Annotated in this window: 49 protein-coding genes and 2 riboswitches; of the genes, 10 read left to right on the plus strand and 39 right to left on the minus strand. The window is 39.7% G+C overall.

The window, feature by feature from the left end; translation table 11 throughout:
• Positions 1 to 72 precede the first annotated feature (72 nt).
• Positions 73 to 231, plus strand: coding sequence for a hypothetical protein (locus tag BIV60_RS29925; protein ID WP_177177394.1), 159 nt, complete (start codon positions 73 to 75; stop codon positions 229 to 231).
• Between the two features lie 188 nt (positions 232 to 419).
• On the opposite strand, the gene BIV60_RS30635 is transcribed toward BIV60_RS29925, so the two are convergent.
• Positions 420 to 548 (minus strand): hypothetical protein, encoded by a 129-nt coding sequence (locus tag BIV60_RS30635; RefSeq protein WP_256218541.1) that lies wholly within the window; start codon positions 546 to 548, stop codon positions 420 to 422.
• Positions 549 to 735: 187 nt separating this feature from the next.
• Here BIV60_RS30635 and BIV60_RS24440 point away from each other — a divergent pair, with 187 nt between their 5' ends.
• Complete coding sequence (locus tag BIV60_RS24440) at positions 736 to 1416, plus strand: YdeI/OmpD-associated family protein (protein WP_071358307.1); 681 nt, start codon at positions 736 to 738, stop codon at positions 1414 to 1416.
• Positions 1417 to 1514: 98 nt separating this feature from the next.
• On the opposite strand, the gene BIV60_RS24445 is transcribed toward BIV60_RS24440, so the two are convergent.
• The 5 genes from BIV60_RS24445 to BIV60_RS24465 all read right to left on the minus strand — a co-directional run bounded on the left by BIV60_RS24445 (position 1515) and on the right by BIV60_RS24465 (position 6660).
• The gene (locus BIV60_RS24445; RefSeq protein ID WP_071358308.1) at positions 1515 to 2705 is read right to left on the minus strand and encodes a MalY/PatB family protein; all 1191 of its coding nucleotides are present in this window, start codon (positions 2703 to 2705) and stop codon (positions 1515 to 1517) included.
• 292 nt (positions 2706 to 2997) lie between these two features.
• Positions 2998 to 4371, minus strand: a complete 1374-nt coding sequence (locus BIV60_RS24450) for a nucleoside recognition domain-containing protein (RefSeq protein ID WP_071358309.1) — start codon at positions 4369 to 4371, stop codon at positions 2998 to 3000.
• Complete coding sequence (locus BIV60_RS24455) at positions 4346 to 5065, minus strand: FeoB small GTPase domain-containing protein (RefSeq protein WP_071358310.1); 720 nt, start codon at positions 5063 to 5065, stop codon at positions 4346 to 4348. Before BIV60_RS24455 ends, BIV60_RS24450 begins: the two co-directional genes overlap by 26 nt.
• Complete coding sequence (locus tag BIV60_RS24460) at positions 5055 to 5309, minus strand: FeoA family protein (RefSeq protein WP_071358311.1); 255 nt, start codon at positions 5307 to 5309, stop codon at positions 5055 to 5057. The genes BIV60_RS24455 and BIV60_RS24460 overlap by 11 nt, the downstream gene beginning before the upstream one ends.
• A gap of 205 nt (positions 5310 to 5514) precedes the next feature.
• Positions 5515 to 6660 (minus strand): NAD(P)/FAD-dependent oxidoreductase, encoded by a 1146-nt coding sequence (locus tag BIV60_RS24465; RefSeq protein ID WP_071358312.1) that lies wholly within the window; start codon positions 6658 to 6660, stop codon positions 5515 to 5517.
• A gap of 531 nt (positions 6661 to 7191) precedes the next feature.
• Between BIV60_RS24465 and BIV60_RS24470 the strand changes: the two genes are divergently transcribed.
• Complete coding sequence (locus tag BIV60_RS24470) at positions 7192 to 7386, plus strand: alpha/beta-type small acid-soluble spore protein (RefSeq protein ID WP_071358313.1); 195 nt, start codon at positions 7192 to 7194, stop codon at positions 7384 to 7386.
• Positions 7387 to 7438: 52 nt separating this feature from the next.
• On the opposite strand, the gene BIV60_RS24475 is transcribed toward BIV60_RS24470, so the two are convergent.
• The 5 genes from BIV60_RS24475 to BIV60_RS24495 all read right to left on the minus strand — a co-directional run bounded on the left by BIV60_RS24475 (position 7439) and on the right by BIV60_RS24495 (position 13482).
• Positions 7439 to 8248: a GNAT family N-acetyltransferase gene (locus tag BIV60_RS24475; RefSeq protein ID WP_071358314.1), complete on the minus strand. Its 810-nt coding sequence runs from the start codon at positions 8246 to 8248 to the stop codon at positions 7439 to 7441.
• Between the two features lie 37 nt (positions 8249 to 8285).
• Positions 8286 to 9764, minus strand: coding sequence for an amino acid permease (locus tag BIV60_RS24480; RefSeq protein WP_071358315.1), 1479 nt, complete (start codon positions 9762 to 9764; stop codon positions 8286 to 8288).
• 16 nt (positions 9765 to 9780) lie between these two features.
• On the minus strand, positions 9781 to 10923 hold the full coding sequence (locus tag BIV60_RS24485) for a M20 peptidase aminoacylase family protein (protein WP_071358316.1): 1143 nt from the start codon (positions 10921 to 10923) through the stop codon (positions 9781 to 9783).
• 13 nt (positions 10924 to 10936) lie between these two features.
• Positions 10937 to 12052, minus strand: a complete 1116-nt coding sequence (locus BIV60_RS24490; protein WP_071358317.1) for a mandelate racemase/muconate lactonizing enzyme family protein — start codon at positions 12050 to 12052, stop codon at positions 10937 to 10939.
• A gap of 98 nt (positions 12053 to 12150) precedes the next feature.
• Complete coding sequence (locus tag BIV60_RS24495) at positions 12151 to 13482, minus strand: hypothetical protein (RefSeq protein WP_071358318.1); 1332 nt, start codon at positions 13480 to 13482, stop codon at positions 12151 to 12153.
• Positions 13483 to 13656: 174 nt separating this feature from the next.
• Here BIV60_RS24495 and BIV60_RS24500 point away from each other — a divergent pair, with 174 nt between their 5' ends.
• On the plus strand, positions 13657 to 13848 hold the full coding sequence (locus BIV60_RS24500; protein ID WP_071358319.1) for a cysteine-rich CWC family protein: 192 nt from the start codon (positions 13657 to 13659) through the stop codon (positions 13846 to 13848).
• A gap of 39 nt (positions 13849 to 13887) precedes the next feature.
• On the opposite strand, the gene BIV60_RS24505 is transcribed toward BIV60_RS24500, so the two are convergent.
• A complete protein-coding gene (locus BIV60_RS24505) occupies positions 13888 to 14481 on the minus strand; it encodes a class I SAM-dependent methyltransferase (protein WP_071358320.1) in 594 nt (197 codons plus the stop codon).
• A 159-nt stretch (positions 14482 to 14640) separates the two neighbouring features.
• Between BIV60_RS24505 and BIV60_RS24510 the strand changes: the two genes are divergently transcribed.
• Both BIV60_RS24510 and BIV60_RS24515 read left to right on the plus strand, forming a co-directional pair.
• Positions 14641 to 14991: a DMT family transporter gene (locus BIV60_RS24510; protein ID WP_071358321.1), complete on the plus strand. Its 351-nt coding sequence runs from the start codon at positions 14641 to 14643 to the stop codon at positions 14989 to 14991.
• A gap of 1 nt (position 14992) precedes the next feature.
• A complete protein-coding gene (locus BIV60_RS24515) occupies positions 14993 to 15307 on the plus strand; it encodes a DMT family transporter (RefSeq protein WP_071358322.1) in 315 nt (104 codons plus the stop codon).
• A 44-nt stretch (positions 15308 to 15351) separates the two neighbouring features.
• Here BIV60_RS24515 and BIV60_RS24520 read toward each other — a convergent pair whose 3' ends face one another.
• The 4 genes from BIV60_RS24520 to BIV60_RS24535 form a co-directional block, all read right to left on the minus strand.
• Positions 15352 to 15828, minus strand: coding sequence for a hypothetical protein (locus BIV60_RS24520; protein ID WP_071358323.1), 477 nt, complete (start codon positions 15826 to 15828; stop codon positions 15352 to 15354).
• Positions 15829 to 15935: 107 nt separating this feature from the next.
• Entirely contained in the window at positions 15936 to 16907 is a 972-nt protein-coding gene (locus tag BIV60_RS24525; protein ID WP_071358324.1) for a ring-cleaving dioxygenase, read from the minus strand.
• A 61-nt stretch (positions 16908 to 16968) separates the two neighbouring features.
• Positions 16969 to 17367 (minus strand): DoxX family protein, encoded by a 399-nt coding sequence (locus BIV60_RS24530; RefSeq protein WP_071358325.1) that lies wholly within the window; start codon positions 17365 to 17367, stop codon positions 16969 to 16971.
• A gap of 260 nt (positions 17368 to 17627) precedes the next feature.
• Positions 17628 to 18872, minus strand: a complete 1245-nt coding sequence (locus BIV60_RS24535) for an aminopeptidase P family protein (RefSeq protein ID WP_071358326.1) — start codon at positions 18870 to 18872, stop codon at positions 17628 to 17630.
• Between the two features lie 133 nt (positions 18873 to 19005).
• Here BIV60_RS24535 and BIV60_RS24540 point away from each other — a divergent pair, with 133 nt between their 5' ends.
• Positions 19006 to 19857 carry an SDR family oxidoreductase gene (locus tag BIV60_RS24540; RefSeq protein ID WP_071358327.1) on the plus strand — a complete coding sequence of 284 codons (852 nt, stop codon included), beginning with the start codon at positions 19006 to 19008 and terminating at the stop codon, positions 19855 to 19857.
• Between the two features lie 187 nt (positions 19858 to 20044).
• On the opposite strand, the gene BIV60_RS31085 is transcribed toward BIV60_RS24540, so the two are convergent.
• From BIV60_RS31085 to BIV60_RS24550, 3 genes are all read right to left on the minus strand, one after another.
• On the minus strand, positions 20045 to 20128 hold the full coding sequence (locus BIV60_RS31085) for a putative holin-like toxin (protein ID WP_371261591.1): 84 nt from the start codon (positions 20126 to 20128) through the stop codon (positions 20045 to 20047).
• A 231-nt stretch (positions 20129 to 20359) separates the two neighbouring features.
• Positions 20360 to 21157, minus strand: a complete 798-nt coding sequence (gene fdhD / locus BIV60_RS24545) for a formate dehydrogenase accessory sulfurtransferase FdhD (protein ID WP_071358328.1) — start codon at positions 21155 to 21157, stop codon at positions 20360 to 20362.
• 11 nt (positions 21158 to 21168) lie between these two features.
• Entirely contained in the window at positions 21169 to 21516 is a 348-nt protein-coding gene (locus tag BIV60_RS24550; RefSeq protein WP_071358329.1) for a Na-translocating system protein MpsC family protein, read from the minus strand.
• Between the two features lie 310 nt (positions 21517 to 21826).
• On the opposite strand from BIV60_RS24550, the gene fdhF reads away from it, so the two are divergent.
• Positions 21827 to 24763 carry a formate dehydrogenase subunit alpha gene (gene fdhF / locus BIV60_RS24555; protein WP_071358330.1) on the plus strand — a complete coding sequence of 979 codons (2937 nt, stop codon included), beginning with the start codon at positions 21827 to 21829 and terminating at the stop codon, positions 24761 to 24763.
• Positions 24764 to 24779: 16 nt separating this feature from the next.
• Positions 24780 to 25262, plus strand: coding sequence for a helical membrane plugin domain-containing protein (locus BIV60_RS24560; protein WP_071358331.1), 483 nt, complete (start codon positions 24780 to 24782; stop codon positions 25260 to 25262).
• An 84-nt stretch (positions 25263 to 25346) separates the two neighbouring features.
• Here the strand turns inward: BIV60_RS24560 and BIV60_RS24565 are convergent, their stop codons facing one another.
• The 16 genes from BIV60_RS24565 to BIV60_RS24640 all read right to left on the minus strand — a co-directional run bounded on the left by BIV60_RS24565 (position 25347) and on the right by BIV60_RS24640 (position 41160).
• Complete coding sequence (locus tag BIV60_RS24565) at positions 25347 to 26147, minus strand: HoxN/HupN/NixA family nickel/cobalt transporter (protein WP_071358332.1); 801 nt, start codon at positions 26145 to 26147, stop codon at positions 25347 to 25349.
• Positions 26047 to 27024, minus strand: a complete 978-nt coding sequence (locus BIV60_RS24570; RefSeq protein WP_071358333.1) for a GHMP family kinase ATP-binding protein — start codon at positions 27022 to 27024, stop codon at positions 26047 to 26049. The genes BIV60_RS24565 and BIV60_RS24570 overlap by 101 nt, the downstream gene beginning before the upstream one ends.
• Positions 27025 to 27810 (minus strand): uroporphyrinogen-III C-methyltransferase, encoded by a 786-nt coding sequence (gene cobA, locus BIV60_RS24575; protein WP_071358334.1) that lies wholly within the window; start codon positions 27808 to 27810, stop codon positions 27025 to 27027.
• A gap of 14 nt (positions 27811 to 27824) precedes the next feature.
• Positions 27825 to 28865 carry a nicotinate-nucleotide--dimethylbenzimidazole phosphoribosyltransferase gene (gene cobT, locus BIV60_RS24580; RefSeq protein WP_071358335.1) on the minus strand — a complete coding sequence of 347 codons (1041 nt, stop codon included), beginning with the start codon at positions 28863 to 28865 and terminating at the stop codon, positions 27825 to 27827.
• A complete protein-coding gene (locus BIV60_RS24585) occupies positions 28862 to 30241 on the minus strand; it encodes a cobyrinic acid a,c-diamide synthase CobB (RefSeq protein WP_071358336.1) in 1380 nt (459 codons plus the stop codon). The genes cobT and BIV60_RS24585 overlap by 4 nt, the downstream gene beginning before the upstream one ends.
• Positions 30242 to 30262: 21 nt before the next feature.
• The gene (locus BIV60_RS24590; protein ID WP_071358337.1) at positions 30263 to 31384 is read right to left on the minus strand and encodes a cobalt-precorrin 5A hydrolase; all 1122 of its coding nucleotides are present in this window, start codon (positions 31382 to 31384) and stop codon (positions 30263 to 30265) included.
• Positions 31384 to 32157 carry a precorrin-4 C(11)-methyltransferase gene (gene cobM, locus BIV60_RS24595; RefSeq protein WP_071358338.1) on the minus strand — a complete coding sequence of 258 codons (774 nt, stop codon included), beginning with the start codon at positions 32155 to 32157 and terminating at the stop codon, positions 31384 to 31386. Before cobM ends, BIV60_RS24590 begins: the two co-directional genes overlap by 1 nt.
• Complete coding sequence (gene cobI / locus BIV60_RS24600; RefSeq protein ID WP_071358339.1) at positions 32154 to 32855, minus strand: precorrin-2 C(20)-methyltransferase; 702 nt, start codon at positions 32853 to 32855, stop codon at positions 32154 to 32156. Before cobI ends, cobM begins: the two co-directional genes overlap by 4 nt.
• Before the next feature lie 2 nt (positions 32856 to 32857).
• Positions 32858 to 34066 carry a bifunctional cobalt-precorrin-7 (C(5))-methyltransferase/cobalt-precorrin-6B (C(15))-methyltransferase gene (locus tag BIV60_RS24605; protein ID WP_071358340.1) on the minus strand — a complete coding sequence of 403 codons (1209 nt, stop codon included), beginning with the start codon at positions 34064 to 34066 and terminating at the stop codon, positions 32858 to 32860.
• Complete coding sequence (locus tag BIV60_RS24610) at positions 34050 to 35153, minus strand: cobalt-precorrin-5B (C(1))-methyltransferase (protein ID WP_071358341.1); 1104 nt, start codon at positions 35151 to 35153, stop codon at positions 34050 to 34052. The genes BIV60_RS24605 and BIV60_RS24610 overlap by 17 nt, the downstream gene beginning before the upstream one ends.
• 3 nt (positions 35154 to 35156) lie before the next feature.
• A complete protein-coding gene (locus BIV60_RS24615) occupies positions 35157 to 35804 on the minus strand; it encodes a precorrin-8X methylmutase (RefSeq protein ID WP_071358342.1) in 648 nt (215 codons plus the stop codon).
• A 36-nt stretch (positions 35805 to 35840) separates the two neighbouring features.
• A complete protein-coding gene (gene cobK, locus BIV60_RS24620; RefSeq protein ID WP_071358343.1) occupies positions 35841 to 36620 on the minus strand; it encodes a precorrin-6A reductase in 780 nt (259 codons plus the stop codon).
• The gene (locus tag BIV60_RS24625; protein WP_071358344.1) at positions 36617 to 37525 is read right to left on the minus strand and encodes a sirohydrochlorin chelatase; all 909 of its coding nucleotides are present in this window, start codon (positions 37523 to 37525) and stop codon (positions 36617 to 36619) included. Before BIV60_RS24625 ends, cobK begins: the two co-directional genes overlap by 4 nt.
• Positions 37526 to 37573: 48 nt before the next feature.
• Positions 37574 to 39190, minus strand: a complete 1617-nt coding sequence (gene cobJ, locus BIV60_RS24630; protein ID WP_071358345.1) for a precorrin-3B C(17)-methyltransferase — start codon at positions 39188 to 39190, stop codon at positions 37574 to 37576.
• 31 nt (positions 39191 to 39221) lie between these two features.
• Positions 39222 to 39608 carry a (2Fe-2S) ferredoxin domain-containing protein gene (locus tag BIV60_RS24635; RefSeq protein ID WP_071358346.1) on the minus strand — a complete coding sequence of 129 codons (387 nt, stop codon included), beginning with the start codon at positions 39606 to 39608 and terminating at the stop codon, positions 39222 to 39224.
• A gap of 125 nt (positions 39609 to 39733) precedes the next feature.
• A riboswitch (cobalamin riboswitch) is annotated at positions 39734 to 39914 on the minus strand.
• A 126-nt stretch (positions 39915 to 40040) separates the two neighbouring features.
• A riboswitch (cobalamin riboswitch) is annotated at positions 40041 to 40217 on the minus strand.
• A 199-nt stretch (positions 40218 to 40416) separates the two neighbouring features.
• Positions 40417 to 41160, minus strand: coding sequence for a hypothetical protein (locus BIV60_RS24640; protein ID WP_071358347.1), 744 nt, complete (start codon positions 41158 to 41160; stop codon positions 40417 to 40419).
• Between the two features lie 608 nt (positions 41161 to 41768).
• Here BIV60_RS24640 and BIV60_RS24645 point away from each other — a divergent pair.
• Complete coding sequence (locus tag BIV60_RS24645; RefSeq protein WP_071358348.1) at positions 41769 to 43286, plus strand: plasmid pRiA4b ORF-3 family protein; 1518 nt, start codon at positions 41769 to 41771, stop codon at positions 43284 to 43286.
• 153 nt (positions 43287 to 43439) lie between these two features.
• On the opposite strand, the gene BIV60_RS24650 is transcribed toward BIV60_RS24645, so the two are convergent.
• From BIV60_RS24650 to BIV60_RS24665, 4 genes are all read right to left on the minus strand, one after another.
• Positions 43440 to 44906: a protein adenylyltransferase SelO gene (locus BIV60_RS24650; RefSeq protein ID WP_071358349.1), complete on the minus strand. Its 1467-nt coding sequence runs from the start codon at positions 44904 to 44906 to the stop codon at positions 43440 to 43442.
• A 192-nt stretch (positions 44907 to 45098) separates the two neighbouring features.
• Complete coding sequence (locus tag BIV60_RS24655; RefSeq protein WP_083402439.1) at positions 45099 to 45776, minus strand: SdpI family protein; 678 nt, start codon at positions 45774 to 45776, stop codon at positions 45099 to 45101.
• A complete protein-coding gene (locus BIV60_RS24660; RefSeq protein ID WP_071358350.1) occupies positions 45752 to 46006 on the minus strand; it encodes an autorepressor SdpR family transcription factor in 255 nt (84 codons plus the stop codon). Before BIV60_RS24660 ends, BIV60_RS24655 begins: the two co-directional genes overlap by 25 nt.
• Positions 46007 to 46099: 93 nt before the next feature.
• Positions 46100 to 48454, minus strand: a complete 2355-nt coding sequence (locus BIV60_RS24665; RefSeq protein ID WP_071358351.1) for a polyprenyl synthetase family protein — start codon at positions 48452 to 48454, stop codon at positions 46100 to 46102.
• Positions 48455 to 48661 lie beyond the last annotated feature (207 nt).

Genomic DNA, 48661 nt, shown 5'->3' on the forward strand with positions numbered 1-48661 from the left:
AAAACAACAATCTATGCGAAAATAGCCTTTGTAAATAATAAAATTGTTAAATATTAAATATTGAGGACTTATGTGCAACAAGATAAACAAGCAAAAGAGAATTTGGATGCTAATATTAAACCAGAATTTTCTGGAACTGATGCACAAAAAGTAAAACAAGAAATTCAAAAAGATGTTATCGCGGGACAAGATGCAATGACTTCCATGGAGGCCGGAGCAATGCGTGATTAAAACACTACTACTTTGAATAAGTGAACACCTTATGTTGGACTAATAATCCAACATAAGGGGTTTTTTCTGCTTCAAAAATGTATCGGTTAAAGAGATAATGAAGTTTAAGTAAGAGAGACAATCCTTATTTTACGTTTTTACCTTTACTAATAAATAAGTAAAAAATAACGGAGGCGCTCCCATTCTTTTTATTGTTTTTTCAATTCATTAACAATTTCATTAATACGTTTTTCCACTTCATAAAGGTTCTTCTGCATCCGCTCACGCCGACTGGTCAAGACCTGCAATTCCTGTTTCAATTCCTCTGTTTTGCTCATGATTTCCCCTCCGGATTATGATTTATATCATATAGTATACTAACATAATAAAACATTTATAGATGGGTTTTACTGAGATAAACTTAAAAAATTTAGCTTTTTTATTATTCTTATCATAATCAAAATTATTAGAATTTGAAATTCTAACAGTAAGATAATAAAATGATAAAAAGAGAGGTAGATTAGAGTGGTCAATTCGACAAAAACAGTTGTGGAAAAACTAAATCTAACTAAATATTCTAAAAAGTTAATTCTTCAAAAACCGGACGATATGAAAGACTTTATTGAGTTAGATTATGATACATCGATTAAAAAAGATAAATATGATTTGATTTTTGCTTTTGTTTTTAACCTGGATGAATTTTCTCAGCAATTGAAGGCGGTAATTGAACAACAGTTACTTGAAGATAATGGGTACTTATATTTTGCCTACCCTAAAAAGAATAATCCGAAATATGGAGAATACATAGATCGTGACAGTTTAATTCAGGCACTCCCCACTAATGAAGATGGATATGTTTTTGATAGCAGCATTAAGTTTTCAAGAATGGTCAGCTTAAATGACGTTTTTACAGTTGTGGGGTTAAAGTCAGTGCAAAAGAAAGCCAAAAAATCCGCCGCTTCAAAAAACAGTCAATGCGTTGATGACTACATTGTTCACATTGAGGACATTAAACAACATTTAATAAAGAATCAGGAAATACTCGATCAATATAATCAATTAACCTTTGGCTATCAGAAAGATTGGGCTCGGTATGTTTACAGCGCGAAAAGAAAGGAAACCCAGGAAAAACGCCTGTTTGAAATGGAAACAGTGTTGGGAGAAGGGTTTAAATCAATGGAACTGTATCGACAAAGTAAGCGATAGATTTAGAAATAGAGTCACGATGTTTTGGTATCATGACTCTATTTTATATTGGTTTAGTTAGTTTAGTTTACATAATATCATTATGTAAAACCAAACGTTTATCTGACATCCTCAAACTCTCTTGCAATTCGCTCAAATGCTTCCTTTATCAGCGGCCTTGGAGACGGGATGCAAATTCTTTGATATGACAGCCCTTCCTCGCCAAACAGATTTCCATCTTCGAGAATAACATTTGCTTTAGTATAAATTCGCTCATGAACCTCTTCTGGAGTTAAACCGTATCCACTAAAGTCCATCCACATGATATAAGTACCTTCGGGTATCCTTACCTTTACTTTTGGCATTCGTTCTGCTAAAAACTTTAAAACCCACTCCATTGTCCCGTCAATATATTCTTTCAGCTGCTCTAACCACTCTTCCCCCTCCGTGTATACCGCAATAAGTGCGGAAACGGTAAAAGGCGATGGTAAATGCATCCCCAATACATTATTAAATGTTTTCCTAAGATCAGAATTAGAAATAATCACATTGGTACAATGAAGTCCCGCCACATTAAAGGTTTTGTTAATCGCAGTAAAAGTGATAATATGATTTACATTATCAACTGCTTTGGCTATTGGTATAAATGTTTGGTCATGCCGGATAAGGTCACCGTGAATTTCATCTGCAACAATCAGTACATGATGTTTTTGACATATATCAGCTAATTTTTGTAATTCTCCTGGTTTAAAAATTCTTCCAGTTGGATTATGCGGGTTACATAAAATAAACATCTTAGTCTTTTCTTGTTTAGCTTTCTCTTCAAAGTCTTCAAAATCAATTTGATAATACCCTTCGTCATCCGGTTTTAGCGCGTTATTCATCACTTCACGGTGATTCGCTTCAATTACTGCAGTAAAAGGCGGATAAACCGGTCTCTGGATAATAACCCCATCACCAGGATTGGTAAAAGCTTGGACTGCCTTATTTAACGCATGCACCGTCCCGGGACTATAGATCATTTCTTCTTTTTTAATATCCCAATCATGGCGTTTTTTAAACCAATGCTGAATGGCGGCAAAATACTCTTCTGGAAAAATTGAATATCCGAAAATTCGGTGATCAACAGTATTATGTAATGCATTGATCAAGGGCTGGGGTACAGGCAAATCCATGTCCGCGGTAAATAATGGAATCGTTTCTTCATCATATCTGGATGTGAGCCCCATGCCTTTAATCAGCTTTTCTCCATCCCATTTTAATGAATATGTGCCTCTGCGATTGACTACTTCGTCGAAGTTGTATTTCATGAACATCACACCTTTTTAAAAATATTCTGTTAAACTTGGCTGTTGATTTCCACTCCAATCAACAAAGTGTATAAAATCAACGTTGATCTTTAACACAGCATTTAAAGTAAACATTTTATATCTTTCAATAAACAAACGCATATTTTACCAAATTTACCATTAATAATTACGAGCCAATTATACTACATTTTTTAACCCGAAAGGAATAAGTCTTTATAATGATAACAATCAATAAGGTCCCCAATTTAATTTTGAGGACCCACCCTTTTATCATAATAAACCTAATGAAAACTTATACCCACCCCAACCATTTTACAGACTGTGTAATGATAAGCGGCACAATAATCGCAATTACAGTTGGAATAAGGAAGGACATGAATGTCCATTTTTTACTTTTTGTTTCCTTATAAATATTGATTAATGTAGTACCACATGGATAATGTAACAAAGAGAATAACATCAAATTTAAGGCAGTCAACCAAGTCCAGCCGTGGTCAAGAAGAATGGCTTTTAAATCAACAAGACTGTCAACCTCTGTCAAAGAACCCGTTGATAAATATCCCATTAATAGAATCGGCAAGACAATTTCGTTTGCCGGTAAGCCCAAAATAAATGCCATCATAATGTATCCGTCTAAGCCGAGTAATTTACCAAATGGGTCCAAGAACTGGACTGCATGCATTAATATACTTGTATCACCAATGTAGATATTCGCGAATACCCAGGTTAAAATAGCTGCTGGTGCAGCCACTTTTACTGCCCGCATTAAAACAGACCAAGATTTTGTCAAAGAAGAACGAATGACGGTATCTACTATTTTCGGTTTTCGGTATGGAGGCAGTTCCAATGTATAATGAGTCGGGATCCCTTTTAGGGCTGTTTTGGAAAGTACCCATGAAACGAAGAAGGTAACGATGATTCCAATAAGGACAATTCCGACTAAAACCGCAGTTGTAACCAGTGATTTCATTCCACCCGTAAATCCTGCAGCCATAAATAATGAAGAAAAGACGATCAATGTACCCCAACGTCCATTACATGGAACAAAATTATTGGTCAAAATGGCGAGCATCCGTTCGCGAGGTGATTCTATGATTCTAGTTGAAATAACAGCAGCGGCATTACAACCAAACCCCATTGCCATTGTTAGGGACTGCTTTCCATGAGCACCGACCTTTTTAAACAAACGATCCATATTAAAAGCAACACGGGGAAGGTACCCGTAGTTTTCCAAAAGGGCAAAAGTCGGAAAAAAGATGGCCATAGGCGGCAGCATGACGGATATGACCCAGGTGGTTCCCCGGTATAAGCCAAGGACTAACATCCCATGAAGCCAATCGGGTGCATGTAAAAAAGTAAATACCCGTGTTATATACTGCTCTGCCCACCCAAAAAACTCTGCTATTAATGAAGAAGGGATGTTGGCTCCGGCGATGGTGATATAGAAAACCGTTCCCAACAAAATCAACATAATCGGAAAGCCAAATATGGGAGAAGTAAAAATTGCATCCAATTTTTCTGTCCGTGTATCCCTTTTCGATTTGGAATAAGAGACCCCTGCCTTACATAATTGATTACTTCGGTCGTACAAATTCTGTACAATATCATCTCTTAACTTCGCTGTTGACATCGTTTGAGCTTCATTGTATAGCTGTTCGATATTCATTTACATCCCCCCTTTTAAGACTTAGGTATTTTTCAATTTCACCGAGTAAAGCCTCATCGCCATCCAATAAGCGCAGGGAAACCCATCGCGAAGATACATGTTCACCGACAATCTCTCGTACTTTAGGTTCGATCTTTTCAATTCTATCTTCTATTTCCTGCGAATATTTCATTTGAACAGGATTGCAATCAATTTCCCCGGTTACAATGCGATGAATGGTATCAAGAAGCATTGGAAATCCTTTTTTGTTTCTTGCGGAAATTTTAATAACCGGCACTCCTAGTCGATTTGTAAGCAGTTGTTCGTTAATGCGTATACCTTGTTCTTCCGCCACATCGATCAAATTGATACAAATCACTACATTCTTAGTCATTTCCAAAACCTGCAGGGCAAGATTTAAATTCCGTTCTAAGGAAGTGGCATCAAGAACTACTATTGTTACATCAGGTTTTTCAAAAACAATGTAATTTCTTGCCACCTCTTCATCCTTTGAATTTGAAAATAGTGAATAGGTTCCCGGGAGATCAATCAATTGAAATCGGTGGCCTTTGTAGGCAACGCTGCCCTCCGCAAGCGTAACCGTTTTTCCGGCCCAATTCCCTGTATGTTGTTTTAAACCAGTTAACGCGTTAAACAACGTACTTTTACCTGTATTGGGATTTCCCGCTAAAGCAATACGATATTTATTTCCCATTGTTTACCAGCTCCCCTTCGATTTTTGAACTTTCCTCTTTTCTTAAAGCAATGATTGTTTGACTTACACGAAATGCAATGGGATCACCAAGTGGGCTTTTCCGTACTACTTCAACCAATGCATCTTTTACAAAACCTAAATCTAATAATCTTCTTCTTATTACTCCTTCGAGCTGAATAGAAGTGATTTTAATCATATCGCCTTTTTTTCCATCGTGTAGTTTCATAATATTAGCTGTCCCCATTATTTTTTCCCACTCCTTAAAGTTTTTCCCGCATGCAACTTTTTATTAATTATATGTTGTACTCATAAATTTGTCACTTAATTTTGAAATATTTCTTTTAGAAATAGTAAAAAAGCCCGTTTACCTATATAACGGCAAACGGGCTTTACAGAACTTTAATCGATTTCTTAATATTGAAAAGGATGTTCTACTCCAAATTTAGTTTTCATGAAAAGTTAGTTTTGGTTTGAGGTTTTTCCAAAATTGCATTATTAACACTATAGTTACTCATATCAATCTCTGTTTGCTGTCCTGCAACTAATTTAGCGAGTTCAGCGCCAAAATACGGACCGCTTGTTAAACCAGATGACCCTAACCCATTTGCAACATAGATTCCATCCAAATCAGGCAATGGTCCAGCTATCGGTAAAAACCCCGGGGTAAATGGACGAAAACCAACTCGAGTTTCTAGAATAGTGCTGTTGGCTAATCCCGGTGCCGTTTCTAACGCTTGGCTTAAGATTTCATTGATCCCTCCTGCAGTTATACGAGTGTCAAACCCCATATCATTTTCATGGGTAGATCCCACGACTACTCGGCCATTTTCAAAAGTAAGAATATATTGGGTATGAGGGGGCATAACAACCGGCCACGAGCTTGTATTCATATCCGGCAATTCCAGATGGACAATTTGTGCTTTTTGCGGTTTTACGGAAAACTCGATTCCTAATGGCTCCAAAAGCTCTCTTGCCCATGCACCAGCAGTGACAATTACATGATCAGCATGGATTGTTTTCTCTTCTATGGTTATTCCAATTACTCGGTGATCTTTTTTTACAATGGAGGCGGTCCCTTTTATAAAAGTGGCTCCATTTTTGATGGCTGAATATGTAAGCGAATCTCTTAAGGCCCGTCCGTTGACGCGGGCTCCCCCACTGACATAAACAGAACCGCATTCCTCTGATAAAGGTGGAAAAAGTTTTTTCGTTTCTGCAGATGAGAGGATTTCTATTTCCCCGATTTCCGGGGCATCTTCCCTACGCTTTCGCGCCCGCTCTGCCATTTGTTCCAGTTTGATTGTGTCTTTGTGGAGGCTGATTGCCCCAACTCGTTTATATCCGGTTTCGGTTTCACCATCGGCTTCGAGTTTTGCAATTAATTCAGGATAGTATCGCGCACCACCTTTTGCTAATTGATACCACACTTTATTCCGGCGTTGTGAAAGCCAGGGACATACAATCCCGGCTGCGGCATCCGTTGCCTGGCCGGGGTCCTTCCGGTCGACCATGATTACTTCTGCACCTAGTTTAGTTAGGTGATAAGCAGTGGATGCACCAAGAATCCCTGCTCCGATTACGATGATTTTTTGCATATAGACACCTTTTCTCTGATTTGGATTACTCTTTTATCTAGTTACAAGTTTTTTTGTCGCCTATCGCCTTTATAGGCGACACTTTCAACTTGTTCCTTGTCTATTTGGTCGCCTATCGCCTTCATAGGCGATACTTTCAACTTGTTCCTTGTCAATTTTGTCGCCTATCCCCTCTATAGGCAACATTTTCAACTCGTTCCTTGCTAATTTTGTCGCCTATCGCCTTCATAGGCGACACTTTCAACTCGTTCCTTGCTAATTTTGTCGCCTATCGCCTTCATAGGCGACCCTTTCAACTCGTTCCTTGCTAATTTTGTCTCCTATCGCCTTCATAAGCGACACTTTTAATTCGTTCCTTACCAATTTTGTCGCCTATCCCTTCTATAGGCGACACTTTCCAATGTTTACTCATCAGTTTTGTCCCCAATCCCACCAAAATTAACCCAGCAATACGAATCAGGATTTCTTTATAGGTTACATTATATACGAGCTTGTTTTTTTGCTCAAAAACTTCGGCGGGAGTGATGAATCATGGCTAGAAACAAACTTTTGGTTCCTGGTGCAGGCAATGTTCTGGATCAAATGAAGGAGGAAGTCGCCAACGAGTTTGGAGTTCAACTTGGTGCTGATACGACCGCGCGAGCAAACGGTTCAGTGGGCGGCGAAATGACGAAGCGTCTCGTTGCATACGCTGAACAATCCTTACGAAATCAACAAGGTCAATAACCTGTGATTTCAAAAAGGCTGTCCCAAATTTGGGGCAGCCTTCACAAAGAAGTTACAATTTTTTCAAAACATAATAACATAATTTCGGATTTGACTTACTTCTAAACAAATCGATAGCACTCCAGCCTTTTTCGAAGTAATGAACAAATACTTCCCGAGTACACCTTCTCCATGATAAGGCAAGTTCTGGATTAATTTTCTTGATCATTTGAAAATCGCTCGGTACCGGAACAAACAGGAAACTCTTAGATGAATCTTGATTCAAAACAGGCTCCAATGGAACACAATTCCCATTTAGATCACGATCCAACCAAATTAACAAGCGTCCATCCACCTCATACTCGCTGGGCCTTTCAACAGAAGCCTCCTTAATCCACCATTCAACCGTAAAGCGATCAGACGGCATCCCCTGATTTAACTCATCCTGCATTTCCCCGTAACAGTTTTCCACATAAATAGAACATTTTGCCCCAAGCTTATGAAGATTCAAATAACCATTTACAGTTTCAAGGGGATCATATGTCCAAGTTATTAGATCATACCCCATTTTCAAGGATTCTTCTTTTTGGGCAAGCTTTAGTTTCTCGCCAATTCCCAGCTTGCGATATTCAGGATGAATCCCTAGTGTATGGGAACAAAGATAAATCTTATTATTTATAAATCCCGGAAAGCTATATTGAAATCCGATCAGTTCTTCTTCCAAAAAAGCGCCCAATGCCATGCCGCCATTCTTTATGGCCGTTATAGTTTGACTGCTTGGTATGGACTCGTATTCACTCCAAATCAGCGATTCCAATCTTCGCAACTCTTCAAGCTCATCGATTGTTTTGAGAGTACGAATAAAAATATTTTTTTCGCTCATCCATCATCCCTCCTATTTGAAATAATGCTAAGAAATATTATACATCTTCGTACTGAAAATCCATATCCTTCAATGGAACAACCTTTGTTTTTTTCATCACCTTATAACTCAACCAAATTACTAGAAAGATTGGAATTCCCACATAGGTTACAAGCAAGCCGTTCCAGTCAATTTTATCCCCTAAGAATGCCTTATAGTCTTGTCCAAGGATCGCCACCATACATAAAGCCAATGTCAGGAAAGGGCCGAAAGGAAACCACTTTGCTTTATATGGTAATTCGTTTAAATCCCTTCCTTGAGCCACATAGCCTTTTCGGAAACGGTAATGGCTGACAGCAATCCCTAACCAGGCAAGAAATCCGGATAGACTGCAGGCATTCAGCAGCCAGAAAAAAACCTTTCCATCACCAAAGATCGATGATAAAAATGCAAGCATCCCTACTGCAGTTGTTATGTAAAGGGCATTAGCAGGAATTCCGCGTGAATTTACTTTTGTTAAAAATTTCGGCGCATTGCCTTCCTTCGCCATTGTCCATAAAAGCCGTGAGCCTGCATACATTTGGGAATTGGCAGTAGAGAGTACAGCCGTCAAAACAACAGCATTCATCACAGAAGCCGCAAAAGCCAGTCCTGCTCTTTCAAAAACTAACGTAAACGGACTTTCTGAAACATTATCAGAGCTTAATAGTCTTGGATCATTATAAGGGACAAGGAATCCAATGATGATAATGGAAAAGATAAAGAATAGCAAGATTCTCCAAAAAATCTGCCGAATGGCTTTTGGCATATTCTCTCTAGGATTTTCACTTTCCCCTGCTGAAAAACCAACCATTTCCGTCCCTTGAAATGAAAAACCAACAATCATGAAAACGCTAATAATAGAAGATAATCCACCTTTAAAAGGAGCTTCTCCTGCAGTAAAATTTCTAAATCCGACAGTATGACCACCCATAATTCCAAAGATGATCAAGACACCAATGACCAAAAAGAGAATGATCGTAGCAACCTTAATAATCGAAAACCAATATTCCGCTTCGCCATAGCCTCTTACAGATAAAAAGTTCAATAAGAAAATCAAGCCCAGGAAAGGAACACTCCAGACGATTGACGGAACATGCGGCAGCCAAAATTTCATGATTAAACCGGCTGCAGATAATTCAAGAGCGATAATCATGGCTGAGTAATACCAATAATTCCAGCCCTGAGCAAAACCAAAGGCAGGATCTACAAACTTGGAGGAATAGGAACTAAAGGTCCCGGAAATCGGCAAAAGGGTTGCCATTTCTCCTAAGCTTGTCATCAGAAAAAACATCATTATACCGCTTAAAACATAAGCAACAATTGCTCCCCCTGGGCCTGCCTGACTGATTGTGGACCCGCTTGCCAGAAATAACCCGGTACCAATGGTACCACCTATGGCAATCATGGTGAGATGCCGTGCCTGAAGATTCCGCTTCAGATGGTGGTGTTCAGAAGTAATCGTTTCTTTTTCTGTTTGTAATGCAGTATTCCCCATATATACACCTCTTTTCTCATTGATAAAAACTTGTTAGTTTTTGTTCAAAGGTAGCAAGAACGGTCCTGGTTATAATTTCAATTCCATCCAAAAGGGCTTCCCGATTAAATGACATATTCGGGTGATGCAATCCAGGGGCTAGGTCACAGCCTAATCCGAGCATTGCAGCTTTCAAATGCGGGCGTTCTTTTGTGTAAAAATGAAAATCCTCGGCACCAGGTGTGACAACCGGCGGCATAACATTTCCTTCGCCTATCGATTCCGCGATTGCCTTTGCCATAATCCTTTGTGCTTCCGGATGGACCACGGCAGCATAAACTTTTTCTTGATGGTCAAATTCTATCTTCACCCCAAATAATGACGCAACATGCAGTAATATATGTTCAACTTTTCGGACTAGCTCAGTCATTGTTTCATTTTTTTGCGCACGAAGGTCTAAATGAAATTGGGCCGAACCAGGGATGACATTTTTGTTTTCCCCCCCAGCATTGAACTGTGTCATTTTTACCGAGAAGGAATCAAACGGGTTCAAACGAATTCCTTTTAATTGCTCGACGATTGCGGATACAACTTCAATAGCATTTACCCCTAAATCTGGACGTGCACCATGGGTATCAAAACCAATGATCTTAGCGGAAACGGTTTCAGCTGCGCCGTGAATAATCCCAGGGGAAGCTGTTCCCATTGAAAGCTCCTGAATCGGCCGCAAGTGAACACCGTACAAAAAGTCAAGATCATCAATCACTTGCTTTTCAATCATTTTTAAGGCTCCATTCCCTACTTCCTCTGCCGGCTGGAAAATTAATTTTAGCTGCCCCGGAAGATCTACTTGCATTTCTTTTAAAAGCAGCAGTGTGCCTAAAACCATTGTCATATGGGCATCATGACCGCAGGAGTGATTGGCTTGAAACGTCCCATTCACTTCCTGCCATAATGAATCCATATCGGCGCGAACACCAACCGTAAACGAACCATTTCCTAATTCCCCCACTACACCTGTATGATCGGGAAAAGTCTTGATCTCACATCCATTGCTTTTTAAAAATTCAGCAATATAGTTAGTTGTGTTTACTTCTTTCCAACTTATCTCCGGATTTTGGTGCAAATAGTCAAAAACTTCAAAAATGATAGGTTTTAATTTTTCTAATGTTTTTTTCATAAGTGGACCCTCATTACTTCAATTGAACTGTTTCTTTTTTAATCGTTAACTCTTGTAGAGTATTTTCATTCACTTTTACTCCTAAACCAGGCTTGCCGTTCAGGATAACAAATGGAATTTGATATTCCAAATCGCCAATATCTTTACTAAATAACAATGGTCCAGTTAACTCGGTACTGGTGATATTTTTCCTCGCCATCGCGGTATGATAACCTGCTGCAGAGCCAATCGAGGATTCCACCATTGATCCAACTTGACAGCTAATACCTGCAGCTTCGGCCGTTTTTGCCATATGGATGGCTGGATAAATTCCTGCTGATTTCATTAACTTAATATTGATTTTGTCTGCGGCATTTTTCTTGATAATTTCATTTAGTTCTGAACCGTCATGAACACTCTCATCGGCCATAATCGGAATGACCGTTTTCTTTCTAAGTTCAGCAAGTCCGTCGATGTCGCCCATTTTGATTGGCTGTTCGAGCCAGGAAATTCTAAGCGGCTCCAATATCGGAAGAGCTTGGGCTGCGGTGGAGTAATCCTTCCACCCTTGATTGACATCGACCCGAATTGGGACCTCATAGCCAACTGCCTCACGTACGGCCTTGATTCGTTCCAAATCTTTAAAAAGATCAAATCCGACCTTTAGCTTTAAAGAACTGTATCCAAGAGCAAGCGCCTGTTTTGCTTTCTCGGCCATGATTTCCGGCTCTTCAATACTTAACACCTTTGCAAAAGTAAGTTCTTTGTGGAATTTTCCACCGATTAAATCATACACTGGCTTGCCTGCATATTTCCCCATTAGGTCATAACAGGCAATATCTATCGCAGCCTTCGCTGATCGATTGGCATGAATCCTGCTATCCATGATATCGTGAATTTTTTCGATGGAAAAAGGGCTTTCTCCCATAATGGCCGGCAGTAATTGATGTTTCAAAACTTCAATCGCACTAAAGAATGACTCCCCTGTCACATGCTCGTCCGGAACGGCTTCCCCATATCCAACAAGGCCATCATCCGTTTCGAGCTTCAGAATGATCGATGGCATATAATCATAAGTCTCATAGGAAATAATGAACGGTGATTGCAATGGTAAATGGATTCCAACGATATCTGCTTTAATAATTTTCATGTTGCTGTTTCCTCCTTTGGCATTTACGACAATGTCGCTTCATTGTCGTTAAAAGGTTATTTTTATAATAGACTGTAAATTTACAAAAAACAATCCTTTTACGAAAAATATTTTTTTAGTTTTTGCGAGATATTATAAAGTGCCCTTGGCCGTCCTTGATCATATGGCTGTTCCTCTCCTGTAATGGTAAGTAACTCTTGTTCCAGAAATCTTTTAATTAACCGCTCAGCTGATCGCCTGCTGACAGCTAAATAATCGGCCAATTCCTGTGCTGAGAAGGAGCGGAACTGATGAAGCCGAACGAAATCGAAGAAGCGATTCAGATTTTTCGCCGTCATTTTAAGGTGGTCTGCCAAAGATTGGATGTCTCGGTTCTCATTTTTTAAGACATATTGTTTTTCATTTTCGAACAAAGGTCCAATCAGCTTTTTGTCTTCATCCAAAAGAAAAATCGTTGTTTTTTCTTTTAACTGTTTTTCCGTAAAATATAAGGCTTCTGTCGCATGATTTTCCGCTTCATTCATTGTATGACCATAACCAATACCAATTTGTAAGGGAGAATTTATTTTTCCTTCAAGCTCCAGAACTTTTTGCAAATTTTGTTCTTTCAAGGCTACTTCCATTGAGCCGCGATTTGTATAAATGAGAAATGGCTGATGTTGGTCCAGTGACACTCTTGCATTTAATTGTCTTGCCATTTCGTGTAAATGTTGCAGCATTTGAAGGCGAAAAGCTTGTTCCTCTTTGTTGGCAGGATAATTCGTTGCTTTTATCGAAATGACAGCGATTTGTGAATCCTTCGTCTTCTTTAACCTAGTTAATGTTACTGCTTTATCGAGCCCTTCTTTTAGGGATTGCTTCGGCTGGACCATATAGATAGAAGGAATCGACAGCTTCTGAAGCTCCTCATAGACAGCGTGAATACTTGTCAAAGCAAACTGGGTCTTCTTTTCCTGATACAAATCCGCATGGTAACGAACAAACTGAGTGATATCAAAAGTTTTCTTCTCTTCTTCTAAGTGATAAACCCAAGGGTAGTCCATTACAAATAGAGTTTGATCCTTAATATGAATTTCTTTTAAGACATTGTCCAAGAATTCACGTTTTGGTAAATCGATTGAAATCTTTTCTAATGAAATTCGTTTGTGGAAATAAATGGAAAATAAAGATAATGAAACGATATACTCATTAAACGGTACATGAGTTGCCATTAATCGGTGTTCGTTGATTTTTTTCTGTCCGAAATAATTGGCAATCGCCCCGGAGAAAAGTAAAAAGTCAACCTCTTTCCCTGCCTGATCAATCAAATAGTCTATTTCCCATGCAGAATCATATATGTAGTCAACGAACGTAATTTCCGGATATAAATGATAATATTCAGCAATAGCTTCAATATATAAGTTTGAACCTAATACACCAATCGCAACCATTTTGACAACTCCTACTATAAAATAACTATTATTAGTATAACATGGTTTAATAAACTTTTTATGGTAAAAATGAAGCATCTCGATGGACATTTTCCTCAACATATTTACTTTACTTAAGTTAAAATAAAGAAAGATAAATTTACGTAAAATGTGGATTCCGAGGAGGAGTTTTTGTTGGCAAATAAATATTGCCCAATATGCGGGGAAGAAAATAAGTGCATGGGTGGTTCTGGAGCAAGCGGAGGCTGTTGGTGTGACAAGGAAGTATTCCCCAATGAAATATTTGCATTAGTTCCGGAAGAAAGTATTAGAAAACATTGTATTTGTAAGAATTGTTTAGATCAATACAAGGAAGAGCATAAATAATTGGAACGCAAGGTTGGGAGTGCCTTGCGTATTTTATAATTACTTTTTATTGATTGCCTCCACAAAAATAAATAAATCACGATAAAACTTTTGTACCTCTTTTACTTTAAACCCATGATCCACTAACAAATGCAATGTTTCGCGATTTAAACAACAGCCATCACAAATTTTTTTCCAAACGGGTGTCAGTCCCTCTTGTAAGCTGGCGAGAAAGCGATTCTCCATTTTCACATGTTCAAACAAAAGGATTTTCCCTTCCAATTTGCAAACACGTTTCATCTCTGCCATCGCTTTTTCAGGGTTCGGAATCGTACAAAATACGAGAGTGGCTACAACCGTGTCAAAGGAATCATCGGCAAATGGCAGTTCTTCGGCACCTGCCTGAACCAATTCAATTGGAACAACTGCTTGTTTTTGCTTTCCTAGAGATTGCTTAATCATATAAGGACTCGGTTCAATTGCAGTCACCATTTCAGGTAATTCATATAAAGGAAAATTTATCCCAGTTCCTGCCCCCAACTCAAGCACATTCCCCCTGGCTCTCGATAGAAGTTCCTTGCGTATTTTATAAAACTTCTTTTTTTCCAATGGACTCATAAAAAAATCATACCATTTAGCAAATTTTCGACTCATATCATTCAACTCCAAACCATCAACTACCTACATTTTATCGGAAAAGAAAGTAACCTAATAGAGATAATTATATTCAGCAAAAAACATCAAAATTCGAGTGGTGACAAGCACACCAAAGTGGTATCCTAAGAAAAGGGCATTAGGCAAGAGGTGAGTTTTATGAATAAAGCCTGGTATTATGTAGGTTTAACTTGTTTGTTTGAATTGATTTGGGTTTACGGATTTAATACGGCGGATAGTTGGTGGGAATGGCTTATCGTCATTGCTATTATTTTAACGGATTTTCACATTCTTCCCAAGGCGTGTGAAACGCTGCCGACAGGAACGGTCTATGCGATTTTTTCCGGGATTGGAACCATTGGAACGGTATTAATGGATGTTTTCCTTTTTGGTGGAAACCTTAATGCAAAGATGTTTCTCTTTGTAGCTCTTATTGTAATCGGAGTAATCTGTCTTAACCTTTCAGATAAAAATGAAGATGAACAAGAAGCCACGAAAGGAGCCGCCTAAGATGGGATGGTTGCTAGTCCTCATGGCAGCTGCAGGTGAAATTACCGGTGCTGCAGGTCTTAAGTTATATAGTCAACAGAAAACATTTAAAAATGGACTAATTTATATCGGCGGGTTCGGCTCTTCATTTGTGTTTTTATATACCTCCTTCCATTTTTTACAGTTAAGTATTGCCTACATAGTATGGGTCGGAATTGGAACGGCAGGAGCTGTTTTCATTAACATGTACCTATTCGGTGAATCAAAAAACATTGGACGCATGCTCAGTGTCATACTGATTATTATTGGTGTAATTGGCCTGCGTGCACTATCGTGAAAGCAAAAACAACTCCGAACATACTTTCATTCGGAGTTGTTTTTTTAACTTCTTCTAAATCCTTCTTCGACTAAAAAAATTTCTGCTTCTTCACGGGTACTGAAAGTTTCCTCAAGATTTAAGCCAAAGTATATATTCCAAGCTTCGTCTTCATTTATTAATAGAAGCGTCTCTTTCTCTTTATTTTCCCAGCGTTCTTCCTCCAGATCACCAATAATTGCTGCTTCTTCTACCGGTTTTTCAACAGCCGATAAGCTGTTAATCGATTCTTTGATTAGTTGTCTTAGATCCTCGGCAGAAAAGTCACGGATATTTACCATCCCTTTATTATCTGTTTTATAAGTGTCAAGTTTGCCGCCATAGACAAACCCGTTGCCATTCGGATGGAGATGATAAACAACATTTTTTTTATCAAAAGCACTTTCATTAAATTGGAAATTGATACGACCAAGGGAAACATTCACCCGCTCCAGTTCAGGAAAGGTTTCGATAATCACAAGTTTTTCTTCAAAAGTTAACATGATAGCCTCCATATGTATGATAAGGTTATTTTATCATAATGTTAAAAAAAGCAAAGGTGCATCATAGGAAAAAGCCAACCGAACATAGTCGATTGGCTCTAATGGATTTAGCTATCTAAATTTAATGGCCGTAACTTAGCTTCAATTTCTTCGCGTTTTGGCTCCAAAAATGGCGGCAGTGCCAGTTTTTGTCCCATCGTTTCCATTGGTTCATCTGTTGCAAACCCTGGTTGATCGGTTGATAATTCAAACAAAATCCCATTTGGCTCTCTAAAATAGAATGCTTTAAAATAGTATCGTTCTACCTTTCCCGAATTAGGTAAGCGATGATTCGATATATGTTTTGCCCATTGATCATATTCTTCCTCATTTGGAATACGGAAGGCGACATGATGTACTCCCCCGCGGCCTAATCGAGCCCTTGGCAGATCTGGTCTTGTTTCGATATGAACTTCTGCACCGCTGCCACCCTCGCCTGTTGCATAAACCAAAATATCCGGGTGATTCCCTTCAGGTGATGGATAGGAACCGGCAAAACGGAATCCCATTACCTCTGTAAGAACTCCAATTGTAGGTTCAGCAATTCCAACTGTAAGGGTTACAGGACCTAAACCAATAATCGCATGTTCTAACGGAATATCCTCCCGCTTCCATGGCCCCCCGCCTTTTACTCCTTTTTCTCCATTATCTGCGACAAGTATTAATCGAGTGCCATCGAAATCACTAAATATTAACGTATCACGCCCAGCTCTTTTTTTAATTTCCCCATGCTCAATTCCAAATTGTTTAAACCGTTCTTGCCAAAATAATAAGGAATCTGTCGTTTTGAGACGCAATGAAACATAGGAAATATCTGAAGTTCCTCTATATGACCTCCCTAGATTTGGGATATCAAAAAAGGTTATATCCGTACCAGGTGTTCCTTCCCCATCGGCATAGAAAAGATGATATGACTTTGTGTCATCTTGATTAACTGTTTTTTTCACCAGTCTCATACCAAGGATCTTAGTATAAAATTCATAATTTTTTTCAGCTTTCCCAGTTAAAATCGATACATGATGTAGCCCTAATAGTTCCATATCTGTTCACTCCTCATTTATATATTTATTATATTTAGAGTTTCTCGAAATTGAGATATTTTTAGAAAAATAAAGCGTCTAATGAATAATGACCTGCTCCTATTAAAGCAATTCCGATAGCAATTGCAAGGATGGTTAAATTATATTCATAACCATTGGAAGTTGACCATAATCCATTTGGACCATGCACTTTCACAATAGCCATTACCATGGTTCCTGCAATGATGATTCCAGCAAGTGGAGTTAATAATCCTAAGGCAAACAAGATTCCCCCAATTAATTCGGCTAATCCTGCTAAAAGAGCCATCGTTACTCCTGGTTTAATGCCGATAGATTCAAACCAACCGCCGGTTCCTTTTACCCCATATCCACCAAACCAGCCAAATAATTTTTGTGCACCATGACCAATAAATAAAATACCAATTACCAAACGAATGATTAATAAACCAATATTTATCATTATTAAACCCTCCAATATAATTATTTATCTCGAATTCGAGATATTAGTTAAAAAATTTTTATCTATTAGCTTTTATTTTTTATCCAACCAATAACTTGACTTACTCACCTCCTGAATTTTATCTCGAAATTAATTATCTTGAATATGAGATAATAATAATACTTTTAAACATGAGTGTCAATAACATTTTTCATTTTGCTCAATTTAAACAAAGAACACGGGAATCCATTAGAAATCCCGTGTATACATAGGCAATTAAATTATTTCCTCATAAATGCTTCAATTTCTTCAACAGAACGGAAAATGTCCTTTGACAGCACTTCGTGACCCTCTTCAGTTACTAGCACATTATCTTCAATCCGGATTCCAATCTCTTCTTCTTCGATATATATTCCCGGCTCAACCGTTAACACCATACCGGGTTTTAAGATTAAATCCTTATAATCACCAACATCATGTGTGTCTAAACCAAGGAAATGGCTGACACCGTGGTAATAATAGTTGGAAAGTTCGCTTTCATCCTGAATCAAACCGACTTTAAGGCACTCTTCAGCAAGCACTTTTTTTGTATGGGCATTTAGTTTCGCGTGGGGAACACCTGGTTTAATTAACGCTGTGGTTTCTCTTAATGCTTTTAAAACAATGTTGTAAAAAGTTTTTTGCTTATCCGTAAATATACCGTTCACTGGGAATGTATAGCTAATATCCCCGTTGTAATAATCATATTGTGCACCTAAATCAAGCAGGACAAGGCTTCCTTCTTCAACAGTTGCATGATTTTTTTCATAATGAAGAATTGTGCCATTTTTCCCGCTGGCAACAATGGTTGGAAAGGCATAATCCCGCACCCCTTCCGACTTAAGGGTAAAATCAAAATAGGCTTCTAGCTGATATTCTTTCAAATCAGCTTTGGCATTACTCATTAAATTTTTGATTCCATTCCAAGTAACATCAATGGCCTTTTTAATTTTTTCAATCTCTTCAGGGGTTTTGTAAACACGCAATAAACAAATATCTGAATAGACATTCTTTATTTGCTGATAGGGATAATTCACTTGGATTTTCTGGGCAAATTGTTGTGCTTTTGTTGTAATTTGATCCAGCTCTCTTCTTTCCATGTCCAAATAAATAGTTGAAAGTGTGTTTGTTAAGAGTGTCCGGGTTAAAAAGGATTCAAATTGTTCGGTATATTGTACATTTGTTATTCCCGAGACTTGTTCAGCTTCTTCTTTGGAAATGGATTTCCCAATCCATTTTTCCCAGACAGGGTCAGATTTTTCGATAAAAAGATATTCTTGAATGTGATCGCCCGTTTTATGGGCTAGAAAAATAATATTAGGCTCGTCAATAGCTGTTAAATAAAGAAAATTTCGGTTGGGCACAAACTTATAAGATTCATCAGCCGATTTTTGCGGGGCTTTCCCGGCAAACAAAACAAGCAGGGTATTGTCTTCAAGTTTTTCATATAACTGACTGCGATTTTGTACGTAAAAATCTTTGTTCATTCTACTCCCTCATTTCAAATCGTTATGTACACAATTTAAATATACTATACGATGAAAAATTTCATACTTTTTTCTATGCAACACTGCTACTATTAAGTTTTAATGAATGAAAAGGGTTTTAAAGGAGAAATTTATGATGGAAAAAACAGCAATCGTAACGGGTGCCTCAACCGGTTTTGGTATGTTATCAGTTATCGAACTTGCCTTAAACGGTTTTTCGGTAATGGCGACAATGAGAGATTTAAATAAAGCAGAGGCATTATTGACCATGGCGAAAGAAAAAAGTGTGGCAGATTTCATTCGTGTCAAGGAGCTTGATGTTACTTCAAGTGAATCGATTGATAAATTCAAAAATGTGCTTTTTGCACTATCGTCTGTTGATGTGTTGGTAAACAATGCAGGGGTTGCGGTAGGAGGTTTTAGTGAAGAACTTTCACTTGAAGACTACCGAAAGCAATTTGAAACCAATTTTTTTGGGGTGATTGCAGTGACGAATGCGGTTCTTCCTTTTATGAGGGCAAATGGTCGAGGGAGAATTATCAATATAAGCAGCATAAGCGGAAGATTTGGGTTCCCTGGGTTATCTGCCTATTCTGCCTCAAAGCATGCGCTTGAAGGATATAGCGAAAGTCTAAGGTTAGAGCTTAAACCATTCAAGATTGATGTATCCTTAATTGAGCCAGGATCCTATCAAACCAATATTTGGACAAGTGTGGATGCTCTGGCAGTCAATCCTGATTCCCCTTATGCTTCCTATATGAAAAGTATCTTAAAAGAAATTGAAAGTGGAAAAGAGGACTATGGAAACCCGATTGAAGTAGCAAAGCTGGTTGCACAGGTTGCTTCGCAGCCGAAGTCACCTAAACTTCGATATCTTATCGGGAAAAGTGTAAAGTCGAATTTATTTTTGAAAAGTATTCTTCCGTGGGAAAATCTTGAAGCATTTATTATTAAAAAGCTATCGGATAAACACCATTTAAAATAGTTTTATAGTGAAAATCTTATTATAGTTACTTTTTCAAAAATATTGGTTATAATAAAAGTATAAAGATGCATAAACTAAAAAAGACCAAGCATGCGGAGAACATGCCTGATCAAGCAATAGTTGGTCCCTCAGGAGGGGTCGGCTATCAGGGAAAATAATCCACCAGAGCCGCTAACTCAAGGGTGGATTATTTTTTTTGGTTAAATGACAGTATAGCTACGATTAAACCAGCAAATGCGATCATAATCGAGAGTGTTTCAAAAACTGTCATTCAGCATCACCCCCTTTCTATCGGGAGTGTGCCGACCACCCTTAAGAAATCCTATTCTATTGCTCTTTCATTATATCATTTTATCCAATAAAGAAGAACATGCATTCTGTAATAAATGAGCAAGAAATTCGAAGTGAAATTTCGATTTTACATTTTTATATTATAGAAACATAATACTGATATTTGTTTAGGTCCTCTACTTGATCTTTTTATTACTATCATTAATAATAATTAATTTGCTAAAATCCTTTCCGGATGTGTATACACATTCAATGAATCATTCCGGATAAATCCAATCGTAGTAATGCCCAGATCCTCCGCCAACTGAAGAGCAAGTTCCGTTGGGGCAGATTTCGACAAGATGACTTCGCAGCCAATTTTTGCGACTTTAAGCAAGATTTCCGAAGAGATCCGGCCGCTGAAAACGATAATTTTATCGGCAACGGAAATATTATTTTTCAAACAATATCCATAAATTTTATCAAGCGCATTATGTCTGCCAATGTCCGTCCGGCTAATAACAATGCCGTTCGCACCACATAATGCTGCGTTATGGACACCGCCTGTTTCCTGAAAAATAACTGCTGAATTATCTAACTCCTCAATAAAACGAAAACAATCATGAACAGTAACGCTTACATTATAATGATCACCCATTTTCTTCGCTGTCATCGCATCATTCACGAAAACAAATCCCTGCCGGCTGTTTCCGCAGCAGGAAGTAATAAAGCGTTTCCCTTGGAGCCTTTGATAATAAGGATTCGTCTTTGAAGTTTGGATATGGGCAATGCCATCCTTTTCCTGAATCCAGATGTCCTCAATATCTTCATATTGGCGAATCACCCCTTCGGATGCCAAAAAACCAACCACCATATCCTCGATGTACTCCGGAGTACAGACAAGTGTTACAAATTCTTCCCCATTAATTTTTACCGTTACTGGAAATTCCGTTACAATGTTATCTGAAACCTGAGTGAAACGGCCATTCTTAAACTGGAGAATCTCCCGTTGATTTTTAACTAGACTCATCACTCTCCCCCCTATAAAGATATGTTTTTATCAAACACAAAAACGGAAACGGCAATGTCTTCTTTGACCTTTATATCCGAAAAAAGATGGACTAAATTTGCGCCAACTACTTCCTCAAGACCCTCTGGCGGATTATCAGAATAAACCTTCTGAATCATTTTTGTTCTCGCCATATGGACCATTTCGATTCCATCTGATGATTGACAAATAAATTTTTCCGTCGGCGTCAAGTTCCCATAAAGCGTTGAAATCGCCATGTTTTCCGTGAATACGGTATGAATTCTTTCCGGTCCTTTTCCAAACAAATCCTTTCGAAGCTTGCGAATAATATCGTTAAATTCATGAATGACTTTTGACATTTTCTAATCCCCCGGTGCTTCCAAACATTTATTAAAATATTAAATGATTCGTTTTTAAAAATAAAGAGAAACTTCTTGTGGGAAAAATAGAATATTGCGATTTTTAATGATAAACACTATAATTAAAGTATTATGATGGACTTGATATATTGAGTGTATGGAGTTTATCTTTTTTATTAAAAAATTGGATTGGTCTAATTGCATGGATTGCTATTAAACTACTCCACCATGTAAACATCATGTCTGTTCACACTAGGCATATGTATTCGTGGTGGAGTTTTTATTTTCTTAACAAGGAGGTAAAACCATAATGACCGACAAAATGGTTACCGTCAAAATAAACAACCAAAGCTATACAGCAAAACAAGGTTCAACGATTCTTGAAATCATCAATCAAAATGAAATCTCCCATCCGCAAGTTTGCTATGTTCCGGAAGTTGATCCTATTCAAACCTGTGATACCTGTATCGTCGATGTCGATGGCATACTTGTCCGTTCCTGTTCGACTCAAATTACAAATGGAATGGATATTTCACTTTCTTCCCCTCGAGCGAAGATTGCGCAAACAGAGGCAATGGATCGTTTATTAGAAAACCACCTACTGTACTGCACCGTCTGTGATAACAATAATGGAAATTGTAAATTACATAACACCGTTGAACTAATGGAAATCGAGCACCAAAAATACCCATACACACCGAAAACGGATACAAATGCAGTTGATATGTCACACCCATTCTACCGCTATGATCCAAATCAATGTATTGCCTGTGGTCAATGTGTCGAGGTATGCCAAAACCTCCAAGTAAATGAAACCCTTTCAATCGATTGGGAGGCAGAACGTCCTCGTGTTCTTTGGGATAATGGCGCCAATATTAATGACTCATCATGCGTTGGTTGTGGACAATGCGTCACGATTTGTCCGTGTAACGCTTTAATAGAAAAATCAATGCTGGGTGAAGCCGGGTTTATAACCGGAATGAACAAAGGCTTGCTCACATCCATGATTGATTTAGTTAAAGAAGTGGAACCTGGATACTCCAGTATTATGGCAGTCTCGGAAGCAGAAGCGGCCATGCGCGATACGCGGACAAAAAAGACAAAAACAGTTTGTACGTTTTGCGGCGTTGGCTGTTCGTTTGAAGTTTGGACAAAAGACCGGAAAATTCTTAAAATCCAGCCTTCACATGATGCCCCTGTTAACGCCATATCTACTTGTATTAAAGGAAAATTCGGCTGGGATTTCGTTAATAGCAATGAAAGGATTACAAAACCATTAATTCGCAAAAATGGCGAATTCGTTGAATCCACCTGGGAAGAAGCGCTCAATTTAGTGGCAAGCAAGCTTGGAGCGATTCAAGCAGAACATGGTCCTGGTTCGATTGGTTTTGTCTCCTCTTCCAAAATCACAAACGAAGAAAATTATTTAATGCAAAAGCTGGCGCGACAGGTATTTGAAACGAACAACGTCGATAACTGCTCACGATATTGCCAGTCCCCGGCGACAGATGGGTTATTCCGGACCGTCGGCATGGGCGGCGATGCCGGTACGATTAAGGATATCGCAAAGGCTGGACTAGTTATCATTATTGGTGCTAATCCTGCAGAAGGCCATCCGGTCTTGGCAACACGTGTTAAGCGGGCTCACAAGCTTCACGGCCAAAAATTAATCGTAGCCGACCTGCGGAAAAACGAAATGGCAGAGCGTTCCGATATTTTTATCAGCCCAAAACAAGGGACAGACCAAGTATGGCTAATGTCTGTAACGAAATACCTGATTGACCAAGGCTGGCATGACCAGAATTTTATCGATGAAAACGTAAATTTCTTTGATGATTTCAAAACAGTCCTTGATAAATATACACTGGAATATGCAGAAAAAATCACCGGAATTTCGCAAGAAACGCTAATTCAAGTTGCGGAAATGATTCGTGACGCAGATGGTACTTGTATTCTTTGGGGCATGGGCGTCACACAAAACAAAGGCGGTTCCGACACATCTGCGGCGATTTCAAACTTGCTTCTTGCAACAGGTAACTATCGCCGTCCTGGTGCCGGTGCCTATCCTCTTCGCGGTCATAACAATGTTCAAGGAGCCTGTGACATGGGAACATTGCCTGGCTGGCTTCCAGGATATCAGCATGTGACCGACGATGCAGCACGGGAAAAATTTGAAAAAGCATATGGTGTGATGATTGACGGATTACCCGGTCTTGACAGCATCGAAATGCTAAAAGCCGTTAAAAGAGGAACAATGAAAGCCATGTACTTGGTAGGCGAAGATATGGCGCTTGTCGATGCCAACGCGAATCATGTTCACGATGCCTTATCGGGCCTTGATTTCTTTGTTGTTCAGGATCTATTTTTCTCAAGAACTGCTCAATATGCGGACGTAATATTGCCAGCTGCTCCATCGCTTGAAAAAGATGGAACTTTTACGAATACCGAACGGCGTGTTCAGCGTTTGTATCAAGCGTTGCCGACGCTTGGAGAATCAAAGCCGGATTGGTGGATTATTCAAGAAATCGCCAATCGTTTCGGAGCTGGCTGGAACTTTAGCCACCCTAGTGAAATTTTTGCCGAAATGGCTAGTCTCTCTCCTCTTTTCAGTCAGGCTACTTATGAAAAACTGCAAGGCTGGAACAGCTTCCTATGGGGCAGCCATAAAGGTGTTAGCACGCCACTGCTTTATGTGGACGGTTTTAATTTTCCAGATAAAAAGGCTCGGTTCTCGCTATCCGATTGGGTTTTACCTGAAGAATTCCCGGATGAATATGATTTGCACATTAACAACGGCCGGATGCTCGAGCATTTCCATGAAGGGAATTTAACGAATAAATCAACTGGGATTCAGGCAAAAGTCCCGCAAATTTTTGTTGAAGTATCACCGGAGCTTGCGAAAGAAAGAGGTGTGCAAGACGGGTCCATCGTCCGGCTTGTCTCACCATTCGGTGCCTTAAAATTACCGGCCCTTGTCACGGAGCGGGTAAAAGCAAATGAACTGTACTTGCCAATGAATTCAACAGAAAAGGATTCAGCAATTAACTTTTTAATTGGTACGACAACCGATTTGCGGACCAATACACCTGCATATAAACAAATGAAGGTACGGATGGAACTAGTGAACGCAGCTGGAAAAAATCCGCTGCCAAAAACGAATCCGCGAAATAAACAGCGGCATCCACAAAATGGAGTCGAGGTACAAAGAAAATGGAATCGTCAGGGGTATGTTCATTTGACAGATTAACGAGGAGGCGGTTATGATGGCCCAGCCAATTACAATGATAAAAAAAGAGATTCCTGCAAAAGAAGAAATAGTTAGTAAAAAAATCGCGAATTTACAATCACAATTGGCAGAAAAAGAGGAAGCGTTAAATACACTCATGAATTTAGTTGGGGAACTCCATGAGAATGGAATCCTAGATTCTGCAACTGCCATGCTCCAAGCAAAGGAAAAAATCGCTGAAATCGCTATGAATCAGGTGAACCGGGAGCCAGTGACAAATTTTATCAATAACTTTATGAGTGCTTCCTCGGCCTTTACCGATTTTAAACCAGAACAAACAAAAAAGCTGGTAAGCTGTGTGGCTGCGGGGATGCATGAGGGAACGGAGTTTGTCAAAAGTAATAAAAAAGTCGGAGTGTTTGATTTAATGAAGGCTCTGAATGATCCAGATATCAATCGTGCGGTTGGATTTGGGATTCACTTTTTAAAAGGTATGGGAAAGGGCTTAAAAGAAGAGTAAAATAAAAGGCTATGTGTTTAAACAAAAAACTTGCAGCATCCGTCCAACGTACGTATGGCTGCAAGTTTTTTGATTTAGAAACAATTAATTTTTTAATGTAAAACTTATATTTCTTTTTACTTTCAAGGTGATCATTCCGAGACAAATAACCATTGATACAAAAATGATGACCCCGACGATTTCAAAATTCAGTTCAGCCCATGGGAAGAAAAACGTAAAGGCTTCATAAAAGGAAACTCCATAGGCAAGAGCGACAATAATCCATCCCATTACTCTAGAAGCGGACTGTCCCAACCGATTGGATTGACGGACCATCCGGAATGCAACGAATGAATCAATTGTATCGGTTACCATCATGCCAACCATAAATACAATTCCAAGTATAAAAGGCATATATTTTCCTGAATTTCCGGCAGCAATTGCCCACATAGATGTTTGGCTTACCGTATCTGCAGCCATTGCAAAAAGCCCACCTATTAGAATAACGATAAATGGATTCGTCGTTTCTTTTGCAGCACGTGGGAGGAACTTCCCTTTTATTCCACTAACCTGGTAATTTTTTTCGGATCCCACATTAGTTTTTAATAGATTATAAATATTTAATGTACCAATACTAAAAAGTGATACAATCGAAATCCAGGTCACAAGTGTATCTACATAATCGGGAATTTTAAAATCCTTGATAAATACCCCTAGAATAATAGCAACACTAGTTACCACCAATCCATGCCCAAAAGAAAATAATGTCCCTACCCAGCGGGAAATCGGACTATTCATACGCAAATTAAAGCGTGTCAAACCATCTATGCAGGCCAGGTGGTCGGCATCCAATCCGTGCCGGAGGCCCAAAACAAATATTAGTAGAATTAACGAGATTGTTTCCATTCATAATCTCCTTATCTTCATTATATATGTAACAATAGAAAGGTAAATAAGGATTCTTGACAATTTCAAAGATTTCCCCTTTTACTTCCAAAATAATCTCGTTTAGATTTGGAAGATTTTCATCCAGTAAAATTCCCATTACCGTTCCACTATGGGCGACAACAACCCCGCCGTGATAGTATTGAGCCAATTTTTCAAATTCACGAAAAAAAGGTTTGGGCAATAGTTTTTGATTCACACGTGCACTCAGCGTTGCTGCCTTACAAATGGATGATAAATTCTTGTCATTGAAACCCTTCCGTACCCATTCATATGCTTCTGCAAAAAATTCTCGATCGTGCTGATTATATTGTTTTTCAAATTGATTAAATCGAATGGTATCTACGCCCCCTCCTAGATCTATCCCAATCAATATGAATGGAGGCAGCGTCCCGAAGGTTTCAAGCATTTCACCATGAATATAGTCGAAAGCCACTACTTCATCGTACATCACCCCATCGGTTGGTTCGAGTTTCACTGCTATTGCAGAGATTATTTCTTTCGTAATAGGAAATGAGTAACTATCTGCAACGGCTTTCATTGCCGCGACAATATCAGCGGAACTGCTTGCCATTCCTTTACCTGCTGGAATATTGGAACGAATGTCAATATGACCTCCGCCTGGCAACCCAAACTGTTGAGTCAACAATTTTCCTGCTTTCAAAGCCTTAATTTTTGAATCCATCACTGTCATTTCAGAAGAGGTTGGATTTGGGATAAAAACAGCATCACTTTTCAAATGCGGGATGGGCAGAGTGATTAAAAATGGCCGTTCCTCAATGATTCCCTGTACGAGTTCTCCGAATGTTCCGTTGCAACATCCCTTGCCCAATCGCATTTAGAAAGCTCCTATATTCACATCGAGTTTTTCTTCCCGTTCCTGAAACCATTTTATTTTTTCCCGCACTCCAACAACTTCACCAACTAAAACTATTGCTGGATGGGTTATAGCAGCTTTTAAAGTAAGCTCTTCTATATTGTTTAAGGTTCCAGTAATCGTCTTCTGCTGTGCCGTGGTGCCCCATTGAATAATAGCTGCCGGTGTAAAAGGGCTTTTACCATGTTCGATTAATTTGGTACATATATGGTTTAAATTCCCAACACCCATATAAAAGGCAATCGTATCGATTCCCTGTGCAAGTGCCGACCAATTCAAATGGTCTTCTTCCTTCTCAGCCCGGCCGTGGCCAGTAACGATCGCGAACGAAGATGCATAATCGCGATGGGTAACAGGAATCCCAGCATAAGCAGGAGCAGCAATTCCGGACGTAATCCCTGGAACAATTTCATATGGAATCCCGTGGGTGGCCAAAACTTCTGCCTCTTCCCCGACACGGCCAAATATACAAGGGTCTCCCCCTTTTAATCTGGTTACTGTCTTTCCATTGGATGCTTTTTCAATCAGAAGCTCATGAATTTGCTCTTGTATAATTTGATGCTTTCCTGGCACCTTTCCGCAAAAAATAAGCTCTGAATCATCTTTGGCATATTGCAGCAGGTCCTCATTCACTAAGCGATCGAATAAAATAACATCCGATTTTTGGATGCACTCCATCCCATAAACAGTAATGAGCTTCGGGTCTCCCGGTCCTGCTCCGACAAGGTACACTTTTCCATTTGACATGTCCTATCTCCTCATTATTCTTTTGAAATTCCTGCACAAGTAAAAGTGGCCATTTCTTTCAGCATCAAAGCAGCCGATTGTAAAATCGGAAATGCTACCGCCGCACCGCTTCCTTCACCTAAACGTAAATCGAGATCAAGAAGAGGCTTCTTCCCAAGTAACTGAAGGGCTTTTTGGTGCCCTGGTTCAACCGATCTATGCCCTGCAATTATATAATCACTGGTTGTATTGCAAATCTCCTTTGCCAGCAGGGCTGAAATGGTACAAATAAACCCGTCTAAAAGAATCGGAATCCGATTTGCAGCTGCAGCTAACATAGCGCCAGTCATTCCTGCAATTTCCAATCCGCCCACCTTTGCCAAGACTTCGATGGGATCATTTCCGTCAGGTTTTCTTTCATTTAATGCTTGTTCAATCACCTGTTGCTTATGGAGGATCTTTTCTGGAGCTATTCCAGTCCCCCTTCCAACAAGTCCACCGACATCTTGCCCGCTTAATACAGCTAAAATCGCACTGCTTGGGGTTGTATTGCCAATGCCCATTTCACCAAGAATTAAACATTTGCATCCTTGTTGAATCATGTTTTCAGCTCTTTCAAAACCAACCGCAATTGCTTTTTCTGCCTCTTCTCTTGTCATCGCATCCTGTTTGCAAAAATTGGCTGTGCCATACCGTACTTTCCTTTTGACTACATCTTCTGCCTCAATATCGGCTGCAACTCCAATATCCACCACTTCAAAGGCCGCACCAATTTGGTTACTAAAGACATTGATGGCCGCACCTCTATTTAAAAAATTCATGACCATTTGAACGGTAACTTCCTGCGGAAAAGCGGATACCCCTTCTTCTACCACACCATGATCCGCCGCAAACACAATAACACCTGGCGGAGAAACAGCAGGAAATGGGTCAGAGGTTATTTCTGCCAATTGAACTGCTAATTCTTCTAATCTTCCTAAACTTCCCGGAGGTTTTGTTAAGGTATCAATATACTCCCGGACCTTTTGACCCATTTCTTGATCTAACGGCTGAATTTTAGATATCGTGTCATTCATTTTCGTATCCTCCTGTTTTGAAACTCTTTACATTTCTTAATCCAGTTTTCCACCAGGCCAGGACATGATCCAAAATGGAAATGAGTATAGCCGGCGATTAAATTCCCGTGCATATACCCCTCCTGTTTGAAGCCGCGCATTGCCTTTGTTTGATAGGCATGCTGAATTTCCGTGTTGGGATGAAAGGTAGAATAATGAAACTCATGCCCCCTCGCTGTCAAATTCCCTTCCAACAAATAATTTCCGTCTTCCGGTGTAATTTCACGATACCCTAATGCAGCCAGCCTCGATTGCATTTTTACCTTCCCTGGGATGATCCCGACCATTTCATAATTTTTTTCATCCGTTGTTTCAATAGATTCTGTTAAATACATAAAACCGCCGCATTCAGCCAAGGTTGGTGTGCCATTTTCAATCGCGATTCGAATGGAACGTTTAACTTCCGTTTTTTCTTGAAGAACGGCTGCAAACTCCTCTGGAAATCCACCGCCGATATATAAACCGTCTACATTTTCCGGAATAGTTTCCCCTTTTAAAGGTGAAAATTCTAAAAGCTCTGCCCCAAATGCCTCTAACAATTCAAGGTTTTCCTGATAATAAAAATTAAACGCCGCATCTCTGGCAACAGCGATTCGTACCTTATTCTTTTCCCGTCTCTTAAACTGAGATTCTTTTACTTCCAATTGTGAAGCTTTCGCCACTTCATAAAGGAAGTCCACATCGATGGTTTCAAGAACCAAGTCGCCAAGTTGATTAAAAAAGGAATCTAGTTCACCCCGTTCCACAGATGGAATTAAACCAAGATGCCTTTCAGGTATGGCAAGATCCGAATCCTTTTGCAAATATCCAAGGACCGGTATGCCGCATTCTTGTTCGATAGCTGTTTTGACAAGTTGAAAATGACCTTCACTGCCAACCCGATTGGCAATCACACCAACGATATTAGCTTCTTCTAAAAATACCTGAAATCCCTTTACAATCGCGGCTGCACTTCGGGCCATGCTGGAGCAATTGACAACCAACACCACTGGACTATCGGTAATGATACTGATTTCTGCAGTCGAACCGCTATTATTCATTGGGTTTTTACCATCGAAGAACCCCATTACACCCTCAATAATGGAAATATCCGCCCCGTTGCTTGCCCGGATCACAATCTCCTTGACCATTTCATGGTCCAGCATCCAGCTGTCAATATTTCTGGAAACTCTCCCCGTAACCGCCGTATGATAAGTAGGATCAATATAATCGGGGCCGCATTTAAACCCCTGAACGGTATAACCCTTTTTCTTCAATGCTGACATTAACCCAATCGTTAAGGTTGTTTTTCCAACCCCGCTGCCTGTACCGGCTATGACAAGTCTACGCTCTGACATACAATCCCCTCCCAAAAATAATCAATATGGAATGATGGCAACTGAAATTGTCACATTTCCAGATTTCTTTTTGACCAGTTCCAATATTTCTGCACCACTGTATAATTTGGCAGCTGGTTCACTCACACCATATGCACCTGTATAGTTAAAAACCGTTTCTGATGGCAATTCCATTTTAACTGAATTAAGTGCTTTGGGTGTAAAATATATGAACTCCCATTTGTTTTTATTTGCGACCTCAAGTAATCCAGCTTCATCTTTTTTTATATCAATGGTGCAAAGGGCTTTAACACTTTTTTTTGAAAACTGTAATTCCTCCAGAGTCTCATCAATAACCGTTTCAATTTCCTTAGAAGAAGTTCCCCGGTTACAGCCCATTCCAAGAACTATCACCTTTGGGCGATATAACACTCCATTATGTAAAATCACATTTTCTTCTTCCGAAAGCTTTCGATGGGTAATGACCAGCGATGCGTCCGGTTTCGCTTCCAGTGCTTTCGGAATTGAATCATAGACCTTAATATTTTCCGGAATGGAAGGTCCATAATGCCACCATTCTATTTCTCCTGACTCTTGTACGACCGCAATTTGTTCTTCATTCACTACTGCAGCACTCACAGGTGTAAGCTTTTCGGCCGAGTCCCATATCCAGCCAAAGCGTTTTCCAAACAAATCAACCGGAATGGTTCCCTGTACATCGGACGCTGTGGTAATGATTGGCCGTGCCTTTAACGCTGCAGCTACTTCTTTTGTTAATTCATTGGCTCCGCCAATATGTCCTGATAGGACGCTAATCACATGTTCCCCTTTATCGTCAATCACAACGACACCAGGATCGGTTTTCTTATCCTTTAATAACGGTGCAATCATGCGGACAACCGCACCAAGCGAAATGATAATGATCAGACCCTTGTAGGATTCGAAAAGGGATGGCAGCAGCAGGCGGACACTTCCGGTAAACAATTGAATGTTTTTCGCCGCTTCATCGCCTTTTTCAAATTTACTCATGTAGTATACATCAGCATTTTGAAACGAATGGCCAAGCTTTCGTGCAAGTTCGACTCCGTGTTTGGTAATGGCAACAATGGCATAATCACCATGCTGCTCAATCACAGCTTTATGTTCTTCCTGGAGCTCAATCATTAAGCTTCCACCCCCCGGCGGAATCCGTGCGTAAAGGTTTTATCGTATAATTTCGACCGGTAATTATGGTCATGGATGTTTTCATCAAGAGCCCATCCTGCTAAAATCATCGCCTGTTTTCGAATCCCGTTTACCCTCATATCCTCATCTAAACGTTCCAATGTAGTACGGACAATTTTTTCATCCGGCCAAGATGCTTTATAGACGACAGCAACCGGAGTATCTTTGCTCCAACCAGCCTCCGTTAATTCTTTTACCAGCTTTTTCGTTAAGGTCGCACTTAAGTAAAGCGCAATCGTACAATGGTGTTTTGCCAAATCTGCTAGCTTTTCACGTTCTGGTACAGGCGTTCTGCCTTCTGCCCTTGTTAAAATAACGGTTTGCGTCAAATCAGGTATCGTCAATTCAGCCTGTGCCGCTGCTGCTGCTGCAAACACGGAGCTGACACCTGGAACAATCTCCACGCCAATTCCTTTCTTTTTCAATAGAACCATCTGTTCCATTATTGCACCATATACAGCTGGGTCACCTGTGTGAACACGAACAACCTTTTTCCCTTGCTGAATTCGGCTCACCATGATGTCAACCATTTCCTCTAAATGCATCCCTGCCGTCTTCATCACTTCTGCAGAAGGTTTCACTTTGGCGATTAATTCTTCATTGACAAGTGAATCAGCATATAAAACAACATCTGCTTCCTGCAGGTGCTGAAGGCCTTTTACCGTGATTAAATCCGGGTCTCCGGGGCCTGCCCCAATGATGTATAACTTCATTTTCTCACCACCATTAACGTTAAGTATTCAAGCTCTGCACCATCAAGCTCATCAGCCCGCCAAATGATCTCTTCATTCGATGTTACTTTCGTAACAACTGAGGCTTTGTGAAGCAAGTCCAATTCACGCAAAACTTCGAGCATTAAATCAATTACTTTTGCGACTTTAATAAAAATGACACAATCATTGTCTTCGATTACTTTTTTCATTTTTTCATAGTCATCCCGTGCCGGAACGATGGCCACATGATCATCTCCGTCTGCTAAAGGAATTCCCAACCTCGAAGCAGCTCCGTTTATCGAAGATATCCCTGGGACAACTTCGATTGGAACTTCCGGATGAGTCTCTTGCATTAACCGCATCATATGAATAAAGGTACTGTATAAAAGGGGATCTCCTTCCGTTACAAAAGCCACATCTTTGCCTTCCTGCAGCTTTTCCCACACATTTTCTACGGTTTCACTCCATTTTCTTTCCAATGTTGCCGCATCTTTTGTCATTGGAAACACTAGCCCCAGCATTTCTTTTTCATTAGGCTGAAAATAAACATCGATGATTCGATGGGCATAGCTTTTGCTGCCCTTTTGTTTCTTTGGATATGCGATAACCGGTGATTCCTTTAATTTTCTAAATGCCTTCACGGTGATTAACTCCGGGTCCCCAGGGCCAACTCCTAAACCGTATAATGTACCTAGCATTTTTATTCCCCTTCCTGGCGCCATGCTTCAATAATATAAATAGGATTTAAGGCATCGAATCTAGTAAGATTCAAGATTGGCTTACTTCTTGAAATTTGTGCAAGCGTAATCGATGTATCAAAACCCCGCTCTTTAAATGCCGTCATCGCTTCTGATAGATTTTCAATGGTCACGGCATTCAGGACGATACGTCCTCCTTCTCGCAAGCGGCCGCAGCAAATATCAAGGATTTCTCCCATACCACCTGCCGTTCCCCCAATAAAGACCGCATCTGGATCTGGGAACGCGTCCAATCCTTCTGGGGCCTTCCCATGGATGAGCGTCGCATCGACACGAAACTTAACTAGATTTTGTTTGCAGTTTTCCAAATCTCCCTCATTCTTCTCAATCGCAAAGATTTGTCCTTCACGGGCGATTTTCGCTGCTTCAATCGCAACCGAACCCGTACAAGTACCAATATCCCAAACGATACTGTCTTCTTTTAAACGAAGGGAACTGATGCTTAAAGTCCGAATCTCTTTTTTGGTGATTAAGCCTTTATCGGGCTTTCGCTGAAAAAACTCTTCATCGTTGATACCGATGGACCACCGTGTTGTATTGTCTGTTTTCCTTAAAACCACGACATTTAGCGGTGAAAACTCGGCATCCTTCATTTCCTCAAGGATGAACCAACGGCATCTTTCGTTTTCGCCACCCAGGTTCTCACCAACAAACACCTGATATTCAGTCATCCCAAAGGAGAGCATATACTCAGCGATTTTGTTCGGTGAATTTTCCACATCGGTTAAAATGGCTACTTTTTCTTTCCCGTCAATCCGCTGGGCAAGCCCTTTCATACTTCTTCCATGTACACTCGTAAAATATGCGTCCTGCCATCTTTCTCCCATCTTGGCAAAAGCAAGCTGAACAGAGCTTAAATGTGGATATATTTCCAAATCGATTTTAGAAGATAAGTAGCCGCCAATTCCATAAAACAATGGATCACCAGATGCCAGAATGACAACTTTTTTCGACTCCGTTTTCAATCGGTCTACCAGGGAAGAAAGACCGCCCTCAATCACGATTTTTTCTCCCTCGTATTCTGGAAAAAATGAAAGTTGACGCTTTCCCCCTATTAAAATATCACTTTCTTCAATCCACTTTTCGTACATTGGGAGCAGGGTTAATTTCCCTTCATCCCCAATGCCAATCATTTTAATTGATGCAATCATGTACTTCCGCCTTTCCTAAAAACTCCCCCTTCATGGTATATAAGGAGGTGTCTACTGCGAAATCGCCGTCCACTTCCTTTTGAGCGGCAAGACAGCAATTAAGACTCAGCTGTTCAAAAAATGAAAAATAGCCATGTGCTGCCATCATGTCCCCTACCTGAGAAGCGGTATTTGCCTGTTTAATTTCCTCAACAAGAGCAGAATCAGCGCCAGCGCTATTGGCCACTTTTGCTAAAAATTCAAAATTGACTGGAGCACTTTTCGAATGGACCATCATCGTCCCCATCGCAACCTTTGAAAATTTCCCCATCATTCCGACCATTGAAACTCTTTTTACACCCTGCTTTTTGCACTGTTTAAGTGTAAAACCAACAAAGTCCCCCATCTCAACAAAGGCTTCCTCGGGAAGTTCCGGAAATTGTTTGATGGCACATTTTTCACTTCGTCCTCCAGTGGTAATGACAAGATGCTCACACCCGCTTGCGCGTGCCACACTGATCGCCTGAATAATACTCGCTTTATAGGCTGCTGTTGAAAAGGGAACGACTATTCCGCGGGTACCCAGAATAGAAATTCCTCCAATAATCCCCAAGCGGCCGTTCAGCGTTTTTTTAGCCATTTCTTCGCCGTCTGGGACTGAAATCACGATTTTAACCCCTTTTTTAATGCCAAACTCATTTAAAACCCCTTCTGCAGTCTCACGAATCATTTTTCGAGGAACGGGGTTAATGGCTGCCTCGCCAACAGGAACCGGCAATCCTACCTTCGTTACCCGGCCAACCCCCACTCCTCCATCAAGTATGATACCTGTTTCCTCATACCAGGAAACCGTTGAAATGATTAATGCTCCGTGGGTTGCATCAGGATCATCTCCCGCGTCCTTAATAATACTTGCACTGGCCATTTGCCCAGTAACCTCACAGCTTTCGATTTGAAAGGTAGCAAACCTTTTTACTGGCAAATAAATGGTGGACTCAGATTGCTGTTCCCCTGTAATTAATGCCGTAAGTGCCGCCTTTGTCGCTGCTGTTGCACACGCCCCGGTCGTATAGCCTTCGCGGAGCTTTCCTTTTGGTACTTCCTGCATGTTCTACACCCGGTCTGCAAGAATGGAAATCGCATTTAGGGCTGCAACGGTCACGGTACTGCCGCCCTTTCGGCCAATATTTGTGATAAACGGGATGTCGAGCTTAGCTAATTCTTCTTTCGATTCGGCTGCTGACACAAAACCGACCGGCAGACCGATGACAAGATCTGGTTTCGCTTCCCCTTCTTTGATGAGGCGGATGAGTTCAAGTAACGCAGTCGGGGCATTCCCAATTGCATAGATACCGCCGTCCGTTTCTTTAATCGCTTTTCTCATTGAGATAATTGCTCTTGTTGTATTTAAGCGTTTGGCCTCTTGTACGACATCCGGATCGGAAATATAAACTTTAATTTCTCCCCCGTATTTTTCAATTCTTGCTTTATTTGCCCCGCTTTGAATCATTTGAACATCTGCAACGACTTTTTTTCCACTCCGGATTGCCCGTATTCCCGCTTGAATAGCATCAGGGTGAAAAAGTACACTTTTTCCCAATTCAAAGTCAGCGGATGCATGAATGATCCGCTGAACAATCGGATATTGCTCAGCACTATAGGAATGCTCCCCAATTTCTTCAGTAATCATCTCAAAACTTCTTCCTTCAATTTGCTCTGGCTGAATCGTTAACGGTTTAAATTCGGTACGAAAATCCATTTCCTTCACTCCTTCGTTAAAATGTATGTTCTAGTTTCAATTGGCCATTTGTGGAACAACTGTTTTATGTAATTCCTGTACTACATCGAAAAAATTCGAATATACCTTTCCGTAATTAATTTTTGGACGACCGATCATGATAACCTCAATCCCAAGTTCCTTTGCGGCTTCGACCTTTTCATCGACCGAACCGACCTTTCCACTCTCCTTGGTAATCATTAAGGATACGCCGAATTGATTATAAAGCGCTTGGTCAAACTTCTTAGTAAATGGTCCTTGAATGGCGACAATATTTTTTTGCGGCAGACCGAGTTGTTCGCATTTTTCCATATTATCAACGCGTGGCAGCATTCGAGCGATTAGCCGGATGTCCGGGTTTCCTAATAGTTTTTCCGTAAAAATCTGGAGTGTTTTGCTTCCTGTGGTCAGCATTACCACACCTTTTCTGGCTGCAGCGATGTCAGCTGCTTCCTCGTAACTTTCTACCACTTTCATCTTTTCATAATGAAAGGTTTGGGACTCACGCTCGTACCGAATATAGGGAACACCCGCTTTTTTGGCAGCACATATGGCATTTTTCGATGCCTCTTCCGCAAAAGGATGACTGGCGTCGACAACCGCTTGGATCCCCTTTGTTTCAATCAACCTCACCATTTCGTCATAAGTTAATCTTCCTGCTTGAACAGGGATTCCCGATTCCTTCAATTCTTTTGCAGCATTCTCAGTTACAACGGTAGCAAGAAGACTATAGCCCTCTTTCATGATTTCTAAAGCCAGTGCCCGCGCATCGCTTGTTCCAGCTAATTCTAAAATCATCTTCGTTCCCCTGCCTTTTGCCCTTCGAGTTCATGATCGTGATGATGGTGGTCATGTCCATGATGTTCATGGTCATGGTCATGATGATGGTGATGATGAACATGTTCCATTGCATCCAAGCGGTATTGGCAAGTATCACAGTTCATTTTGACTTCACCTTGGAATGCTTCCTCGACACGTTCCACGAGGATGGTTTGCAATTTGGGATGATATCCGAAATAGCCGCCCAATTTAAATTCAACATCTGGATACTGCTGCTGGAATAGCACCATCATCTCTTCTAATCGTTTGATTAAAATCCCGGTGAACAAAAAGTAAGGCAGGATTATCACTTTCTTAGCACCAAGCTTTATGCACCGCTCTATTCCTTCATTCACAAGAGGATTAGTTACTCCCATGAAAGCTGGTTCTAAGATTGGATAGTTCGTTTTTTCCCACAATAATCTGGCAATCTTATATAAATCACTATTCGCATCTGGGTCGCTACCGCCACGTCCTAACAAGAGGACAGCCGTATCGGGGCCTGGATTTTCGAGGTTCTCCTCAATTTCTATTAATCTTGTTTTTAAAATTTCAAAGGTTTCCTCATGAACACCAATTGGCCGTCCATAGGTAAACTGTACTTCGGGATATTTTTTCTTTGCCTCATCGATGGCAGCTGGAATATGGATTTTTGAATGTCCCGCTTGCAAAAGCATAATCGGAATGACTACGATATGGTCGGCCCCTTTTTCTATACATACATCAATACCCTGGTTTACAGTTGGTTTTTCAAATTCTAAAAAGCACGTCTGAACCAGTATAGAGTCGTCCCAATTTTTTCTCATCGCTTCAATGAATTGACGAACTTGATCATTTCCTTCGCGATCTTTACTACCATGACCTATAAAAAGAATTGCTTTCAAAATGTTTCCTCCCCTTTGTTTATAAAATGGACCACAAGATTTCTGTATTTATTCCCCACACACAGCAGCTTCAATTTTGATTATCGGTGTAATATCCTGATGCCTGAAACCTTGAACCTGCTTCACACGTTTAAAAAATTTAAAGAAGCGCTCATTAGGATAGGCCTTTTCTTTGTATTCTTGAACAATCCTCTCAACCAAGCCGACTATTTTCTCAGGTGCAATCCCCTCCGCAACGATTTGGCCGGGGTGGGCACTTCTTCCGACTGTCTTTGCTCCTAAAAATAAATCAAATGCTCCTTTTCTGTATACAAGGCCTATATCTTCTTTTACTGCTCCGTAACAAGCCATGCCGCAGCCGTTCACTCCTAGCTTTAGTTCCTTTGGAAGTTCCATTCCCCCAAGCTTTTCATACAATTCCTCGGCATAGGGAATTGCATCCTTCTTTTCTCCGTCACAAAAATCGCAGGCTTTTACTGTTAAGACATCCCCAATCGAGGATATTAAAAAGTTGGCTTCCTCTAATTTCTGCACAATTTCTTTGGGCTGTGAGGTCAAAATTTGTAATTTGATATAATGTTCTGGTGTGTATTCCATCACACCATCTTCCCCTACGATTTCTGATAGAGTAACCATCTGTTTTGGTGTAAATTTTTTATTTGCGACACCCGGACTCACTGACAGTTCAAAAATAGACTGAATGGTCTGATTAACAATATGAGAAAAGCTCTCACTTACCCCAGTGATCATTTGTAGTGCTTCCTCTGCCAATTCTCTAGGGGTTTCTTTGACAGCCTGGGAAACCGCATCTTTCTTTTTTGGTTGTACATCATCTGTTTGCTCCAATGCCCATGGTTCAGCTTCCTTTTTCAGGCGCTGATGCGGTTTTAACGATTGAACAGCTTTATTTAATGTATATTTCCGTTGATAACCACGCGGAGTAATCATTAAGCCATCATAGAAAAAGGTGGAGGAGTTTCCGATTAACACGGTTGTTAACATCCCAATTTCATGGTCCAGCATGTCTTGTAAATTGGTCATGACAATATTTTGACTGTCACGGTACGCACTTTTTACCAATCCTACCGGAGTTTCCGGGGAGCGATATTTTAGGAGAATTTTTTGCGCTTCGACAATTTGTCTAGTTCTTCTCCCGCTTTTCGGATTGTAAAGCGCGATTACAAAATCGGCTTGTGCTGCCGCTTCAATTCTTTTCTCGATTAAATTCCACGGCGTTAAATGGTCACTTAAACTAATGGTACAAGCATCATGCATGACCGGTGCTCCTAATAAAGCTGCACAGGAATTGATAGCGGAAATACCAGGTATGACTTCAACTTCCACTCCTGAATCCTTTTTCCATCCTTTTTCAATTAACACTTCATAAACAAGACCTGCCATTCCATAAACACCGGCATCCCCACTTGAAATCACGGCTATCTTCTTGCCCTGTTCTGCCTGTTTGACTGCTTCTTGTGCCCGACTCACTTCTTCCGTCATTCCGGTACTTATAATTTGCTGCCCTTTCAGCAACCCATTGATCAAATCTACATACGTTTTATATCCTATGATAATATCGCTTTCCTGTATCGCTACTCTTGCCCGTTCGGTAATATGTTTGTAGTCTCCAGGACCAAAACCGATGACCAACAATTTCCCTTTCATCCTGATACTCCTCCTTCCTCAATATCCAAACTCATTTAACAGGCTTTTTTTCAGGCTTTAATATTCCTTCAACACATTCCGTTTTCTCCGGATGTTTAAATCCTATCCCATCAAATTGATAAATGATTTGATCTTGCAACAAAGTACCTCCTAATAAGTGTTGCTGAACAATTCTACTACCTATTTCCGGAGTAACTTCCTTATACCAGGTTCCTTCCGGATAAACTATTGCTACAGGAGCATCCTTGCATCTTCCATTACACCTTGTTCTGGTTGTATGTATGTATCCGTCCAAATCTAGATTGTTAATCTCATTGCGAATGGCAAGCGTTGCTTCCTCTCCTCCTTTACGCATACAGCTGCTGCCATTACAGATGAGTACATGGTGTTTCGTTCCATTTAAATTCCAGGTTGTCATAAAACACTCTCCTTTTTTTTTGCAAAAAAACACCCCTATGAAAATAGGGGTGCAGAGTAAATACACACTAAAATGCAGAATAGTTGTATTCTTCAGCACTACTACCTATATTCCCGTAGGTTTCATGGAGCAAATAGGATAAGGCAGGTCTCCTGACTCAGGTTCATCATTCCATTGCGTCTTCCCGAAAAATTCAGTGACATTTGCAAATGAAACTCCTCATAACAGTGGCGGGTACCGTGACGGATTTTAACCGTACTTCCCTTTTAAACGCTTTATTAGCGTACCTTTTCCTACTACTATTCAATTTTATAAAAATAAAAAATCCGCTCAACTAGTATTGAACGGATAAAACGTTAGCGGGTGCAAAGTAAAAATGCCTAAGCATACTTTTGTCGCAAACGTCTCATCTTCTCAACCCCCGAAGAAATCGAAACTTTGATAGCTAAGACAGGTCTCCTGACTCGTGTATCCTCCTACTTTAGGCCCTTCCCGTATTGGCATACAGTGGGTTAGCCTATTTCGTCCACACTTACAGTTGCGGGGACAGTTCCGGATTCTACCGGATTCCCTATTAAGCCCAAGGGCATCTTAACTATTAGTAGCAAAATAGATAAAATTTTTAATTGACTATTTATTGACAAACTTTATGATAGACTATCAATCATCGTATATCAAGTTTTTTTGAAACTTTTTTAGCATAATTTTCTCAAAATAGATAGATTATCCTATCATCCTAGTTGGAACCTATATTATCCTGGCAAGTTTTATTTAGGCATATATATAGTGAATTTTTGAAAAGAAGGAATTACTTTGAAGTATTTTTATCATGATTTTCCTGGAAGATAAGTTTTTCAATTTGTAACATTGCGGAAAGGATATGGAGAAATGCTTCTTGCATTGTAGAACTTTTTGAATGTTTTTCAAAGTAGAAGGGTATGTGTATGGCTATTTCTTTCGTTGCCTCATAATCAAAATGGTAAAAGTCGACTATTGGTGAGTGTAAACCATCCCCTAATGTGATTAACGTCCCCATCATAATTTCCCCTTTTTCGGGCGGAATCGCAAGCGGGTCACACACAAGAACATCAAACGTTTTTTCTGTTAAAATATCAACAACAACAAAGAAACGGTCATTATATTTATAGCCGACATAGTAGAATTTAGGAAACACCTTCCAAGAGACTTTTAACCACGATATGATGGCAGGACACTTGCTAAATCTTATATAGTTTTCAGCCAAATAATCCGCCATGCAGCTTTCACTAAAATTCTGACAGGAATCGTACAGGATTCGCCACCAAAATAAATTGTGAAGTAAGATGTCCTTTTTCTCTTCCCTCGTTTCATGTTCTTCAACAAATTCCTCTAAAATCGGTGCAAACACATGAAAATATCGCTTCAGTGCATAGTTCATAAAATCTCTAAAAATCTCCATCAATTCATGCCTTAACTCATCCGAAACGGGATAATCCGGCCGAAAATTTTTTGTGTTGGTTACAGATTGTACAAAGTCTACAACCTTATCAACAGTTTCTTTAACTTCTATCATTCAATTCCATCCTTTCATTTAAAAATTTCTTTTAAATCCACACTGAATCCTTCTAAGAATTTGGACGTTACAACCCCACTCTCTGTTTTTATATCATGCTGCTCATACATTTCTTTTCATTAAGGAAATAAACCGTTACGAAATTAAGCATCGGATAAACAATCCAATACTCATGCCACCATAATTCATATAAAGATTATCGCGAATTTTAAAATAATCCTCTATAGCTATAGAATCATTCCGATATAGCATGATTATCCTCTCCTTTTACTTTCTGGAAAAGATGGTTTGCACATCTTGTTAATTTGCTTCAAGATAAAGATGAATTTTGTGCTGACGATTGAAATCAGAAGAAATAGATGGAATAATAGTGGATTATTAAATGGGTAATAACCTGAAGGAAGCATGTAAGATTTCTGATTCATTATAACATTCTATTTTCCAAAATAGTAAAGTCTTTAAAGAGTTTTCACAAATCTGTAAAATTCCATTTTATTTATATTATGGACTTGTAGTGAATAGAGGGAAATTATATTGTAATTGATTTTTAAAAAAATCTATGTTTCATTAGTATGTGAGATTCAATATAAATTAAAGGATGAAATACAATGATTTTACAGTTAAAGGTTACATTAAAAAATACAAAACCGCCGGTGTGGCGAAGAATAGAAGTGCATAGTAATACAACATTCCAACAACTCCATCATATTTTACAAGCAGCTTTTGATTGGTCAGATTACCATTTACATTGTTTTGAAATTCGCAGAACCAATCAAGAAACAATAAGATCCAATTATCCAACCATTGGCCCTTTAGATCAAGATTATGATTTGGATAACTATGACTATAATGAAAATAATGTTAAATTGAATGATTGGTTGAAGACTGAAAAAGATAAAGTGGTTTACATCTATGATTTTGGCGATGATTGGCAGCATGAAATTGTCCTTGAAAAAATTCTTTCTCCAGAGTCAGGCATATCTTATCCAAGATGCATTAAGGTAATGCGAGAAGCACCGGAGGAAGATTCAGGAGGTTTCGATGAAGTCAATGAATCATATGATAACACGGAAATTATGGAAAGAATAAATTCCCGTCTATCAGATGATTCTCCTGAACTTACAGAATCTCAATATTCCCATTGGCCTGAACTTTTGGCACTGGCGAATGAATTCAAGGCACTTCAGCCTTGGAAATGGGTAAATGATGATCAAATTTTTGCTGTGGAAGATCCTAGTAGTGGAGAATATGTATTTTGTTCTGTGATGGGCGGCGGCGGAGTAGAATTTGGGATTGCAGCCTTTATTGACCATGATGGACTAAAATATCTAAATAAATTGGTTACGCAAGAAATCGATGAAAGTACCTATCTTGAACAAAGAAGTCTTCTTCTAAGCTTTAACGATCGATCTGACCTTACTTCTGAGGACCTTGATCTGTTAAAAGCACATGGTTTGTCTTATCGCGGTAAACGACAATGGCCACAGTTCCGAAGCTTTAAACCGGGGTATTTACCATGGATGTTAGATGAGGAAGAGGTAAAATTGTTTGTGACCGTGCTTAAACAAGCTATTGAAGTTTGCAAACTGGCATTAAATGATCACGAACTTCTTTCATGGAAGTTGGATACGTTTTTTACCCGCATGTTAAACGAGGATTCTAGAGTTTGGGAAAATTCAGAAGTTGAACTAATATATTCAGAAGATAAAAGGGATATTCCCCTGCTTGTTGATCAACTTGAATTGCAGCGTGCGCGTAAAATTTCCAAAAGGTTCAATGTCCCGATAGAATTTGATGTCTCTTTTGGACCAACACCGATTCAGGAGAATAGTGAGGAACGACCTTATTTTCCCCATCTAGTTCTTTGTTTGGAAAGACATCGTGGACTAATTATCTACCAGGAATTTCTTAAGAATGATCAAAAAGATGCAGCAATTCAACAATCATTGCTGTCTTTAATCCAAAACTTAAACGCAATTCCAAGGGAACTTTGGATTAAGGAAGAACTCCAGCCAATTCTTCAGCAGCTTGCATCAAAACTAAGGATTAAACTTATAGGAGTCAAAAATCTGCGTTATCTTGAGGAAGCACGCAGAGAAATGTTCGCACATTTTAGAAGCCTCTAGGTTGAAACTAACTGTCCGACTCCATTCTTTAAGAACAAGTAAATTGTTACAAAAAAGACCGAGCATGCTGGAACATGTTCGGTCTTGCTATAGATGGTTCCCTCAACGGGAGATCGGCTAGTAAGGGAAGTAATCCGCATTGGACTGGATCAATCAAGTACCACAAAAAGTCCGATAAGGAAGGTTTGATGGAGCTGGTAATTTGCAGTACTCTTCCTGTTCAGGAGAATGTACAAATGGTTTTGAAAGAACATTAAGCAGTTTTTTTATCACACTCAAGTCTCCCTCATTTACAGCAGCTTCAAGGGCCTCTTCCACCCGATGATTCCGTGGAATGACAGCAGGATTGGTGTTCCGCATCAACTCAAGAGAAGATTCTTTTGATTCATCCTGCCTTCCTAATCTCGCTTGCCACAGCTCATGCCACTTGGTAAATTCAGGAGTTCCGTAAAGAGGTGTATCCTCCATCTTATCGAGTGTTAATCCACGGAAGGTATTTGTATAATCAGCACGATATTTTAACATGGTATTAAGCAGTTCCTCCACAAGAGCTGCATCCTCTTTCTCTTCATTAAATATTCCTAATTTTGCTCTCATTCCCTCAAGCCAATTTTTCTGATACTTATTCATATAACCGGATATTGCATCCTGAGCGATTTCAACGGCCTCTTCTTCATCATCATGCAAGAGTGGCAACAAGGTTTCAGCAAATCGCGCAAGGTTCCAACCGGCAATGTAAGGCTGATTGCCATAGGCGTATCGACCTTGGACGTCAATGGAGCTGAACACCGTTTCCGGGTCATACGTATCCATAAAGGCGCAGGGGCCATAATCAATTGTTTCACCACTTATTGTCATATTGTCCGTGTTCATTACACCATGGATAAAACCAACCAGCTGCCATTTCACCACAAGCGCTGCCTGACGATTGATTACCTCTTGAAGCAGGGAAAGATAACGATTTTCACCATTTTCAATTTCCTGATAATGGCGTTTAATTGCATAATCAGCCAGGATTCGGAGCTCTTCCACCGTTCCCCATTTGGCAACATACTGAAACGTGCCGACACGGATATGGCTGGCAGCAACCCGGGTCAGTATCGCTCCAGGAAGGTACGTTTCGCGAGCAATTTTTTCACCGGTTTCCACTACTGCTAAACTGCGGGTGGTCGGAATTCCAAGTGCATCCATCGCTTCACTGACGATGTATTCTCGGAGCATCGGTCCAAGTGCCGCACGGCCATCCCCTCCACGTGAATAGTGCGTTCTGCCGGAACCCTTGAGTTGTATATCATAACGATCCCCTTGAGGAGTTATTTGTTCCCCAAGGAGCAACGCCCTGCCATCACCTAACATGGTAAAATGTCCAAATTGGTGCCCGGCATATGCTTGCGCAATTGGGGAACCACCTTTAGGAATCCGGTTACCGGCCAGAACTTCTACACCTTCTACGGTTTGAAGTTCCTCGACGTTCAACCCAAGAGATTTCGCCAACAGACTATTAAGAATAATTAAATTGGGCGAACGAACCGGGTTTAGATTTTGACTGGTAAAAAATGATTTTGGCAGCCTGGCATAACTATTATCAAAGTTCCATCCTGTTTGATTTTGATTTGTCATGGTAACTCCTTTTTATTTTGTTCTTTTGCGATTCACCGATAAATGTTGCAGATTCGCTGATAAACGTCGTAAAACCTCTAATAAAATCTTCTTTACACATTTTTAAGACGAATCTTTCAAGAAACAATAATCTCCTTATTATTTTAACATTTTTATTGTCCGCTAGAGGAAATTCAATATACCTTATCGTTCCTACTTAGTTTGCTTTTTGAATAACAAATAGGAATAAAGGTAAACACTCACCACTCCTATAACTAATGCGGCAAAAAATAGCTGCATACCGATAGAACCAAGGAAACTTGCAATAAGAGATATTAGGCCGACGATGACAAATACATATCCACCAACTCGATGCGTTTTTTTCCACACATATTCTGAGGCAAGGGTCCATGGCGTGCGAAAGCCAATGAAATAATTATGACGAATTTGTGCCATGTAATTACCAAGCACAATGAAAAGAACGCCGAATAAAAGTGGAGATACCTTGTTAAACGGTACATGATAGCCAAGCCCACTTGCAATCGCAGACAGGTTCAAACAGGATAAAACCAAAATAATCACCATAGTGCTTATAGTGTAAGCATTTTTGTGCTTTTTATAGGATTCCTTTTTTGGATCAATATTGGGTAAATAATTAAGAAAAAAGAATAAAACAATCGGTAATATACCAAGACCGACAAGTTCCAGCTTAGAACCATAGCGATTAACATCACCGTTAATCCCCCAATGAACAGGTACTTTGTCCGGCAAATGTGGGTAGGCCAAAATATTCAACAACAAAGTAATGATGGCGATACCCATAGTTATAAAAAAAAGTTTATTTTTTCTCACAATATTTCTCCCCTTTAACTTTTTTTTTCTAAAAGCCACTTAATAACATCCTGTAAAATCGTGGAGTTCAATGAGTAAACCACGAACTGGCCCTTTTTTTCATCCAAAACCAGTCCTGCTGATTTTAGGATTTTTAAATGGTTGCTGATGGAAGGCTTGCTTATATCGAATTGATCGGCAATTTCCCCGGCTGTTAAATCCTGCTCCTTTAATAAATCAAGTATTTTTCGTCTCGTTGGATCTGCCAACGCCTTAAAAACTTCGTTCATCATAGCCCCTTCTTTAACATTTAGTTAATTATCTAAATATATAATACCATATTTTTCAAAAAGAAAAAGACCAAAATTGGCCTTTTCGTTAATTTAACGCTCCCGATTCACAAGATAATTCAATAAATGCTTCAAAAAAGAGATATTGCGCGGAATTTCATCCATTGCTTCCACGGCAAGACAGTAGTGCTCCCACATCGCCTTTCGGGCAGCTTCCAAGCCTAGAATGGTCACAAAAGTCGAACGGTTGTTTTCAGCATCTTTTCCGATAGGTTTTCCAATAAATGTAACATCCCCTTCCACATCCAGCAGGTCATCTTTAATCTGAAAAGCTATGCCGGCATGACTGGCATATTTTTTCAATGCAGCCATTTCAATCTCGTCCACTTGGGCAAGAATCGCAGGCATAAGAAGGGAGGCCTCAAAGGCGATTCCGGTTTTATAAAAACACATTGTATTCAATTGTTCTAATGTCAATACTTTCCCTTTTGACTCCAAATCCATCGCCTGCCCCATACACATTAGCTCTGTCACTTGGGAAGAATATTGAATCATCTTTAGCACTGTTTTCGCATCAAACTTCTCAAGAGAAGCTTGTTCCCTAGTCGCCTTTTGAGTCAGAAAAAGTCCGGTTAATTCTGCGATGGCAATATTAAAAGTCTTATGCAGCGTCGGACTCCCCCTGCGGATGGACGCATTATCCTGTGATGGCAGATCATCAAAAATAAGTGAAGCCGTATGCATATATTCGAGCGATTTTAGCAGTGGAACGATGGCCTGGGGATTGAAACCATAAGTGTTCACTCCCATGAACCAAGTAATGATGGGTCTCAACCGCTTTCCATTCCCCACAAGGCTATAATTTGCTGCCTCGATGATGGGCGCGTCTAACTCGATTTTAGAAATAGCTAAACTATTGTTAATCTGATTGCGTATAGTTTCAATCGTATATGAAAATTCTTCTTGTTCTTTGCGATTATTTTTCAAAATTGTAATGACATGGTCACGAAGCAGTTTATCAAAGAAATCGACTTCATTCGCTTTTCGGACCATCTTTTGAATCAGATGATTGAATTTAGGCATTCCAGAAGCGAACAACTTCATCACTTCTTTATATTTTTCAACACCCATTCGTTTCTTGAAGCGTTTCAGACCATTAATGGCACGATCAAGAATCACCTCACAGGCTTTAGAATCCGAATGGTACACGTTATGAATCAAATTGGCAATTACCGTCCAGTATAATTCAAACGGGTTAATCAAGTCTTTACGCTGTTTATGATATTTTAAATAATAAGTATAGGGGGTTACAGCTCCCTCCTCCCAATCATCGAACATATCAGCAAAATCATCAGCCAGCTGATTGTATATACCATAATAAAAAGTCCTGTTGTCAAAACCCTTATCCTCAGGTGCATTAATGACCGACCGGGCAATCAATCGTGAAAAGGAAGACTTTAAAATGATTGGGAGATAAAGTTCTTCATTTGTATAGGTTGGATTGGATAGATTCTTTTCACGGTCCACTTCCTGCGCATGAAAAAACACGTAGGATTGTTCAAAAAAACTGTCACTTGTTTGAGGGTTCTGATGAGCCTTTATATACTCAAAGGCTACGCGAAGTTCTGAATGAACATAACGTACCAAATCCCCGTTTGCTCCAATCCATTTCCCTACTTCCGGTACGGTACCGGTCAACAGGGTAGTACGGATGAGATTGGAATATTGCTTTTTTTCATCATCGGATAAGACTTTGGCATCAAGTAAATCATCAATAAAGGGGTAGGTTAACCCATAAGAAAACCCCAGCCGGACAGCTTCATCCAGTTTACACGCTCGTTCCTCAAATGTAATCTCTTTATCCATCTCCTCCATCACGTGCATGACGACTCCGCCAATGATTTTAATCAGTTTCCTCTGTGCATGGTCGGCATCCATCCCTTTTGGAAGGTTGGAAGATACGATTTTTAGTTTGTTTATCAACCAGATAATAGTGGATTCAATGCCCTCTTTCTGGCTCCAACGATACATTCCGGCTAAACTAAATGTCTCCGTTTTGCTCGGCTGCCTTAGATGACTTTTTAGGTTGTTCACTATCTGAGAAATCCTTTTTTTGGTTTCAGAAGAATCCAAGGCTTTACCTAAATCACGCATATAAATATAAGAGATGCTGCGATCCAAATAAGGTTCTAGTTTCCCGGCATAATCCAGCCAGCGAATATGATTGTAATACCCAGTTGTTCTATTTTTACCTGTGAAATAAGAGAGAAATGGAAAACGATGAATATGGTTGTGTTTCCATGAATGAATGTCTTTTGTTAATGCAGAAACAAACGTCTTTTGCCGGACTTGACTAGACAGTGATTTAAAATATTCCGCAGCTTTCTCTTCTGCTTGCATATAGCACGCGGTGGCATCATGGATTAATTCCTTATTCATCGTAAACATTCCCTCTGCTTTATTTTTATTTCTAAAAATTCTTTAATTATACAAAATTTCCTTTAAAAACTATTAAAATATATTTATATATAATCTAAAAATAGCAAATTTATACGTTATTCGTTATTAGAAAATTTAAAAGACCTGTTCATTCCCACATAATGGAACAGGTCTTTTAAATTTATTTTTTTATCACAAGTTTTAACGGTGCAGGTA

The organism is Bacillus sp. MUM 116 (genome assembly GCF_001866655.1).
Taxonomy (GTDB): Bacteria; Bacillota; Bacilli; order Bacillales; family Cytobacillaceae; genus Neobacillus.

Excerpts from the sequence above, each read along its gene's own strand:
- BIV60_RS24535 (WP_071358326.1), bottom strand. The coding sequence starts at position 18,872 with ATGAACAAAGATTTTTACGTACAAAATCGCAGTCAGTTATATGAAAAA.
- BIV60_RS24615 (WP_071358342.1), bottom strand. The coding sequence starts at position 35,804 with ATGGATTTTCGTACCGAATTTAAACCGTTAACGATTCAGCCAGAGCAA.
- BIV60_RS24480 (WP_071358315.1), bottom strand. The coding sequence starts at position 9,764 with ATGGGGAATACTGCATTACAAACAGAAAAAGAAACGATTACTTCTGAA.
- BIV60_RS24610 (WP_071358341.1), bottom strand. The coding sequence starts at position 35,153 with ATGCAGGAAGTACCAAAAGGAAAGCTCCGCGAAGGCTATACGACCGGG.
- BIV60_RS24585 (WP_071358336.1), bottom strand. The coding sequence starts at position 30,241 with ATGTCAGAGCGTAGACTTGTCATAGCCGGTACAGGCAGCGGGGTTGGA.
- BIV60_RS24665 (WP_071358351.1), bottom strand. The coding sequence starts at position 48,454 with ATGTTTACGATGAATAAGGAATTAATCCATGATGCCACCGCGTGCTAT.
- BIV60_RS24635 (WP_071358346.1), bottom strand. The coding sequence starts at position 39,608 with ATGACAACCTGGAATTTAAATGGAACGAAACACCATGTACTCATCTGT.
- BIV60_RS24495 (WP_071358318.1), bottom strand. The coding sequence starts at position 13,482 with ATGGTTGCGATTGGTGTATTAGGTTCAAACTTATATATTGAAGCTATT.
- BIV60_RS24640 (WP_071358347.1), bottom strand. The coding sequence starts at position 41,160 with ATGATAGAAGTTAAAGAAACTGTTGATAAGGTTGTAGACTTTGTACAA.
- BIV60_RS24445 (WP_071358308.1), bottom strand. The coding sequence starts at position 2,705 with ATGAAATACAACTTCGACGAAGTAGTCAATCGCAGAGGCACATATTCA.
- BIV60_RS24450 (WP_071358309.1), bottom strand. The coding sequence starts at position 4,371 with ATGAATATCGAACAGCTATACAATGAAGCTCAAACGATGTCAACAGCG.
- BIV60_RS24475 (WP_071358314.1), bottom strand. The coding sequence starts at position 8,248 with ATGAGCGAAAAAAATATTTTTATTCGTACTCTCAAAACAATCGATGAG.
- BIV60_RS24605 (WP_071358340.1), bottom strand. The coding sequence starts at position 34,066 with ATGATTGCATCAATTAAAATGATTGGCATTGGGGATGAAGGGAAATTA.
- fdhD (WP_071358328.1), bottom strand. The coding sequence starts at position 21,157 with ATGAGTCTAGTTAAAAATCAACGGGAGATTCTCCAGTTTAAGAATGGC.
- cobK (WP_071358343.1), bottom strand. The coding sequence starts at position 36,620 with ATGATTTTAGAATTAGCTGGAACAAGCGATGCGCGGGCACTGGCTTTA.
- BIV60_RS24520 (WP_071358323.1), bottom strand. The coding sequence starts at position 15,828 with ATGTTAACTTTTGAAGAAAAACTTGTGATTATCGAAACCTTTCCTGAA.
- BIV60_RS24645 (WP_071358348.1), top strand. The coding sequence starts at position 41,769 with ATGATTTTACAGTTAAAGGTTACATTAAAAAATACAAAACCGCCGGTG.
- BIV60_RS24510 (WP_071358321.1), top strand. The coding sequence starts at position 14,641 with ATGAATAAAGCCTGGTATTATGTAGGTTTAACTTGTTTGTTTGAATTG.
- BIV60_RS24550 (WP_071358329.1), bottom strand. The coding sequence starts at position 21,516 with ATGTCAAAAGTCATTCATGAATTTAACGATATTATTCGCAAGCTTCGA.
- cobT (WP_071358335.1), bottom strand. The coding sequence starts at position 28,865 with ATGAATGACACGATATCTAAAATTCAGCCGTTAGATCAAGAAATGGGT.
- cobM (WP_071358338.1), bottom strand. The coding sequence starts at position 32,157 with ATGAAGTTATACATCATTGGGGCAGGCCCCGGAGACCCGGATTTAATC.
- BIV60_RS31085 (WP_371261591.1), bottom strand. The coding sequence starts at position 20,128 with ATGACAGTTTTTGAAACACTCTCGATTATGATCGCATTTGCTGGTTTA.
- BIV60_RS24455 (WP_071358310.1), bottom strand. The coding sequence starts at position 5,065 with ATGGGAAATAAATATCGTATTGCTTTAGCGGGAAATCCCAATACAGGT.
- BIV60_RS24490 (WP_071358317.1), bottom strand. The coding sequence starts at position 12,052 with ATGAAAATTATTAAAGCAGATATCGTTGGAATCCATTTACCATTGCAA.
- BIV60_RS24530 (WP_071358325.1), bottom strand. The coding sequence starts at position 17,367 with ATGATAAATATTGGTTTATTAATCATTCGTTTGGTAATTGGTATTTTA.
- BIV60_RS24485 (WP_071358316.1), bottom strand. The coding sequence starts at position 10,923 with ATGAAAAAAACATTAGAAAAATTAAAACCTATCATTTTTGAAGTTTTT.
- fdhF (WP_071358330.1), top strand. The coding sequence starts at position 21,827 with ATGACCGACAAAATGGTTACCGTCAAAATAAACAACCAAAGCTATACA.
- BIV60_RS24525 (WP_071358324.1), bottom strand. The coding sequence starts at position 16,907 with ATGGAACTATTAGGGCTACATCATGTATCGATTTTAACTGGGAAAGCT.
- BIV60_RS24470 (WP_071358313.1), top strand. The coding sequence starts at position 7,192 with ATGGCTAGAAACAAACTTTTGGTTCCTGGTGCAGGCAATGTTCTGGAT.
- BIV60_RS24515 (WP_071358322.1), top strand. The coding sequence starts at position 14,993 with ATGGGATGGTTGCTAGTCCTCATGGCAGCTGCAGGTGAAATTACCGGT.
- BIV60_RS24570 (WP_071358333.1), bottom strand. The coding sequence starts at position 27,024 with ATGCGATTGGGCAAGGGATGTTGCAACGGAACATTCGGAGAACTCGTA.
- BIV60_RS30635 (WP_256218541.1), bottom strand. The coding sequence starts at position 548 with ATGAGCAAAACAGAGGAATTGAAACAGGAATTGCAGGTCTTGACCAGT.
- cobJ (WP_071358345.1), bottom strand. The coding sequence starts at position 39,190 with ATGAAAGGGAAATTGTTGGTCATCGGTTTTGGTCCTGGAGACTACAAA.
- BIV60_RS24590 (WP_071358337.1), bottom strand. The coding sequence starts at position 31,384 with ATGATTGAGCTCCAGGAAGAACATAAAGCTGTGATTGAGCAGCATGGT.
- BIV60_RS24540 (WP_071358327.1), top strand. The coding sequence starts at position 19,006 with ATGATGGAAAAAACAGCAATCGTAACGGGTGCCTCAACCGGTTTTGGT.
- BIV60_RS24660 (WP_071358350.1), bottom strand. The coding sequence starts at position 46,006 with ATGAACGAAGTTTTTAAGGCGTTGGCAGATCCAACGAGACGAAAAATA.
- BIV60_RS24565 (WP_071358332.1), bottom strand. The coding sequence starts at position 26,147 with ATGGAAACAATCTCGTTAATTCTACTAATATTTGTTTTGGGCCTCCGG.
- cobA (WP_071358334.1), bottom strand. The coding sequence starts at position 27,810 with ATGTCAAATGGAAAAGTGTACCTTGTCGGAGCAGGACCGGGAGACCCG.
- BIV60_RS24650 (WP_071358349.1), bottom strand. The coding sequence starts at position 44,906 with ATGACAAATCAAAATCAAACAGGATGGAACTTTGATAATAGTTATGCC.
- cobI (WP_071358339.1), bottom strand. The coding sequence starts at position 32,855 with ATGCTAGGTACATTATACGGTTTAGGAGTTGGCCCTGGGGACCCGGAG.
- BIV60_RS24465 (WP_071358312.1), bottom strand. The coding sequence starts at position 6,660 with ATGCAAAAAATCATCGTAATCGGAGCAGGGATTCTTGGTGCATCCACT.
- BIV60_RS24460 (WP_071358311.1), bottom strand. The coding sequence starts at position 5,309 with ATGGGGACAGCTAATATTATGAAACTACACGATGGAAAAAAAGGCGAT.
- BIV60_RS24560 (WP_071358331.1), top strand. The coding sequence starts at position 24,780 with ATGGCCCAGCCAATTACAATGATAAAAAAAGAGATTCCTGCAAAAGAA.
- BIV60_RS24505 (WP_071358320.1), bottom strand. The coding sequence starts at position 14,481 with ATGAGTCGAAAATTTGCTAAATGGTATGATTTTTTTATGAGTCCATTG.